At 44.2% G+C, this 57,671-nt stretch carries 43 protein-coding genes and 2 tRNA genes (1 of these 45 running past the window's edge); 23 read left to right on the top strand and 22 right to left on the bottom strand.

The features are described 5' to 3' along the window. Nucleotides 1-13 carry the beginning of a tRNA pseudouridine(38-40) synthase TruA gene (gene truA / locus ZOBGAL_RS13140; protein ID WP_013994118.1) on the bottom strand. It extends 740 nt beyond the left edge of the window, so only the first 13 of its 753 coding nucleotides appear in the window; its start codon is at nucleotides 11-13; its stop codon lies beyond the left edge, outside the window. Between the two features lie 114 nt (nucleotides 14-127). Between truA and ZOBGAL_RS13135 the strand changes: the two genes are divergently transcribed. After that, nucleotides 128-622 carry a metallophosphoesterase family protein gene (locus ZOBGAL_RS13135; RefSeq protein WP_013994117.1) on the top strand — a complete coding sequence of 165 codons (495 nt, stop codon included), beginning with the start codon at nucleotides 128-130 and terminating at the stop codon, nucleotides 620-622. Between the two features lie 59 nt (nucleotides 623-681). On the opposite strand, the gene ZOBGAL_RS13130 is transcribed toward ZOBGAL_RS13135, so the two are convergent. Continuing rightward, nucleotides 682-1,092, bottom strand: coding sequence for a DUF4293 domain-containing protein (locus ZOBGAL_RS13130; RefSeq protein WP_013994116.1), 411 nt, complete (start codon nucleotides 1,090-1,092; stop codon nucleotides 682-684). 193 nt (nucleotides 1,093-1,285) lie between these two features. On the opposite strand from ZOBGAL_RS13130, the gene rho reads away from it, so the two are divergent. Continuing rightward, complete coding sequence (rho, locus tag ZOBGAL_RS13125; protein ID WP_013994115.1) at nucleotides 1,286-2,959, top strand: transcription termination factor Rho; 1,674 nt, start codon at nucleotides 1,286-1,288, stop codon at nucleotides 2,957-2,959. Nucleotides 2,960-3,229: 270 nt separating this feature from the next. After that, complete coding sequence (locus ZOBGAL_RS13120; protein ID WP_013994114.1) at nucleotides 3,230-3,991, top strand: hypothetical protein; 762 nt, start codon at nucleotides 3,230-3,232, stop codon at nucleotides 3,989-3,991. A 797-nt stretch (nucleotides 3,992-4,788) separates the two neighbouring features. On the opposite strand, the gene rpsT is transcribed toward ZOBGAL_RS13120, so the two are convergent. From rpsT to proS, 4 genes are all read right to left on the bottom strand, one after another. After that, entirely contained in the window at nucleotides 4,789-5,040 is a 252-nt protein-coding gene (gene rpsT, locus ZOBGAL_RS13110; protein ID WP_013994112.1) for a 30S ribosomal protein S20, read from the bottom strand. 62 nt (nucleotides 5,041-5,102) lie between these two features. Then, nucleotides 5,103-5,174, bottom strand: a tRNA-Glu gene (locus ZOBGAL_RS13105). Nucleotides 5,175-5,258: 84 nt separating this feature from the next. Beyond that, a tRNA-Glu gene (locus tag ZOBGAL_RS13100) sits at nucleotides 5,259-5,330 on the bottom strand. A gap of 70 nt (nucleotides 5,331-5,400) precedes the next feature. Then, the gene (gene proS, locus ZOBGAL_RS13095; RefSeq protein ID WP_013994111.1) at nucleotides 5,401-6,876 is read right to left on the bottom strand and encodes a proline--tRNA ligase; all 1,476 of its coding nucleotides are present in this window, start codon (nucleotides 6,874-6,876) and stop codon (nucleotides 5,401-5,403) included. 96 nt (nucleotides 6,877-6,972) lie between these two features. Between proS and ZOBGAL_RS23340 the strand changes: the two genes are divergently transcribed. After that, on the top strand, nucleotides 6,973-8,196 hold the full coding sequence (locus ZOBGAL_RS23340) for a hypothetical protein (RefSeq protein WP_013994110.1): 1,224 nt from the start codon (nucleotides 6,973-6,975) through the stop codon (nucleotides 8,194-8,196). 39 nt (nucleotides 8,197-8,235) lie between these two features. Next, a complete protein-coding gene (locus tag ZOBGAL_RS13085) occupies nucleotides 8,236-9,753 on the top strand; it encodes an OmpP1/FadL family transporter (protein ID WP_013994109.1) in 1,518 nt (505 codons plus the stop codon). Nucleotides 9,754-9,800: 47 nt separating this feature from the next. Here ZOBGAL_RS13085 and ZOBGAL_RS13080 read toward each other — a convergent pair whose 3' ends face one another. Then, nucleotides 9,801-11,225: a T9SS type B sorting domain-containing protein gene (locus ZOBGAL_RS13080; protein ID WP_013994108.1), complete on the bottom strand. Its 1,425-nt coding sequence runs from the start codon at nucleotides 11,223-11,225 to the stop codon at nucleotides 9,801-9,803. A 120-nt stretch (nucleotides 11,226-11,345) separates the two neighbouring features. Beyond that, nucleotides 11,346-13,148: a T9SS type B sorting domain-containing protein gene (locus ZOBGAL_RS13075; protein WP_013994107.1), complete on the bottom strand. Its 1,803-nt coding sequence runs from the start codon at nucleotides 13,146-13,148 to the stop codon at nucleotides 11,346-11,348. A 200-nt stretch (nucleotides 13,149-13,348) separates the two neighbouring features. Here ZOBGAL_RS13075 and folE point away from each other — a divergent pair, with 200 nt between their 5' ends. Both folE and cysS read left to right on the top strand, forming a co-directional pair. Next, the gene (gene folE / locus ZOBGAL_RS13070; RefSeq protein WP_013994106.1) at nucleotides 13,349-14,029 is read left to right on the top strand and encodes a GTP cyclohydrolase I FolE; all 681 of its coding nucleotides are present in this window, start codon (nucleotides 13,349-13,351) and stop codon (nucleotides 14,027-14,029) included. A 15-nt stretch (nucleotides 14,030-14,044) separates the two neighbouring features. Continuing rightward, nucleotides 14,045-15,523: a cysteine--tRNA ligase gene (gene cysS / locus ZOBGAL_RS13065; RefSeq protein ID WP_013994105.1), complete on the top strand. Its 1,479-nt coding sequence runs from the start codon at nucleotides 14,045-14,047 to the stop codon at nucleotides 15,521-15,523. A gap of 13 nt (nucleotides 15,524-15,536) precedes the next feature. On the opposite strand, the gene ZOBGAL_RS13060 is transcribed toward cysS, so the two are convergent. Beyond that, a complete protein-coding gene (locus ZOBGAL_RS13060) occupies nucleotides 15,537-16,454 on the bottom strand; it encodes an AraC family transcriptional regulator (RefSeq protein WP_013994104.1) in 918 nt (305 codons plus the stop codon). 222 nt (nucleotides 16,455-16,676) lie between these two features. Between ZOBGAL_RS13060 and ZOBGAL_RS13055 the strand changes: the two genes are divergently transcribed. The 8 genes from ZOBGAL_RS13055 (at nucleotide 16,677) to ZOBGAL_RS13015 (ending at nucleotide 27,533) form a co-directional block, all read left to right on the top strand. After that, on the top strand, nucleotides 16,677-18,197 hold the full coding sequence (locus tag ZOBGAL_RS13055; RefSeq protein ID WP_013994103.1) for an aldehyde dehydrogenase family protein: 1,521 nt from the start codon (nucleotides 16,677-16,679) through the stop codon (nucleotides 18,195-18,197). A 1-nt stretch (nucleotide 18,198) separates the two neighbouring features. Beyond that, the gene (locus ZOBGAL_RS13050) at nucleotides 18,199-18,570 is read left to right on the top strand and encodes a DUF779 domain-containing protein (RefSeq protein WP_013994102.1); all 372 of its coding nucleotides are present in this window, start codon (nucleotides 18,199-18,201) and stop codon (nucleotides 18,568-18,570) included. A gap of 155 nt (nucleotides 18,571-18,725) precedes the next feature. Beyond that, the gene (yidD, locus tag ZOBGAL_RS23080) at nucleotides 18,726-18,935 is read left to right on the top strand and encodes a membrane protein insertion efficiency factor YidD (protein WP_013994101.1); all 210 of its coding nucleotides are present in this window, start codon (nucleotides 18,726-18,728) and stop codon (nucleotides 18,933-18,935) included. Nucleotides 18,936-19,072: 137 nt separating this feature from the next. Then, nucleotides 19,073-20,035, top strand: a complete 963-nt coding sequence (gene lgt / locus ZOBGAL_RS13045; protein WP_013994100.1) for a prolipoprotein diacylglyceryl transferase — start codon at nucleotides 19,073-19,075, stop codon at nucleotides 20,033-20,035. A 98-nt stretch (nucleotides 20,036-20,133) separates the two neighbouring features. Continuing rightward, nucleotides 20,134-20,622 (top strand): DUF192 domain-containing protein, encoded by a 489-nt coding sequence (locus ZOBGAL_RS13040; RefSeq protein WP_013994099.1) that lies wholly within the window; start codon nucleotides 20,134-20,136, stop codon nucleotides 20,620-20,622. 6 nt (nucleotides 20,623-20,628) lie between these two features. Beyond that, nucleotides 20,629-21,147 (top strand): GNAT family N-acetyltransferase, encoded by a 519-nt coding sequence (locus ZOBGAL_RS13035; protein ID WP_013994098.1) that lies wholly within the window; start codon nucleotides 20,629-20,631, stop codon nucleotides 21,145-21,147. Between the two features lie 275 nt (nucleotides 21,148-21,422). Further along, complete coding sequence (locus ZOBGAL_RS22730; RefSeq protein ID WP_013994097.1) at nucleotides 21,423-25,709, top strand: Ig-like domain-containing protein; 4,287 nt, start codon at nucleotides 21,423-21,425, stop codon at nucleotides 25,707-25,709. A 582-nt stretch (nucleotides 25,710-26,291) separates the two neighbouring features. Next, on the top strand, nucleotides 26,292-27,533 hold the full coding sequence (locus tag ZOBGAL_RS13015) for an ATP-binding cassette domain-containing protein (protein WP_013994096.1): 1,242 nt from the start codon (nucleotides 26,292-26,294) through the stop codon (nucleotides 27,531-27,533). Nucleotides 27,534-27,654: 121 nt separating this feature from the next. On the opposite strand, the gene secDF is transcribed toward ZOBGAL_RS13015, so the two are convergent. Further along, complete coding sequence (secDF, locus tag ZOBGAL_RS13010) at nucleotides 27,655-30,636, bottom strand: protein translocase subunit SecDF (RefSeq protein WP_013994095.1); 2,982 nt, start codon at nucleotides 30,634-30,636, stop codon at nucleotides 27,655-27,657. Nucleotides 30,637-30,792: 156 nt separating this feature from the next. Continuing rightward, nucleotides 30,793-31,719, bottom strand: coding sequence for a malate dehydrogenase (locus ZOBGAL_RS13005; protein WP_013994094.1), 927 nt, complete (start codon nucleotides 31,717-31,719; stop codon nucleotides 30,793-30,795). A 353-nt stretch (nucleotides 31,720-32,072) separates the two neighbouring features. Here ZOBGAL_RS13005 and ZOBGAL_RS13000 point away from each other — a divergent pair, with 353 nt between their 5' ends. Next, on the top strand, nucleotides 32,073-32,447 hold the full coding sequence (locus ZOBGAL_RS13000; protein ID WP_013994093.1) for a hypothetical protein: 375 nt from the start codon (nucleotides 32,073-32,075) through the stop codon (nucleotides 32,445-32,447). A 438-nt stretch (nucleotides 32,448-32,885) separates the two neighbouring features. Here the strand turns inward: ZOBGAL_RS13000 and gyrB are convergent, their stop codons facing one another. Continuing rightward, on the bottom strand, nucleotides 32,886-34,838 hold the full coding sequence (gene gyrB, locus ZOBGAL_RS12995) for a DNA topoisomerase (ATP-hydrolyzing) subunit B (RefSeq protein WP_013994091.1): 1,953 nt from the start codon (nucleotides 34,836-34,838) through the stop codon (nucleotides 32,886-32,888). A 352-nt stretch (nucleotides 34,839-35,190) separates the two neighbouring features. Continuing rightward, nucleotides 35,191-36,855, bottom strand: coding sequence for an asparagine synthase B (asnB, locus tag ZOBGAL_RS12990; RefSeq protein ID WP_013994089.1), 1,665 nt, complete (start codon nucleotides 36,853-36,855; stop codon nucleotides 35,191-35,193). A 239-nt stretch (nucleotides 36,856-37,094) separates the two neighbouring features. Between asnB and ZOBGAL_RS12985 the strand changes: the two genes are divergently transcribed. Then, nucleotides 37,095-37,643, top strand: a complete 549-nt coding sequence (locus ZOBGAL_RS12985; protein WP_013994088.1) for a DUF2911 domain-containing protein — start codon at nucleotides 37,095-37,097, stop codon at nucleotides 37,641-37,643. Between the two features lie 58 nt (nucleotides 37,644-37,701). Here ZOBGAL_RS12985 and ZOBGAL_RS12980 read toward each other — a convergent pair whose 3' ends face one another. The 3 genes from ZOBGAL_RS12980 to ZOBGAL_RS12970 form a co-directional block, all read right to left on the bottom strand. Then, nucleotides 37,702-39,321, bottom strand: a complete 1,620-nt coding sequence (locus ZOBGAL_RS12980) for an amidohydrolase (RefSeq protein WP_013994087.1) — start codon at nucleotides 39,319-39,321, stop codon at nucleotides 37,702-37,704. Between the two features lie 75 nt (nucleotides 39,322-39,396). Further along, nucleotides 39,397-39,819 (bottom strand): hypothetical protein, encoded by a 423-nt coding sequence (locus ZOBGAL_RS12975; RefSeq protein WP_148560709.1) that lies wholly within the window; start codon nucleotides 39,817-39,819, stop codon nucleotides 39,397-39,399. Nucleotides 39,820-39,894: 75 nt separating this feature from the next. Beyond that, entirely contained in the window at nucleotides 39,895-40,659 is a 765-nt protein-coding gene (locus ZOBGAL_RS12970; protein ID WP_046287927.1) for an NYN domain-containing protein, read from the bottom strand. A 164-nt stretch (nucleotides 40,660-40,823) separates the two neighbouring features. Here ZOBGAL_RS12970 and ZOBGAL_RS12965 point away from each other — a divergent pair, with 164 nt between their 5' ends. Beyond that, nucleotides 40,824-41,612, top strand: a complete 789-nt coding sequence (locus ZOBGAL_RS12965) for an NIPSNAP family protein (protein WP_013994084.1) — start codon at nucleotides 40,824-40,826, stop codon at nucleotides 41,610-41,612. 14 nt (nucleotides 41,613-41,626) lie between these two features. On the opposite strand, the gene ZOBGAL_RS12960 is transcribed toward ZOBGAL_RS12965, so the two are convergent. The 4 genes from ZOBGAL_RS12960 to ZOBGAL_RS12945 all read right to left on the bottom strand — a co-directional run bounded on the left by ZOBGAL_RS12960 (nucleotide 41,627) and on the right by ZOBGAL_RS12945 (nucleotide 49,319). Further along, on the bottom strand, nucleotides 41,627-42,748 hold the full coding sequence (locus tag ZOBGAL_RS12960) for an OmpA family protein (RefSeq protein ID WP_013994083.1): 1,122 nt from the start codon (nucleotides 42,746-42,748) through the stop codon (nucleotides 41,627-41,629). A gap of 101 nt (nucleotides 42,749-42,849) precedes the next feature. Further along, the gene (locus ZOBGAL_RS22725; protein ID WP_052725549.1) at nucleotides 42,850-44,328 is read right to left on the bottom strand and encodes a hypothetical protein; all 1,479 of its coding nucleotides are present in this window, start codon (nucleotides 44,326-44,328) and stop codon (nucleotides 42,850-42,852) included. A 120-nt stretch (nucleotides 44,329-44,448) separates the two neighbouring features. Continuing rightward, nucleotides 44,449-46,203, bottom strand: a complete 1,755-nt coding sequence (locus ZOBGAL_RS12950; protein WP_013994081.1) for a TonB-dependent receptor — start codon at nucleotides 46,201-46,203, stop codon at nucleotides 44,449-44,451. A 98-nt stretch (nucleotides 46,204-46,301) separates the two neighbouring features. Further along, complete coding sequence (locus tag ZOBGAL_RS12945) at nucleotides 46,302-49,319, bottom strand: tetratricopeptide repeat protein (RefSeq protein WP_013994080.1); 3,018 nt, start codon at nucleotides 49,317-49,319, stop codon at nucleotides 46,302-46,304. A gap of 297 nt (nucleotides 49,320-49,616) precedes the next feature. On the opposite strand from ZOBGAL_RS12945, the gene ZOBGAL_RS12940 reads away from it, so the two are divergent. The 5 genes from ZOBGAL_RS12940 to ppgK all read left to right on the top strand — a co-directional run bounded on the left by ZOBGAL_RS12940 (nucleotide 49,617) and on the right by ppgK (nucleotide 54,801). Next, entirely contained in the window at nucleotides 49,617-50,300 is a 684-nt protein-coding gene (locus ZOBGAL_RS12940) for a cell division ATP-binding protein FtsE (RefSeq protein ID WP_013994079.1), read from the top strand. Nucleotides 50,301-50,458: 158 nt separating this feature from the next. Beyond that, the gene (locus tag ZOBGAL_RS12935; protein WP_013994078.1) at nucleotides 50,459-51,544 is read left to right on the top strand and encodes an endonuclease/exonuclease/phosphatase family protein; all 1,086 of its coding nucleotides are present in this window, start codon (nucleotides 50,459-50,461) and stop codon (nucleotides 51,542-51,544) included. 93 nt (nucleotides 51,545-51,637) lie between these two features. Continuing rightward, nucleotides 51,638-52,453 carry an NUDIX hydrolase gene (locus tag ZOBGAL_RS22720; protein WP_013994077.1) on the top strand — a complete coding sequence of 272 codons (816 nt, stop codon included), beginning with the start codon at nucleotides 51,638-51,640 and terminating at the stop codon, nucleotides 52,451-52,453. Nucleotides 52,454-52,492: 39 nt separating this feature from the next. Further along, complete coding sequence (locus ZOBGAL_RS12925; RefSeq protein ID WP_013994076.1) at nucleotides 52,493-53,971, top strand: sulfatase; 1,479 nt, start codon at nucleotides 52,493-52,495, stop codon at nucleotides 53,969-53,971. Nucleotides 53,972-54,051: 80 nt separating this feature from the next. Next, a complete protein-coding gene (gene ppgK, locus ZOBGAL_RS12920; protein ID WP_013994075.1) occupies nucleotides 54,052-54,801 on the top strand; it encodes a polyphosphate--glucose phosphotransferase in 750 nt (249 codons plus the stop codon). Between the two features lie 37 nt (nucleotides 54,802-54,838). On the opposite strand, the gene ZOBGAL_RS12915 is transcribed toward ppgK, so the two are convergent. Both ZOBGAL_RS12915 and typA read right to left on the bottom strand, forming a co-directional pair. Beyond that, complete coding sequence (locus ZOBGAL_RS12915) at nucleotides 54,839-55,750, bottom strand: hypothetical protein (protein WP_046287487.1); 912 nt, start codon at nucleotides 55,748-55,750, stop codon at nucleotides 54,839-54,841. Between the two features lie 99 nt (nucleotides 55,751-55,849). Then, nucleotides 55,850-57,649, bottom strand: a complete 1,800-nt coding sequence (gene typA, locus ZOBGAL_RS12910) for a translational GTPase TypA (protein WP_013994073.1) — start codon at nucleotides 57,647-57,649, stop codon at nucleotides 55,850-55,852. Nucleotides 57,650-57,671 lie beyond the last annotated feature (22 nt).

Raw genomic sequence — 57,671 nt, 5'->3', positions numbered from 1 at the left:
CGAAATATCTCAACCGAAACCTTTAATTTTGTGAGCCTCAAAGATACTTCTCTTTGACCAAACAGAACAATGCCCCTAAAAATATTGATAAGGCCGAAGCCATTTTCCCTAATTTTCACAAGACCATATGACCAAAATTCTATTGCTTTCCGACACCCATTCACATATAGACGACACCATATTAAAATATGCCCGTCAGGCGGATGAAATATGGCACGCAGGCGATATTGGCAGTTTAAAGGTAACCGACACCTTGCGAAGTATTAAACCCCTAAGAGCCGTTTACGGAAATATTGACGACCATATCATTCAAAAGGAATTTCCACTGAACGACCGTTTTTTCTGCGAAGGCGTAGAAGTACTTATGACCCACATCGGCGGCTACCCTCCAAAATACAATGGCAGGACCCGTGACATCATCAAGGCCAACCCTCCCAAACTGTTCATTTGTGGACATTCGCATATCCTTAAGGTCATGATGGACCAAAAGCTTGGCGTACTCCATATGAACCCGGGGGCCTGTGGCAAACACGGCTTTCACCAGGTGCGTACCATGTTACGGTTTGTTATCGACGGAATGGATATAAAGGACCTAGAAGTTGTAGAACTCGGAAAACGATAAATAAAAAAACCCGGTAACTACTCCGGGTTTTACGCACTAATACTACTAAGATGTTAGGTTTATCGTAGACGATCAACAGATTTTACAAGATCCTCATCCTTCTTGATAGCCCTATTGGCAAGGACCAGAAAAACGATAGAAATAATAGGAATCAGCATCCCAATACCCTTCTCCGAGACCGAGATCTCTCCGGATAAATTTAGCGACCGGTAAACGAAAAATCCTAGTAAAAAAAGATTCAATATCATGTTCAATCTGTTCATCACAAATTGATTTTTCCTGTTTTTGAACATCACTATGGCAATAAGCGCCAATAATGACGAAATATAAAATGTAAGCGAAATAAAGATTTCATTGCTCGCAAAAATCTCGTTTCCTTCCGCATCAGACCAGAGATTCACCCAGAACGGCAGTACTCCCGCCACCAATACAACTATGAGCAAATAAACTGTTTGTATTCTTTGAATCATTGCCTAAACTCCATTTTACTCTACAAAAATACACGTCTTTTTGAAAAAAATCGATGTCACAAGCAAAATAATTCGTAATATTGTGAGATTATTAGTTATTACACTTACCTATTGGGAAATCTTTCCCTCGTAATACTCAGATAACAATTCACTTCTTATCAATACAAGAGACGTATAATTTATATCCTACTTAATGTTTGAAATTTCAGATTTAAAAGCAAAAAAACTGCCTGAATTGCAGGAAATTGCCAAAGGCCTTAACGTGCCAAAGTTCAAAACCTTAAAAAAACTGGACCTTGTTTATCAAATCTTAGATGTACAAGCAGCCAATCCTAAAGTTGTAGCAGAAGTAACTGCTCCAAAAACAGAGGAAAAACCCAAACCTAGAGCACGTAAACCAAGAACGGCAACCGAAACCAAGAAACCAACAACCAAAGCTTCCGCTCCCGATAAAAAGGAAAAGGCAGAAACCTCGGAAAAACCGGAAAAACAGGAAACTACGGAAGCGGCACCAGCGTCAACGGTACCACCTTCCGAAGTCAAAAAACCTCGCCCAAGACCGGTAAAGACCAATTCCGGCCCTGCAAAAAGGGAAGCTAAGGGCAACCCACAGCACAAGAATCAAAATACCCCCAGCGGTAACTCCAACAATCCCAATAGCAACAAGAACCAACGTCATCAAAAAACGACCTATGACAAAAGTAATTTTGACAAGGACCTAAAAAACAGGTACAAAGAACCCGAATTTGAATTTGACAGCATTATAGAAAGCGAAGGGGTTCTAGATATCATGCAAGACGGTTACGGGTTTTTACGCTCTTCAGACTACAACTACCTATCATCTCCCGATGATATCTATGTATCGCAATCACAGATCAGGTTATTCGGACTTAAAACAGGGGATACCGTTTTAGGAAATGTAAGACCTCCTAAAGAAGGTGAAAAATATTTCCCCTTGATCAAAGTCAACAAAATTAACGGAATCGACCCCCAAGTGGTGAGAGACCGGGTTTCTTTTGAGCACTTGACCCCACTTTTCCCTCAGGAAAAATTCAACTTGGCGGACAGACAAAGTAATATCTCTACCAGAATCATAGATTTATTCTCCCCTATCGGAAAGGGACAAAGAGGTATGATCGTATCCCAACCAAAAACGGGTAAGACCATGCTATTGAAAGCGATTGCCAATGCAATTGCCGCCAACCACCCAGAGGTATACCAAATCATCTTATTGATAGACGAACGCCCCGAAGAGGTAACTGACATGCAACGCAACGTACGTGGCGAAGTCGTTGCTTCCACCTTTGACAAAGAAGCTACCGAACATGTACGCGTAGCGAACATTGTTCTGGAAAAAGCGAAGCGTCTCGTAGAATGCGGCCATGATGTCGTTATTCTTTTAGATTCCATTACCCGTTTGGCCAGGGCCTACAATACGGTACAACCTGCTTCCGGTAAAGTTTTGAGTGGTGGTGTAGACGCGAATGCCCTTCACAAGCCTAAACGCTTCTTTGGAGCTGCCCGAAACATTGAAAACGGTGGCTCACTCTCTATCATCGCGACCGCCCTTACGGAGACCGGTTCAAAAATGGACGAGGTGATTTTTGAAGAATTTAAAGGAACAGGTAACATGGAACTTCAATTGGATCGTAAGATATCAAACAGAAGGATTTTCCCTGCCATCGACCTTACCTCTTCAAGTACAAGACGCGACGACCTGTTATTGGACGAAAGCACTATTCAGCGTATGTGGATCCTAAGAAAATACTTGGCGGACATGAATCCTGTTGAAGCCATGGAATTTATTGAGCAACGCATCAAACAGACCAAAAACAACGAAGAGTTTTTACTGACTATGAATCAATAAGTTTTTATTGATTTAAGTAAGATATCAAATTTACAGCATCCCGAATTCCAGTCTACAATCTGGGATTCGGGATTTTTTTTGATTACGCCCCCCCTGCATTTCCCTAAAAAAAAGCAAAAATTACTACTTTTCCCACCTATTAACAGTTCAAAGATTACGGATTTCCATAAAGGACGGTCCAATTATCCGTTTTTTCGGATATCTTTATAGCGCAAAAATTTTCTTCCCCCGAATTTTATGTAAAAAAGTAGAACTTAAAAAACTTACATTATGAAAAATTCAAAACAAGCCGCGCTTACCTGCGCCACATTCCTTCTTTTCTTGATTTTTACGGGATGCCGGCTAGACGAAAAAGCACAACCCTGCCCCGATTGCCCTTGTGAGACCGTTTTAAACGACAATTACAACAACGGAATCATCCTTCCCACCAAAGCCCACAAACTCTACGAAAACTACAAAAGCAGACGCGTAGGCCTCATAGAAAACTACGAATGGGCAATGGAAGAAAAAGACAAAGACCCCAAAAAGCCTTCCAAAGGGAAAGCACAGGCACAAAATGCCGCAACGGAAAGCAGCAGCGACGATTCCAAACCCGGAAAGTTCAAAGCGGCCCGTTACGTATCTTACGATTACAAGGACCTAAAAGCATACTTGGCCTACATCGAGAACGAAGCCAAACTCTCAGGTGAAGAATTGACCACACTAAGGTTCTATTTTGCCAATTACGCGGATGAAAAAAAATACAATGATGGCAAACCCGTAGTACACCCCAGGCAAAATACGATCATGATGTCTCCCACCATCAACAAAAATGGAGGCGACCATATGTTCTTTACCGTAGACGGCACCGATGGCAAACGGGAAGTAGTGCTTTTAGACAATGAATTCAACCCTATAGGGCCGCGAAAAAGCACAGAACAAACACCTAACACAAAAAACGAAGCTTCGTTTTTACCCGGTTTTTTCACCGCTTCAAGCGCACCTTTCTATGCAGAGCGAAGCACCACAAAAAACGAAGGCCACTCGTACTAATATTTCGATGTATTCTTTAAAAAAACTGCCCTTTGATAGATTTTATTTTACTGAACTCGCTCATTCCCATTTACGCGGCTACTGTAGGCTTGGCATTGTTTAAGTATCCTAAATATTACGAATCAAAGCTTACGTATCTACCTATTATTTTTATTTACACTTTTCTAAATGAACTGCTAAGTTATCTTTTAAACAATTATCAGGAGGAGTTCAGTCTAATTTCAATCGAGACCTATCGCAATTATAAATGGCTTATATACAACACCTACATGTTGGTGTTTTTTCTATATTTCTACTATGTATTCAGGTTCTATATTGATGACCCCAAACACAAAAGGAATATATATTATGGAGGTATTTTCTTTTTAGTTGTCTGCCTGATAAATGCATTCGTCGACAACTTCATTAAATTGCCGCAAGTATACGCCTATGTTTTCGGGGGAATTATACTCGTTTACAGTACTTTAATGTATTTAAAAAAGTTTTTCACCATCGATTTACTTTTTAAAACAAAAGAGAATCTTTTATTTTGGTTAAGCAGTGGGCTATTCATTTTTTACGCTGGCTACCTTCCTATCAAAGTCATAAGGTATATTCATACAATTCATGAAACACCGACCCCACCAATTATCAGAAGGATCCATTGGTCGTTGATCATTATAAGCTACCTATTCTTTGTTATCGGTTTTCTAAGAATGAAACGGAGAATGTCCAAATAGGGCAAAGCGCGATACATAGAAACAAAAAAAGCCCTGTCGTAAGTTTTACGACAGGGCTTTTTTAATAAGTTTTAAATCTTACAAAGCAGCTACGTGCTTGGCCAATTTACTTTTTAAGTTAGCCGCCTTGTTATCATGAATGATATTGCGTTTCGCCAATCTATCGATCATACTAACAACGCTAGGCAACAAAGCTTCAGCTTCCTTTTTACTTTCTTCACCACGCAATTTTTTGATTGCGTTACGTGTAGTTTTGTGCTGATAGCGATTACGAAGACGTACTGCTTCGTTTCTTCTGATTCTTTTTAATGCTGACTTGTGATTTGCCATCTTTTTCTAACTTGTTATAATTTTTTAAAATTCCTCTTCCCCAATCCTCATCGAACCTTTTGTAGCCCGTAGGGGAATCGAACCCCTGTTACCAGGATGAAAACCTGGCGTCCTAACCCCTAGACGAACGGGCCAATACATACTCTCTAAATACGACCCTGAACTTTAGACTTTACAAACCCTTATTAGGGGTTTATCTATCGTTCATTTGTATTTTGTAGCCCGTAGGGGAATCGAACCCCTGTTACCAGGATGAAAACCTGGCGTCCTAACCCCTAGACGAACGGGCCATTGCCTTACGCAATTGCGGATGCAAAAATACAATTATTTTTAACTAACGCAATAGCTAACATAATTTTTTTAATATGCTTTAGCAAAAAGTACTCTTTTTGACGATAATTTTCCCGTCACCATGCACTTTCCCTCTTTGTTTTCAGTACCTAAGGGGATACATCTAATAGTTGCCTTGGTCTCTTCTTTTATTTTCTCCTCGGTTTCGTTGGTTCCGTCCCAATGCGCGGAAATGAATCCTCCTTTTTCCTCCAAGACCTTCTTAAACTCCTCGTAGGTATCGACTTCGGTAATATTATCCTCCCTAAAGGAATGTGCTTTTTGATATATGTTCTTTTGAATATCCTCTAAGAGAAATTCAATTTTAGCCACAACATCGTCCATAGGAACGATTTCTTTCGTCAACGTATCCCTTCGGGCCACCTCGTAGGTACCGTTCTCTAGATCACGCTTCCCTATGGCCAAACGAACCGGAACCCCTTTCAATTCATATTCATTGAATTTAAAGCCAGGCTTATGGGTATCCCTATTATCGAATTTTACCGAAATGCCTTTGGCCCTTAATTCTTTTACCAAGGGAGCGACCTTTTCAGAAATGGCATCCAATTGCTCCATTCCCTTGTAAATAGGAACGATAACCACTTGTATAGGAGCCAATTTTGGAGGCAAGACCAAACCGTTATCATCACTATGGCTCATGATCAAGGCCCCTACCAATCTGGTAGAAACTCCCCATGACGTAGCCCAAACATGTTCTTGCTTCCCTTCCTTATTAGCGAACTTAACATCGAAGGCTTTGGCAAAATTCTGTCCTAAAAAGTGAGAGGTACCGGCCTGCAATGCCTTTCCATCTTGCATCAAAGCCTCGATACAGTAGGTCTCTATAGCTCCCGCAAAACGCTCGCTTTCCGTTTTCACCCCTTGAATGACCGGCATGGCCATATGTTCTTCGGCAAATTCGGCATAGACCCGCATCATTTTTTCGGCCTCCTCTATTGCTTCGGCCTCGGTAGCGTGCGCAGTATGCCCTTCTTGCCATAAAAATTCGGCAGTTCTAAGAAACAAACGCGTACGCATTTCCCAACGTACCACATTGGCCCACTGGTTGATCAACAAGGGAAGGTCTCGATACGATTGTATCCATCGTCTATACGTATCCCAAATAATGGTTTCAGAAGTAGGCCTTACAATAAGCTCCTCTTCCAATTTGGCATCGGGATCTACTATAATACCGCTACCGTCCTCGGCATTCTTCAAGCGGTAGTGGGTCACTACGGCGCATTCTTTGGCAAAACCTTCAACGTGGCTCGCTTCCTTACTCAAGTACGACTTGGGTATGAACAGCGGAAAATAAGCATTTTCATGCCCCGTCTCCTTGAACATCTTATCTAGAGCGGCCTGCATCTTCTCCCAAATGGCAAAACCGTAAGGTTTGATTACCATACAACCACGAACACCTGAATTTTCGGCCAAGTCGGCCTTCACTACGAGCTCGTTATACCATTTGGAATAATCCTCGCTGCGCTTTGTCAAATTCTTACCCATTATATTTAGTTTGGCACAAAACTTGTGCTTATGTTAGCAAAATAATTGGGTAAAACTACTTATTTTTACTATGTTCAACAATAAAAAATTGCACCCATGATACATTTACCATCCCGCAGTAAAATCCATCACATTGCACTTTGTACCGTAATCGGCATTGTTGCAGCATCTTGCGGGTCGTACCAATCGGCCTCGTACTATGACAATGACGGAATTTATTCCAGTGACACCCAAGTCAGCGTAGAGCGCCAATCTAGGCCACAACAGCAAGAAGAACAGAATGAGGACAATGTATATTCCGAATATTTCGGACAGCAGGCCGACCAATTCGATCAAATGCTCGAAGGTGAAATTTTCACCGACATCGACTCTTATTCCAGTGAATCGGCCCAAGACAGTATTTCACAAGGCCAGTTGACCGATTATTACAAAAACGACAATGATTATGCAGGTTATGCAGGATGGGGTGACAATGCGACCAGTGTAAACATCAACATTTACGACAGTGGATGGGGTTACGCCGGATACGGATGGGCTTCGCCATGGATCGGATGGGGCGGCTACTATGGTTATGGCGGTTATTACAACCCTTGGAGAAACCGATACAGCCCTTGGGGATGGGGAGGTTACGGAGGTTACGGATATGGATATGGCGGATTCTACGGCGGCTATTACGGTTACCGATGGGGCGGCTATGGCACTTGGTGTCCTCCTTACGGATACTATAGTGGATACAACAATTATTCGTACAGAAACCGACACTACGCGTACAACCGCGGCAGAAGAGGTTACTACAGCAATACCAATGCCATTTCAGGAAACAGTGCAAGATATACAAGAACCGCGGCGACAAGCCGAAGCAGTAGGGCTACACCTAGATACTCTGCCAATGGTTCCTCTAGCAGGACAAGCCGAAGCTCGGCAACAGGCACTTCTAGAAGCTATAGCAGCAGCCGATCGTCAGCAGCTTCAAGAAGAAGCGTAGGCGTCGACCAAAACCGTTCGTACAGAACGAGCCGAAGCACCAGGGCTACCCCTACGTACAATTCTTCATCTAGAAGCAGCACTTACAAACGTAGCAGCTCTACTACTCCCCGTACCTCTACCTACAGCAGGAGTTCGGGTACAAGATCGAGCAGTGGCAGTACCTACAAAAGCAGCTCAACGCCCAGAACCAGTACATATAGGTCGTCAGGCTCAAGTAGAAGCAGCTCGAGCAGCGGAACCTACAGAAGCTCTAGCAGCTCTTCGAGAAGTTCAGGAAGTACAAGATCTTCTTCCGGATCAAGCTCTAGATCATCTTCAAGTCGTAGAAACTAAGTCCAAAATCAGAATAAACTTACTCTAAATTTGCTAGGAATGAGAAAATACATAACATTCATAGGGCTGTTGGCATGTGTTGTCGCAAGCGCCCAAAATATTGACGACGTCTTACGTTACAGTTCCGAAAACATTCAGGGTTCGGCCCGATTTCAAGCCATGGGAGGCGCTTTCGGATCACTGGGAGGCGATTTATCGGCCCTCAATATCAACCCCGCAGGTAGTGCCGTCTTCAACAATGGCCTATTCTCCGTATCGGGAACGAATTATTCCAATAAAATCGATTCTGACCTCAACGGTAGCTTAAATTCAACATCTTCCAATAATTTCGACATCAACCAAATCGGCGGGGCTTTTGTATTTAAGTCTACGGATGCCGACAGCCCTTGGAAAAAACTGACCTTGGCCCTTAACTATGACTTGGTTCAAAATTTTGATTCCCGTTCGGTTACCCAAGGAAGAAGCAACCAAGGTGTTGACAATTACTTCCTAGATTTCGCCGAAGGCATTGAATTGGCCCCCCTAAAGTTAAAAGCAAACGAAACCCTCGGTGATGCTTATTTAGCCATAGGCGCCACGAACGGACTCAACTTTGCAGGCCAACAGGCATTTTTAGGTTTTCAAGCAGGTATTATCGAACCGGTTTCCGATACCGAAGACAACACCAGCTATTTTTCAAATGCCGATTATGACGATGTCAACCACGATTTCCGTCAAGATATCACAGGATACAATAGCAAGTTCACCGTAAACGGAGCAACGCAATACGGCGACAACCTTTACTTTGGAGCCTCATTGAATTTTCACACCCTCCGTTACGAAAGATTGAACAGGTACAGCGAAACTTTCAATGAAAGAGGAAGTGGCACAGCTAGGTACATCGATTTTGACAACCTACTCGTAACCGAAGGTTCCGGCTTTTCCCTAAGTTTGGGAGCTATTGCCAAGGTCAACGATTTCCTACGGGTAGGAGCCAGCTATCAATCCCCTACCTGGTATCGTCTGACGGACAATTTCTCTCAGGGAATAGATTCAAATTTCCCCAATAAGGAGAGCAGTTTTCAATTTTTCAACCTGAATTACATCAATATATTCGATTACCAGATCAAGACCCCCGGAAAACTTACCGGAAGTATTTCCGCCGTATTTGGTAAAAGCGGACTTATAAGCTTTGATTATGGATACCAAGATATGTCGAATGCCCAACTAAGACCTACCAGCGACGCAGGTTTCGCCAATGAGAACACTTATATTTCCGAAACCTTAGGCGCCGTTTCAACCATTAGGGTCGGTGGCGAATACCGAATTCAGCGCGTAAGCCTTAGGGCCGGATACCGCTATGAACAAAGCCCTTACGAAAGTGGTGACATTATAGGTGATCTTACAGGAATCTCAGGAGGACTAGGATACAGCTTTAGAAGAAGCCGATTAGATTTGGCCATTAGTCGAACCGAACAAGATAGATTGCAGTACTTTTTCGATACCGGAATCAATACTGCTGCATTGTTAAACAACGTAAATACAAACGTTACCTTGGGCTACACCCTGAATTTCTAAGGAAAGTATTTCTATATCGATTTGAAAGTCCGGCCTATGTCGGACTTTTATCGTTTTAGGGCAAAATAAGACTTGGTCAATTTAGCTACTTCCATACCGTTTTCCGATTCTGAATATTCGAGCCTGAACCAATATGTAGACGATGGCAAAGGTCTTCCGTTCAGTGTCCCGTCCCATTCCGAATTGGTATCCAACTGAGCCAAGAGCTTACCAAAACGATCAAAAATGAACACCATTGGATCAGCCAACTCTTCTATTCCCTTAATATTCCAGGTATCGTTGGCCCCGTCATTGTTCGGAGTAAAAAATTTGGGATAACCTATCACCAAAAACTCGGTAGGTTCACTAGTACCACATCCGTTCTTATCGTTGATTACCACGGTATTTACTCCAGGCGGAACATCGTTAAAAACCGGATCATCTTGAAATTCACCCTCATTAATGGAATATTCATAATCACCATCACCATCAACAAAAATCTCGATATTGTTCATGTCGGGATCTAACGATAGGTTCGAGTTCAATGTTTCAACACGATCAAGCACGGGTATTCCGTAGAAAGTAATCAGAATATCATCATAAATATGACCTCCCGCAGTGGTTGTAATATCGACAAAGTACCTTCCTGAATTCGGACTTGGCACGTTTATCTCGGTCGCCGACGGACCCGAGCCCAAAGGTGCGTCTACCGTACCATCGTCATCATAGTCAACAGACCAGGCTACATTGGTAAAGTCGGGACCTGCCGGGGAATTCAACATACTCAAGGTAATATCCGGATCACCTTCACAAGCGATGATATCCAAGCCCAAAAACTCATCACGCAAGGTACAATCCAAAGCCGTATCCTTATCGGCCTGTACCGAGCTCCCCGTAAAGGTGAGCATAAAAGGCTCTGGGTCGCCATCAAAATTGGTATTGAAATTATTGATCAAGATATAGTACATCTCACCTGCCCTCACATCTAAGTACTCATCGTAGGTATTCAGGTTTTGGGTGGTAGAAGGCACCCCTTGCTGTCCGTTTTCAGGGTTGACGCCCAATCCTGTAAATCGGGTATTGTTCACTTCGTAATTACAACGAATAGGGTCGACCGCTCCGGTAGTAATATCGGCACAATCGACATCGGGCCCATAAACGGCAAAATCCCATTCGGCCGTAGGCGATCCCGAACCATTGACCGGCAGCGCCTCAATATCAAAACCCACTTGGCCATCGGTACCTGCCCTAAAGACAAACCACGAGGTATTATGTTCGATATTGGCTTCGCTAATACTTCCTTTTTCAAGACATCCGGTTTCGGTAATGACCTCCGGATCAAAATCATCTATAGCTCCGGTGCCATCGGCATACCCCATAATTGGGGCGTCGGCACATACAGGAATAGCGGTTCTGCAGTCAGCTGAATTTTGTGCTTGAATTTCTGTGGCATAAAAGAACGCAACACAGAGTACTGATAGTAAAAAGCGCATAGGTAAAGGGGCTAAAACAATATAATTAGATAACTCAGGAACATTGATTTTAGTATGTTTAAACAGAAAAAACAGGTAGTTTATCGATAAAATGCCACTTGCCCCCCAAAAAAAATATGGCTAGCGTTTCAATGAAAAATGGTTGTTGATATACTTGGCCATTACTGTCTGCCCCCTAGCATCAACATAGGTAAGTTTAAACCAATAATCGGATTCGGGCAAGGGCCTACCTTGCCAATAACCGTCCCATTCAGGATTTGACGGTTCCAACTGGGCCAAGAGTTTGCCCATGCGGTCAAAAATAGAGATTGATGGCGAATTCAATGTTTCAACCCCGACAATACCCCAGATATCGTTGACTCCGTCTCCGTTCGGGGTAAAAAATTTAGGAAAGCCCACAACCACAATTTGCTCACTTACGGCCCCACATCCTTTGGGGTCATTCACACTTACCGTATGCATGCCCGGGCTCACTTGATAAAAAGTGTTGCCCATCTGATACGCCCCTTCGTCCAATCGATATTCATAATCGTCCGATGTATCGACCAAGACCGTAACCGTATTATCATTTTGAAGATCGTTGATTTCAATTCCGGTAATTTGTGGCGGCCGTGAGATATAAACCGTTACATTTTGGGCCCGACTGCAACTCAAGCCCGATTGCGTATGGGTGACAGTAAGTTTATATTCGCCCGCTTCGGAAACCGTAAGATTCGGTGTAGTCTCCCCCGTACTCCAGAAATAGCTATAATTGACATTCGGCGAGGACGGACCGATAACGACCCCGGTATTGGACTGACACAAAAATACTTCCGATGGAAAATCGATGTCGGGGGTCTGTAAATTGACCAGTTCAAATTGCTCCGTCACATCAAAACACTTTGAATTCCCCACAGATGTGAGTCGCACATATATCGTTTGGGAACCCGTTGGCACCTCGTATTGTTTGGGCAAGGCATTTGCCCCGTTCGTCGCATCGGGGAAAGAAGCGTGATAACTCACCACAAAATCGTCCGGTGACTGCCCTCCAAGGGCCTCCACATCCTTTTGAGACAAATCGTAGACGGATAGGGACGAACAAGAAGCATCATCGGAAACCGCTCCGGTAACGGGTCGTTCGGAAAAATGTACCTGAACTTCACTAATAATCGTTTCACTCGGACGTACGACCTCCACCCTATAGGTTGCCGAGGCATCAACACGGTACACGGCATCGTGCTCCCCTGCAATTTGGGTAAAACCGCTGCCCGTATCTACGTACCAATTATAGGTAGTCGCTCCTGAGGTCGTAGCGTTTAAATCGACGATATCACCCTCACAAACCGATTGTGGCGGCCCTAAAAGGTTATTTATAATCGAACAATCCAATGCGTCATAAGGGTTTGTAACGAATATGTGCCCTGAAAACTGAATTGAAAAACCCGAATTATTGTTGCTGAAATTGTTGATCATAAGGTAGTAGTCCTCCCCTGCGGTAACCTCAAGCCAATCTTCATACTGTACGTTTTCGGTATCGCCGGTAGGATCCTCCCCTACCCCTACAAATCGATTTTCATCTTGATTGTCGAAAAAATTACATCGTATGGGCTCCCCTAAGTTATTACAGTCATTGGATTTGTACAGGGCAAAATCCCAATCTTCAAGTGTATCGATCCCTATATCAAACCCTAATTGTCCGGAGGCCCCGGTTCTAAATCGGTACCAGGCCGAATTCGATTCAATGGCCCCGCTCAAGGTTTGCTCTAGGCACCCACTGGTCGCCGCGCTATCAAAGTCATCTATCCCGAATCCAGTGGTCCCCCCATTGACGGGAGTATTGCTACAAATAGGAACGGCATTGCCACAATCTGGGGAAACTTGTGCCCTTACGACGCTCGTACCCAAAAAGAACAACAAAGACCACACGATGATAAAACGACTCATTTCAACAGGTTATACCTTAATAGTATAAAAGTACCTTGTTGATTTTCTTAACACCAATTTATGTTGTGTATCAGGACATATAGAACGTAAAGTGCCATATTATGTATATCTTTGCACCTCGTTTTACTTAGCACGAAGTGTAATGTATCGAAACTTTTTAAGACGAATTGGGCATTAGAAATGCCAATAGATATAAGCAGATGAAAATTGACAGTACTTTGGAAAAGCAATTTGAAGATATGGGAAACGACCACGTTTCCGCATCGGAAGATACACCTCTACGTGAAGACGCGTTCGTGTTGAGCGATGATGAGAAGATCAAAAGAATACAAGGAAGCATACGAGAAGTAATGCTGACTTTGGGCCTAGACCTTGATGACGACAGCCTCAAAGGCACCCCGAACCGAGTTGCCAAGATGTTCGTAAAGGAAATTTTTGGCGGACTTCACCCCGACCGAAAGCCTAAATCATCAACTTTTAGCAACAAGTATAAATACGGTGAAATGTTGGTAGAGAAAAACATAACGCTCTACTCTACATGCGAGCATCACCTTTTGCCCATAGTAGGCCGTGCACATATCGCATACATCTCCAACGGAACGGTAGTAGGCCTCTCTAAAATGAACCGCGTTGTCGATTATTTTGCCAAAAGACCGCAAGTTCAGGAACGATTGACCATACAGGTCGTTAGGGAGCTACAAAATGTTTTGGGAACCGAAGATGTTGCCTGTGTAATCGACGCCAAGCACCTTTGTGTGAATTCCCGTGGCATACGCGATATCGAAAGTAGTACGGTAACCGCTGAATACGGCGGCAAATTCAAAAACGAAGCCGTACGCCGCGAATTTTTAGACTACCTTAACCTGGATACCACTTTTTAATAGCGCAAGCCTAACATGCAATTGTACCAGCAACAAACGTTAAAGATTTACAATTCCCTTTCCGGTAAAAAAGAAATTTTCAAACCTTTGAACGAAGGCCATATTGGCATGTATGTCTGCGGCCCAACGGTCTACAGCAATGTTCACCTGGGCAACTGCCGTACCTTTATGTCGTTCGATATGATCTTTAGGTACTTGAGACATTTGGGGTACAAGGTGCGCTATGTACGTAATATAACCGATGCCGGCCACTTAGTCGACGATGCCGAAGACGGTGAAGATAAAATTGCAAAAAAAGCAAGGTTAGAGCAGTTGGAACCTATGGAAGTCGTACAACGGTACACCATAGATTTTCACAATATTTTAGAACAGTTCAATTTTTTACCGCCCAGTATAGAGCCAACGGCCACCGGGCATATCATCGAACAGATAGAGATCATTAAGGAGATTCTTGAAAAAGGACTTGCCTATGAGGTAAACGGCTCGGTCTACTTTGATGTGAATAAGTTCAACGAAAACCACGATTACGGCAAATTAAGCGGCCGGAAATTGGAAGATATGATTGCCAATACCCGTGAATTGGCCGGTCAAGATGAGAAAAAGAGTCCACAAGACTTCGCACTCTGGAAAAAGGCCGAGCCACAGCACATCATGCGCTGGCCTTCGCCATGGGGAGATGGTTTCCCCGGTTGGCACCTCGAGTGCACGGCAATGAGCACCAAGTATTTAGGAGAGACCTTTGATATTCACGGTGGTGGTATGGACCTGAAATTTCCGCATCACGAATGTGAAATAGCACAGGCGGAAGCCTGCTATGGCCACTCGCCCGTTCGATATTGGATGCACGCCAACATGTTGACCATGAACGGCAAGAAAATGGCCAAATCAACAGGAAACAATATTTTGCCCGGTGAAATATTTACCGGTGAGAACAACATTCTTAGCAAGGCCTTTTCTCCTTCCGTAGTTCGCTTTTTTATGATGCAGGCGCATTACACCAGCATATTAGACTTGAGCAACGATGCCCTTTTAGCATCGGAAAAAGGATTCAACCGCCTAATGGACACCCTTTCCGCCATGGAAGGATTGGAAACCGGATCAAGTAGTGATTTTGACGTAGAAACGTGGAAGCAGCAATGCTACGACGCCATGAACGACGATTTCAATACACCTATTCTTATCGCCAACCTTTTTGAAGCGGTCAAGCATGTAAACCTGATCAAGGAAGGAAAAGAAAGCATTACGGCAAACGACAAGGAAACCCTTGCCCACACCTTCAACGCATTCGTTTTCGATATCTTGGGATTGGAACAAAAAGGAGGAAGTACCGAAGATGCCGGAAAGCTTTCCGGCGTGGTAGAACTATTGATAGAACTTCGAAAAGAAGCTCGTGAAAATAAAGATTTTGCTACCTCGGATAAAATCCGTGACCAATTGGCAGAACTTGGCATCCAACTAAAAGACGGTAAGGAAGGTACCACTTTTAGCCTCTAATTTTTTTACGGCACTACAATGGTTCGCTCTGTGCTTTTGCTTGGTAATCACTAGGCGAAAGATGCTGTCGCGCCTTGAATACGCGGTTAAAATACGAGCGGCTTTCAAAACCACATTCCAAATAAACGTTTTTAATGCTTCGCTTTTTGTCTTGTAGAAGGCCTACTGCCAGTTTAATCCTTTCGTTATTGATAAACTCTATAGGCGAAATGCCCAGTTCGGTCTTGAATACCCTATAGAAGTGAGAGGGACTCAAGCAGGCCTTACTACTTAAATCCTCTACGTTTAATGGCTCGTGAAGATGCTCCCTTATATAACGTATGACCGTAGCCAACCTACTATTACTACTGAGTTGCAAGGTCGAATTTGAATAAATCTTACGCTCATTGGTCTGTAATATGCGTATGATCAGCTCACGCAACATATTGTCAACGAAAAAATCTTTGGAAGGGTGATTTTCGGTAAACAAAAACAGAAGCCGCTGTAAAATCTGAAAAATACCCATGTCATTTACAAAATGGAAATTGTAATCCATCAGGCCCCATTCGCTTCGATCATGCTTTGGCATGCTCTCGTTCATCAGTTGCAACACCTTGTTTATTTTATCTTCGGAAATGGCCAAGGCCAAGCAACGGGTAGGTTTTTTACGCATTGCTTCCGGAAAATCGATACACATGGTCTCATTTGAAGGAAGCACCAAAGATTCCCCCGGCAAAAAATCGAAAGATTCATAATCCCTTAGATGCATTATTTTTTTCCCTTCGACCATACTCGCCAAAACCGGCTGGTCAAACTTCAACAACACCCTTTCGGCCTGCCGATGTGTCTCAAACACATGTAAGGCGGCATTATTGAGCGTATACGAGGTTTGGTTTTCGACCAATGATTCCAGCTTTCGGTTCGAAAGAAATTTATCCGACAATCCCAACATAACAGAACAAGTATCAAATTTATTTACTAAACACTAAGAAATATACAAAATAAGAGGCTACAAAATACCAATTTAGCAAAGAATGATAGAATCCGTCACATCAAAGGTAGAATTGGTCAGACAATTGGCCGTCAACTCCACTACATTTAGAAAACTATTTATATACATCTGACAAACAGGTATATAATAAAGAATATACTTATTAACTTAACTCCTTTAACCATGAGCACACAAACAGTTGAACACAATCTTCTTCAAAAGCCAAAGTTCAAAGACCAATATGAAAATTATATTGGCGGAAAATGGACAGCACCAGTAAAAGGCGAGTATTTTGACAACCTTTCGCCTGTTGACGGCAAGGTATACACCAAAGTAGCACGCTCTACTTCGGAAGATATTGAATTGGCCATCGATGCCGCATGGAAAGCCGCCCCCGAATGGAACACTTCTTCGGCCACTACAAGAAGTAATATGCTATTAAAGATTGCCGACGTCATGGAGCGCAACCTTGAAGCCCTTGCAAGAGCGGAAACCTGGGACAACGGTAAAGCTATTCGTGAAACCACTGCAGCCGATATTCCTTTGGCCATAGATCACTTCCGTTATTTTGCAGGTGTCATCCGTGCCGAAGAAGGTTCGGTAAGCGAATTAGATTCGAACACCGTAGCCCTGAACGTTACGGAACCCCTAGGTGTGGTAGGACAGATTATCCCATGGAACTTCCCCCTACTTATGGCTACCTGGAAGTTGGCCCCGGCCTTGGCGGCAGGTAACTGTGTTGTTTTGAAACCTGCGGAACAGACCCCTGCAGGAATCATGATCTTAATGGAACTTATTGACGGCATCCTTCCCGCGGGTGTATTGAACGTAGTGAACGGTTTTGGGGCCGAAGCAGGGAAACCCTTGGCCTCAAGCCCAAGAATAAGCAAAATTGCATTCACCGGAGAGACCACTACAGGCCAGCTCATAATGCAGTACGCCTCTAAAAACATCACGCCCGTTACCTTGGAACTTGGAGGGAAATCACCTAACATTTTCTTTGAAAGCATTATCGATGCCGATGACGATTTCTTCGACAAATGTTTGGAAGGTGCGGTAATGTTCGCATTGAACCAAGGGGAAGTATGTACCTGCCCCTCTAGAATGTTAGTACAAGAAAGCATTTACGACCGCTTTATGGAAAGGGTCATCGAACGTACCAAGGCCATTAAACTAGGGCACCCCTTAGACCCAACGACCATGATGGGGGCACAGGCCTCAAACGACCAGTACGAAAAAATATTGAACTATATCAATATAGGCAAAGACGAGGGCTGCGAGGTATTGACCGGTGGCGAAGCCGCATATAACGAAGGCCTTGAGGGCGGCTATTACATTCAACCTACCATTCTCAAGGGCAACAACAAGATGCGGGTGTTTCAAGAGGAAATTTTCGGACCCGTTGTTTGTGTCACCACTTTTAAAGATGAAGCAGAGGCCATAGAAATTGCCAATGACACCTTATACGGCCTTGGCGCGGGAGTCTGGACACGTGACACCCATCAGGCCTATCAAATATCAAGGGCGGTGCAAGCCGGACGCGTATGGGTCAATTGCTACCACTTGTATCCTGCACACGCTCCTTTTGGCGGATACAAAAAATCGGGTATCGGTAGGGAAAACCACAAAATGATGTTGGCCCACTACAGACAGACCAAGAACATGTTGATTTCATACGACAAAAAGGCCATGGGCTTCTTTTAAGATGAAAACACAACGCGTTTTAGTTTCGGATGAAGCCAAAGAGGTCATTGAAAAATTGAAGCAAACCCATGGTAAGCTCATGTTCCACCAAAGCGGTGGATGTTGCGACGGGTCTTCACCCATGTGTTTTAGCGAAGGTGAACTCATACTCAACGAAACCGATATTTGGCTTGGCAATATCGCCGATTGCGACTTTTACATGGCCAAAGACCAGTTCGAGTATTGGAAACACACGCAATTGACCATTGATATCACCGAAGGAAGGGGAGCCAGTTTCTCTTTGGAAATCCCCTTAGGTGTGCGCTTTGTGGTAAAGTCAAGATTATTTTCAGAACAGGAAACCCTTGACCTTCAACCTGTGCACCACGCATAAAATTCATAACACGATTCAGTGTCACTAAAATCCGCATTTAAAAATGCGGATTTTTTTTGGGCCCGTTCCATACTTCCGGACAAGGGTATTGGTTAAATTGTTGTATTTTTACATCCTTAAAACCCATCGTCTTGGCATTATCCCAAAAAAAAATAATGATAGCCCCTTTCGTTTTTTTGGTCAGGTTCTATCAAGTCGCCATCTCACCATACACCCCTGCAAGTTGTCGTTACTCCCCAACATGCTCACAGTATACCCTCGAGGCCTTAAAAAAACACGGACTTTTTAAAGGAGGATGGCTGGCCATTAAACGAATTTTGAGCTGCAACCCCTGGGGAGGAAAAGGCTATGACCCAGTACCTTAATAATTTAAAAATAAACTAGGGGCAATTGAGGGGGGAAGAATCCCCGAGAGCTTTCCCTCCTTTGACGTCAATTTTAAGGACAGCAAGGCATATCGGCTGTCTATTTTATTATCTTAGTGCTCTTAAAACTACTTCTCATGTACTTTTTAGGTATCATTTGGAATCCGAACGAAACACTTTTCACCCTCGGTCCGTTACAGATAAAATATTACAACTTACTTTGGATTACCGCCTTTGGTTTAGGTTGGTATATCATGAAGCGCATTTTTACCAACGAGAACAAAACGGTAGAGCAGTTAGATTCGCTCTTTATCCACACGGTTCTTGCCACCATGTTGGGTGCGCGGCTTGGACACGTATTTTTTTACGATTGGCCGTATTACCAAAACCACCTGCTCGAAATACTTCTTCCTATTCGCGAGAATGCCTCGGGCCAGCTTTTCGGTTTTATCAACGGTTATGAATTTACCGGCTTTACAGGCCTTGCGAGTCATGGCGCCATTATAGGCGTACTGATCGGAACCTATCTTTACCAGAAGAAATTCCCCGACATGAAAACCCTTTGGCTACTGGACCGTATGGTCATACCGTTTGCCATTGGTGCCTTTTGTGTACGATTGGGCAACTTTTTCAATTCAGAGATCAATGGAAAAATCACCGATGAATCTTTTGTTTTCGCTACAAAGTTCATTCGCGATTCCGATGATATGCACCCCTCCAAAGCCTTGGCGATTACACAGGAAAAAACGGTAAATGCCGCTTATGCCGCACTGGAGAACAATCCGAAATTTGCCGAACAATTGGCGCAGATTCCATACCGCCACCCGGCACAGTTGTATGAAGGGGTGGCCTATATTTTTGTTTTTACCCTTCTCTATTACCTTTACTGGAAGACCGATAAAAAAAATCGCTCAGGATATCTTTTTGGCCTGTTTTTAGTTTTGCTTTGGACGATTCGTTTCTTCGTAGAATTTGTAAAGAAAAGTCAGGGTGGTTTCGAAGAGAGCCTCGGGCTACTTTCGACCGGACAGTGGTTGAGTATTCCGTTTATTTTTATCGGACTCTACTTTATGTTCCGACCGATAAACAGCAAATCGTAACCCATATTAATTATCCATACACCCAAAAACATTGAATCAGGGCTATACTAAAACAAAATAGCCCCCTTCCCCAACTATCGAATTTAAGCGCTACCAAAATGAAGCACATTAAAATCAGTTTGTACCTTATCTTAACGGTATTTGTTTTTCATTCCTGCAAAGAAGAGAAGAAAAAAGTTGTCAAAGCAGAGCCTGTAGTCTTTAAAAAAGAAGGCGAACTTTCTATTTTCAAGCAAAAAACGGATAGTTTGATTGCTTCCTTTGATATTGAAATCGCAGAGAGCGAATATGAAACCCAAACTGGTTTAATGTATCGCAAAAGCATGAAGGCCGACCGCGGGATGTTGTTTATCTTTCCGGAAGTGTCCGGGCATTCGTTCTATATGAAGAATACCGAGTTTCCTTTAGACATCATTTTTATCAAGGAAGACATGACCATTGCCAATTATCACGAAAACGCCCAACCTCTGAACGAGTCGAGCCTACCTTCGCAAGGGGCGGTACAATACGTACTTGAATTGAATGCCGGTCTTGTTCAAAACTTCGGGATACAGCCAGGTGACAGTATTGCCTTCAAAAAATTATGATTGCAAATGGATTTACTTTTGGAAAAGGAAACGACCGAGCGATTGCTATTCCGAAAAATACGTCCCTCCGATTTTGAAACCTGGTTGTCCTTTCACCAAGACAAACGTTCTTCCGAGTTTTGGAACGGATTACCATCTGACCCAAACGTGGCCTGCCAACAACAATTCGACCGAATTTTTGAACGCTACGAAAAGCAACTGGGCGGCATGAATGCCCTTATCTCAAGATCGACCGGAGACTTTATCGGTCTGTGCGGACTGCTAAAACAGACCGTAGACGGTATTGACGAACTGGAAATAGGCTACTCCATTCTCCCTAAATACTGGCAACAAGGCTACGCTACCGAGGCCGCCCTGCAGTGCAAGTCCCATGCTACAAAGCATCAGTTGGCCCCTTCTTTAATATCCATAATCCATATAGATAACCTACCGTCTCAAAAAGTAGCTATTAACAATGGCATGCATTTGGAGAAAACTACGACATACCATAATAACCCCGTATATATTTTTAGAGTGCAATTATGACACGGAAACACTGGGGTATATTTACGGCCAATACATCCCGTACAAGTGAGTTAATTAATAAATAATCTCAAATTCCACTGTTTAAAAAAAACTCCACGTTTTCCAATTCCATCTTATCTGAAAAATATTGCAGTTCATCTCGACTTTTGACAAAAAAAGGGATGTACCGTATCTAATTTAAACCGATTGTATATCTTGTAGGACTTTCTTGATAAAACAAGAGTCTATCCATTATGGTTTTGTTTTAAAGGAATTGTTAGTCCCCATACTGGAAAATGAAGAAGTATCTTAAAATCCTAGCCTCCTGTTGTTGTCTGTTTTTAATAGTACTGGCCTGTACCAAAGAGGTCGGTCTTATTACCGAGGTAGATTTCCAGCTTGTAGAGCAACACACCGAAGAAGGCTATGTAAACCAGGGGCTGCCCACCACCTTTACGATCGTCCCGGAAGAGGTACTGGAGAACTACGAATATACCATCACCTATGAGATACTCGACGGCGAGGGCCATTTCAAAGATATGGACGGCAACCGCGTGGAATCAGGGAAGGGGTGGCCCGTATCTGAGGGCCTTTCCGTGCCCTTGGTGTACATGGGCGGCGAAACAGGTGAGCACAGGGTAAAGATAACAGGGTCGGACAACTTTGGGTTTTCAGATGAGATCGAGGTCATGTACAATCTGAGCGATGTTCCTGCGGTCTGGGAGGCTTCTAGCGAACTCTCGGAGATCCAACTGGAAAAGCCGATAGACCTATCCCTTTTATTTGAAATTGTAGATGCGGCAGAGGACGTTGAGTATGAGGCCATGTATGGGTTCGGCTCAGGTTCGGGAAGCCTTGAGGCATCAGAGGAGAACGGTTATGTGCCGAACGGGGAGTACAGTTCCATTCTCCCCGGTACCTATCCGCTTGTCTTCACGCCTTCGAAAGTAGGCCCCCAGCAACTGGTCTTCACCCTGCGCGACAGCAACGGACAGGAGATCGAGGCCGGTGTGGACTTCAACGTAGTGGAGTTTATCGATGTCATTTCCATTGCCTTGGTAAGCCAGGATACGATCAAAATGAAATTAGGGGACGAGATACCCCCTGCATTCACCTTCGACCCGCCCAATGCTACCGACCAGGAAGTGACGGTGGTGTCCAGTGATCCCGATATCGTATTTATCGACGGGAACAACGTATGTATCGCCGTAGGGTTGGGTACAGCGCAGGTGACCGTAACCTCCGTTTCCAATCCCCAAGCCAGCGATACGGTCACCGTAGAGGTGATCCCCCCGGACAGGGTCCCGGTAACGGGCATCACGGTTTCCCAAGAGGATTCCGGAGCCATCGGAGCGGAGCGTCAATTGATAGCGACCGTTCTTCCCGAGAATGCAACGGACCCTAGTGTGGTCTGGTCCTCCAGTGATGATGCGATAGCGACTATAGACGCGAACGGTCTTCTGACCGGTCTTTCCGCGGGAACGGCCACGATAACGGCCACCTCGGTCTCCGACCCGGAAATCAGTGGCAGTGTACAGATCGAGATTACGGGCATCTCGCTACAATCGGCGAACGATATCGAGGCCTTCGCCCTGAACGGGCAGATCGAGACGGCAACGATAGATACGGAGGAACATACCGTTTCGGTAACGGTCCCAGAGGGTACACCGTTGAGCGTGGCACCTATCATGTTGACGGTATCGGAAGGGGCCACCGTAACGCCGGGGCTCCTACAGGAACGGGACTTCAGTTCCCCTGTGGAATATACGGTCATATCGGGCAATGGCACGGCACAGGTATGGACGGTAACGGCCAAGGTACTGGTACTGCCCGTTGCGGGGGATACCGATATCACGGCCTTTGGACTTCCCGGGCAGAACAGTTCCGACATCGATACCGAGAACCATACGATAACCGTCAACGTACCCGACGGAACAAATCTTAACGTCGCCCCCCAGGTACTGGAAATCTCCCCCGGGGCGACCGTAGCACCGGCCATCGGCCAGGTCCGGGACTTCTCAGGGGCCGTTACCTATACGGTGAGCCCCGAGACGGGAACGCCGCAGGTATGGACGGTGAACGTGACCGTATCCCAGCCAACGGGAAGTGACAACGCGATAACGGGTTTTGCGCTGCCCGTTCAGAACAGTGTGGCCATAAACGATGTGAACCATACCATAACGGTGAACGTACCGAACGGAACGGACCTGAACGTAGTTCCCTCCCAATTGGATATTTCCACTGGGGCCAATATTGAACCCGGTCCGGCCTCGCAACAGGATTTCAGCCAGCCCGTGAACTATACGGTGACCGCCGAGAACGGTAACCCACAGGTCTGGACCGTGAACGTTGACGTTGCCGCAAACCAGCCCCCCGTTGCCAATGACGATAGAGCCGCAGTAGAATTGGGAGAAACCGTACGCATCAATGTCATCGATAACGATTCAGATGTTGATAATCCAAACTCCGACCTGGTAATATCCGGTGTTCTTGGCGTACAGCCCATAAATGCAGGTTCGTTTACAATCGAAGGACAGGAAATCGTATTCACCAGTTCCGGTGATTATACCGGGGATGCCACGTTCGGTTATACCATTAACGACGGTAACGTGGGCAATGACGCTTTTGCAACCGTTACGGTATCGATTTTGGAAACGGAGGCGCCCGTCACGGGCATAACGGTCTCGAGCGTCAGGTCTAGTATCCCGGATAATGAGACGGAACAGTTCAGTGCGGATGTACTTCCGATCGACGCGGACAATCGGGCGGTAAGCTGGACCTCCAGTGACACGTCCGTGGCAACGGTCAACGCGACTACAGGTCTGGTCACCGCGGTATCCGACGGCAATACGAACATTATTGCTACGGCGACCGATGGTTCAGGCGTAACGGGTACGGCCCCACTTCAGGTAACGGCCTCCCCAAAGTTGGTCACTAACATAACGGTCTCGAGCGACAGGTCTAGTATCCCGGATAATGAGACGGAACAGTTCAGCGCGGATGTACTTCCGATCGACGCGGACAATCGGACGGTGACCTGGACCTCCAGTGACACGTCCGTGGCAACGGTCAACGCGACTACAGGTCTGGTTACCGCGGTATCCGACGGCAATACGAACATTATTGCTACGGCGACCGATGGTTCAGGCGTAACGGGTACGGCCCCACTTCAGGTAACGGCCTCCCCAAAGTTGGTCACTAACATAACGGTCTCGAGCGACAGGTCTAGTATCCTGGATAATGAGACGGAACAGTTCAGCGCGGATGTACTTCCGATCGACGCGGACAATCGGGCGGTAAGCTGGACCTCCAGTGACACGTCCGTGGCAACGGTCAACGCGACTACAGGTCTGGTCACCGCGGTATCCGACGGCAATACGAACATTATTGCTACGGCGACCGATGGTTCAGGCGTAACGGGTACGGCCCCACTTCAGGTAACGGCCTCCCCAAAGTTGGTCACTAACATAACGGTCTCGAGCGACAGGTCTAGTATCCCGGATAATGAGACGGAACAGTTCAGCGCGGATGTACTTCCGATCGACGCGGACAATCGGGCGGTAAGCTGGACCTCCAGTGACACGTCCGTGGCAACGGTCAACGCGACTACAGGTCTGGTCACCGCGGTATCCGACGGCAATACGAACATTATTGCTACGGCGACCGATGGTTCAGGCGTAACGGGTACGGCCCCACTTCAGGTAACGGCCTCCCCAAAGTTGGTCACTAACATAACGGTCTCGAGCGACAGGTCTAGTATCCCGGATAATGAGACGGAACAGTTCAGCGCGGATGTACTTCCGATCGACGCGGACAATCGGACGGTGACCTGGACCTCCAGTGACACGTCCGTGGCAACGGTCAACGCGACTACAGGTTTGGTTACCGCGGTATCCGACGGCAATACGAACATTATTGCTACGGCAACGGACGGTTCTAGTGTATCGGGCTCCACGGCCCTTGAGGTAACGATAGCAAATCGAAAACCTACAGCACAGGCTTCGGCCGATTTCACCAGTGGAGCACCCGGATTGACGGTGAAATTTACAGGCGACACATCTGATGATCCAGATTTTGGTGATACCGATACCTTGAGCTATTTATGGGATTTTGGTGAGCCCGGAGCGACAAGTACATTAGCAAATGATACCTATCAATATGTTGCCCCAGGTACCTTTACTGTTACTTTAACAGTTACTGATAGCAATGGTGCAGAAGATTCTAAAACGATTATAATAACGATTTACCCTAATGAATTAACATGGGATCTCAGTACAGGAACATTAAGTGGACCGGCCAATCTCAGTGTTACCGTTAGCATAAGTGTTACAGGTAATGGAGGTGCTAATCTAAGCAGTGGAAGCCGTTTTAATTGGACGGTATGTGGCACCGGTGCACAAGCGGGTGGTTGTTTTTATAACAGTTCTGAAACTGCTTCATTTACTCTTCCATCTTCAGGTAGTATCAAAGTCACTGGAAATCATAGTACAGGTAACGACCCTAATAGTGTAGCAACGATAAATTTCTTTGGCGGAGGTAAAACAATTACTGAAACTATGAGGAGTAACAGTATTCCTAGATAGTGCACATAGTAAGGCATACGTCTTAATTAAGATTTAGAATATTCAATTATTCCTTTTAAAAATATTATATCAAGAGGAAGATTATTTAAATCCTTCTTGGCTGGTCTAATTCAATGATATACTATAATTTGTAAATAAAAAATAACTTGGAATAAACTCAAAAACCCGACATAAAATTTTTGATATCCATTTTAAATTAAAGGAATATTCTTAACTTATATACTTCCTAATATTCTTATACTTCACAAGTAGAGAATAAGCATGTCTTATGACCAGGTTTTCTGGTTTTTCAGGAGAAGGGGCCTCCTTTAGAAGTTGCGTGACATTCCGAAGCTGAACGTTCTCCGTATTAATAAAATTGGATATTCCATACCGTCTAAATATTGACTTCAAAGCTCTATGTTTGTAAGACAGGATTATATTCAATACTTGAGAGCAAGAACACCAACTTACCGAATAAATAATTTCCATAATTCATGTAAACAACATACCTTCCCAAAAAGTAGCTATTAACAATGGCATGTATTTAAAGAAAACTACGACATACCATAATAACCCCGTATATATTTTTAGAGTGCAATTATGACACAGAAACACTGGGCCATATTTACCGGCAACACCTCCCAAAAAGAAGAATTGATCGATAGCCTACTCGAAGGACCGCTTCCTAAGGGTTTTAACGAACTAAAACACCTCGAAGGAAGCCTTTTATCGAAATTGGCCGTCGAGCGTTTTATCGACAAGGAAGACCGTCATGGCAGCAAGATAATCACCTCGGATACCTCGCAAAGTTTAAAATCGATGTCTAGTGGTGAACAGAAAAAAGCTTTATTGAAACACATTCTCAGCACCCAACCCGATTTTATCATTCTAGACAACCCCTTCGACAACCTCGATACCACTGCGCAAGAAGACCTCAAAACGAAGCTGAAGGAAGTTTCGGCAGATACCCCAATGATCCAATTATTAAGCCGTAAAACGGACTTATTGCCCTTTGCCAACACCTTCGCCAAACTCGAAGGCAAGGATCTGGTTTTTAGCGAGACCCTAGAGACCCTATTGAAGCAGCAGGAAAAACAAGTTTTTGCCGATGACATTCCCCTACCCATCGATTCGTACGAAATCGAAGGCGAAACATTGATCGAATTAAAAGGCGTCGGGGTGACCTATAGTGAAAAACCCATTTTACGCGATATCGATTGGCAAATCAAAAAAGGGGAATTCTGGGAACTACGAGGCCGTAACGGTAGTGGAAAAACTACCATATTATCAATGATAACCGGGGAAAACCCAAAAGGATACGGACAAGAACTCTATATTTTCGGCCGTAAGAAGGGCACCGGGGAAAGCGTTTGGGAAATTAAAAAGCGCATAGGGTATTTTACGCCCTCCATGACCGATAAATTTACCGGCTACCATTCAATCAACCATATGATCATATCGGGCCTTAACGATTCTATCGGGCTGTACGTACAACCCACCGAAGCGCAGTTGCGCGTGGCAAAGGAATGGTTACAACTTATTGGGTTATGGCATATGAAAGACCAACTTTTTCACGACCTATCAATGGGGCAAAAACGATTGATTATGTGCGCCAGGGCTATGATCAAACACCCTCCGTTACTTATTCTCGACGAACCTACCGCGGGTCTCGACGATGAAAGTGCCGCCCTTTTTGTAGCCTTGGTGAATAAATTCGCCAACGAGAGCAATACTACGGTCATTTTTGTCTCGCACCGAAAAGAACCCGGACTAGAAGCCGAATTCATCTATCAGTTGGAAAAATCGGAGACCGGATCAACAGGTCGCATACTGACTTCTTAAAACCAACTCCCTCTCCATTACCCGAAAAAATTCCTATAAATACAAAAGCCGTTTGCAGTAGCGAACGGCTTTTATAATCAATTGAGTTAGTTAGTTCTTAACTCCTCAAATATAGAGAAATTTATTTTTCTGCCTCGGCATCATCCTTAACCAGGCCACCTGCCCTTGCAGTTTTGTTCAATGTGTCATACATCACCGGCGTAGCGATGAACAATGAAGAATATGTACCTACAATAATACCTATTATCATAGCGAACATAAATCCTCTAAGCGATTCCCCTCCGAAGGTGAATATGGCCAACAATACTACCAAGGTAGTCAAAGACGTATTCAACGTACGGCTCAATGTACTGTTAAGGGCCAAATTGATATTGTCGCCTCCACGCCATCCTCGCTCTCCTATAATCTCACGAATACGGTCAAAAACAACCACGGTATCGTTCAAGGAGTATCCGATTACGGTCAATATGGCCGCAATGAAGGCTTGGTCGATTTCCATGTTGAACGGCATAACCGTACCGAATAACGAGAAGATCCCCAATACGATCATAACATCGTGAAACACTGCCGCTACCGCTCCTAAAGAGAATTGCCATTTACGGAAACGGAACAAGATATACAAGAACACTACCGCCAAAGAGCCCAAAATGGCCAAGAAAGCGTTATTCTTAATATCATCGGCGATAGTAGGCCCAACCTTTACAGATTGTAAAATACCTATGGATTTATCACCAGAACCAATTTTAAAGCTCTGCTCGCTAATACCGTCTGGAAGGTATTTCTGCAAGGCGGTATACAATTTATTCTGAATCTCGTTATCTACTTCAATACCCTCTACATCTACTTTGTAAGGTGTGGTTATCTTGATCTGGTTGGCATCACCAAATGTTTTTACATTTGTTCCACTACCAAAGACATCGTTCAGTTCGGAAGCGATTTCAGAAGCGCTAACCGCCTGCTCAAAACGCACTTGATACGAACGTCCCCCTATAAAATCGACCCCTTGCTGTAATCCGTTGGTCAATAAAGTGAAAACGCTTACCCCTACCAATATAGCAGACAAGATATAGGCCATCTTTCTTTTGGAAAGAAAATCGATATTGATATTCTTGAAAAGATTTTTTGTCAATCCAGTTGAGAACTCAAGTGTACGTCCTTTACCGTCAATATACCAGTCTACCAATAGACGAGTGATAAATATGGCGGTAAACAATGAAGTTACGATACCAATAAGTAAGGTTGTTGCAAAACCCTTGATCGGACCTGATCCGAAGATAAAAAGGATAATTGCAGTAAGACCCGTGGTAATGTTAGCATCGAGAATAGAAGAAAGCGCATTGCCAAAACCATCGGCTACGGCCAAGGACTTTCCTTTTCCTTTAGCCAACTCTTCTTTTATACGTTCAAAGATCAGTACGTTCGCATCCACCGACATACCAATGGTAAGAACGATACCGGCGATACCCGGCAAAGTCAATACCGCACTTAAGCTGGTCAAGACCCCGAAAATCAATAGAATGTTCAACAACAAGGCTATATCGGCAAAACCACCGGCCTTACCATAGTAGAAAACCATCCAGACCAATACAATGGCCATGGCGATCATAAACGACATAAAACCACTGTCAATAGCTTCTTGACCCAAAGATGGACCTACCACCTCTGACTGAATGATCTCAGCCGATGCCGGTAATTTACCAGCACGTAATACGTTGGCAATATCCTTTGTTTCGTTAACCGTAAAGGTACCCGTAATCTCAGAACGACCTCCTGATATAGGTCCTGAGGAAACACCAGGGGCTGTATATACTTTATTATCCAATACAATGGCAATACCGGTTCTGTTATTATAGGCATCACCCGTAAGTTTCTCCCACTCCTTTGCACCTTTGGTATTCATGCTCATAGTAACCGCAGGCTTCCCGTTCACGAACTCATCACGTGCATCGTTCACAACATCACCACTGATTCTTGGAGTACCGTCCCTGTTTGACTTTAAGGCATACAGTTCAACTATTTCAGAACCTTCGGTAGGTCGCTCCCATAAAAACTTGGCAAATTGCATACTAGCAGGTAGCAATCTCCTAATTTCTTTCATTCTTAGGTAAGAACCGATTTCGGCCGTATCTTGAATAGCGGCAACACCAACAGCATAGCTAGGCGCCCCTAATTGGAATTTATCGAACAAGGGATTACGCTGACCGGCAATATCCAATGAATCTTGGGAAACGTCGGAAAGAAGTGAATCAAGTTCAGATTCCTTTTTAACAGGTTCGTCAGCCTCATCGGTATCGACCAATGATTTTAGCTTTTCGTTAGCCTGAAAAAAGAAGCCTTGTAGCTCAGGGTCGTTAGGTTGGTAGGTTTCCCAGAACTCAAGTTGTGCCGTACTGGACAACAAGTCTTGTGCACGGGCGATATCCCTGGCACCTGGCAATTCCACCAAAATACGTCCTGAATTACCCTCACGTTGAATATTGGGCTGTGTTACACCAAAACCATCGATACGCTCACGAAGTACTTCAAAAGCCGATACGATAGATTCGTCAATTTTTCTTCGGATGATAGGCTTAACCTCATCATCGGTCATTTGAAAATTAACCTCGCCGCTCAACTCTTTATTCGCAAAAATATCGGGAGACGCTAGTTTTGTATCACCCTTTATTTTGTCAAATGCATTGAAAAAAAGCTCGATAAATGTATCGTCACTGTTTTTGGAAGCCGCTTCAGCGTCAGCCAATGCCTTGTTGAACACGGGGTTTTTGGTATTGTTCGCCAACCCTTTCAAGATATCCTTAACGGAAATCTGCAAGGTTACGTTAATCCCCCCTTTAAGGTCAAGCCCTTTGTTCAGCTCTTTTTTCTTAGCTTCGTTATAATTGGTAAAACCAAGTATCGACTGATCTCCGATCGAGTCTAAATACCTAGCTTCTAATGCTTCACGTTTGGAAACATAATTCTCTTCAGCATCTGAAATGCGGCTTTCCGCATACCTTTTTGCCTCGTTTTCTACCTTACCACCTATAAAAGTATAGGATAGCTGATAGATACTTACTAGCCCAAAGAGTAGGGCAAAAAGCTTAATAAGTCCTTTATTCTGCATTGGTTATGTGAATTAATTGCGTGCTTTTTATAACAGCGTGCAAATATATGATTTTCCCATAGGAATTGACAATATATTTAGAGTTATTGTAAAATGAAAACATCTGCCCCGGAAATATTTCTGGAACAGATGTTAGAGTTTCATAGGACTGAGCGACTATAATTCTAAAAGCCCGTTGGTCTTTTTAACACCTGCCGCGCTTTCCTGCATTTTCGCCTTTTCAGCTTCGCTTAAAGGAATATCGACTATTTTTTCGATACCGTTTTTACCCAAAACAACAGGTACACCTATACAGATATCGTTAAGGTCGTATTCACCTTCCAATAAGGTAGAACATGGGAAAATCTTTTTCTGATCACAAGCAATAGCCTGTACAAGCCCAGAAACGGCAGCACCTGGTGCATACCATGCACTCGTACCCAACAACTTCGTCAAAGTGGCCCCACCGACCTTAGTATCTTCGGCCACCTGTTGTAAACGGTCTTCAGACAAGAATTCGGAAACACGGATACTGTTTCTTGTAGCGTGCGAAGTCAACGGAACCATACCCGTATCACTGTGCCCACCTATTACCATACCATCAACATCGGAAATCGGAGCTTCCAATGCTTCGGCCAAACGGTATTTAAAACGCGCGCTATCCAAAGCACCGCCCATACCTATAATTTTATTCTTTGGAAGACTTGTAGTCTTGTGTACCAAATAAGTCATAGTATCCATAGGATTACTTACCACGATCAAAGTCACATTAGGTGAATGCTCGACAAGGTTGGCCGACACCGTTTTTACGATCCCTGCATTGATCCCTATCAATTCTTCACGGGTCATCCCTGGTTTTCTCGGGATACCGGAAGTAATTACGGCAATATCACTATTGGCCGTTTTAGAATAATCACTGGTTACACCTGTAATTTTGGTATCGAAACCGTTTAACGATGCGGTTTGCATCAAGTCCATTGCCTTACCTTCAGCGTATCCTTCCTTGATATCCAACAAGACCACCTCAGATGCAAAATTTTTAATGGCTATATACTCGGCACAGCTTGCACCTACTGCTCCTGCCCCTACTACGGTAACTTTCATTTGTTATGGTTTATTTATTATTAAAGACTTTTTTTTCGACCTTTTGATTTGATACCAAACCAATTACACCTGACATTAGCTGTCAAAGAACCGATTTAGACCGATTAGAAACCAAATTTTCAAAAGGGTTTCCAAAAATAAACAATCTGAAAAGAAAACTACCGTGAAAAGTAGGTTAAATGGCAGAAATATCTTCGACGAAATACTCGGTGAAATGCACTCCTGTTAAAATTAAATGCGCTTTAACGAAGAATAAAGCCTTTTGTTGCCATACGTCGAATTATAGCAATAGGAGTTTGCAATTGGCCGTTCTTAAAGTATAAAATCCCCTAATCACCAAAAAAAACATCACAATGAAAAAAGTCTTTTCATTATTATCAATAATAGCCATCATTCTCGTCAGCAACTGCTCACGGATTCCCGAAAACGACAATCCCGTAATCGGTATTTGGTCAGATATTGAAGTGGCTCCGGCCAGTACCACCGCAAAGTCACAAACCGTACGAAAAGAATGGATATTCAACGACGCCTACTTAGGTCGATACCACCGAAAAATAAACGGCAGCATCACTTTTAAGACCGATTTTAAATGGAGCTACGAGAATGACAAATACATTATATCTTATCCTGGAACGGACATGGAGGACCAAGTGCTTTCGATGAAATCTTCGGAAGAAGGCAATACCTTGGCCGATGCCATCGGCAACGTAATAGCCGTTCGGGAATAACAATTTTACTAGGTTTCAAATACGCAAAAGCCATATTCTTAAATGAATATGGCTTTTTTAACATCCTTACTTTCCGCTTCGACCGAAATATCCGCACAGCTGACAAACGATGGGCCCACCCATATTCGAGTCCATAACCCATAATCATAAGACGGAGGCCGCCATGGTAAGCCACAAGAACACAAGCCTGCGACAATAAATAGCCGCCCCAATAACTCGAGAAAGCCTCAAGGCATGTTACCCCCTACCGAACGAAGGTAATGCCGTCACATCATCGGTAAACTTCCTAAAACCCCATCCTTTTTTTCCATACAGCAGAACGAACAAGGTAAGGGGACCCCAAAATCGCATCCAAGGTTTTAGGAGTATGGCAATACCCCTAAAACAGTTCGTCCGCCAATTGGCGGACGAATATTTGTTGTAAAAGAAACCGAATTCCTATGCGTCAATGTTCGCATAAACGGCATTCTTCTCGATAAACTCCCTACGAGGAGGAACTTCATCCCCCATCAACATGGAGAATACCCTATCGGTTTCGGTTGCATTGTCTATCGTAATCTGACGCAAGGTCCTAAATTCAGGATTCATGGTAGTATCCCACAATTGTTCCGCGTTCATCTCACCCAGACCTTTGTAACGTTGAATACTTACACCTCCACTGTAACTATCGGCGATTTCATCACGCTCTTTGTCAGACCAGGCATAACGTTTCTTAGAACCTTTTTTCACCAAGTACAATGGTGGGGTCGCTATATAAACGTGCCCACCTTCTATAAGTTCGCGCATATATCTAAAGAAGAAGGTCAAGATCAAGGTTTCAATGTGACTACCGTCAACATCGGCATCACACATGATTACCACCTTATGGTAACGCAATTTCTCTAGGTTCAACGCCTTACTATCATCTTCGGTACCTATGGTAACCCCCAATGCGGTATAAATGTTTTTTATTTCCTCGTTTTCAAAGACCTTGTGTTGCATAGCCTTTTCAACGTTCAGGATCTTACCCCTCAAAGGCAGGATCGCCTGAAATTTACGGTCACGGCCCATTTTTGCCGTACCGCCCGCAGAATCTCCCTCAACAAGAAAGACTTCACATTGTGTGGGATCTTGTTCGGAGCAATCCGAAAGTTTCCCGGGTAGACCACCTATACTCATAACGGTCTTACGCTGTACCATCTCACGAGCTTTGGTAGCGGCGTGACGCGCCTGGGCGGCAAGGATTACCTTTTGTACGATAACCTTGGCATCATCAGGATGTTCTTCCAAATAATCGGACAACATTTCAGAAACCGCTTGGGAAACCGCCGAAGATACTTCCCGGTTTCCTAGTTTAGTTTTTGTCTGCCCCTCAAACTGAGGCTCGGCCACCTTAACGGAAACGATAGCGGTAAGACCTTCCCTAAAGTCATCACCCTGAACCTCGAATTTCAACTTCTCGAGCATTCCCGAAGCATCGGCATATTTTTTCAAAGTAGTCGTCAGACCCCTTCTAAAACCTGAAAGGTGCGTACCCCCTTCATGTGTATTGATATTGTTTACATACGAGTGCAAGTTTTCGGTATAACTCGTATTGTAGATCATGGCCACTTCAACGGGAATGTCGTTTTTCTCGCCTTCCATTGAGATAACACTCTGGATCAACGGTTCACGATTGCCATCTAGGAACTTAACAAATTCCTTAAGACCTTCATCCGAATAAAAGGTTTCGGAAAGGAATTCACCTTTCTCGTCTTTTTGCCTTCTATCGGTAATACTGATAGTCACACCTTTGTTCAAGAACGAAAGCTCTCGCATTCGGTTCGCCAAAGTTTCGTAACTATACTCTATGGTTTGCTGAAAAATTTGATCATCGGGATGAAAGGTTACCATGGTACCCCTTTCTTCGGTCTCACCGATACTCTTTACCGGATACAGCGCCTTTCCGCGTTCGTATTCCTGCTCCCAGATCTTACCATCCCTATATACGGTAGCCTTCAACCTATCAGAAAGGGCGTTCACTACGGAAACACCCACCCCGTGAAGTCCACCGGACACCTTATAGGAATCTTTATCGAACTTACCACCGGCACCGATTTTGGTCATTACCACCTCAAGAGCGGAAATACCTTCCTTCTTATGCAAGTCCACCGGAATACCCCTACCGTTATCACGGGTCGTAATGGAGTTGTCTTCGTTTATGATGACACTAATTGTATCACAATGACCGCCCATAGCTTCATCTATGGAGTTGTCAACCACCTCATAAACTAAATGGTGAAGACCTCTAACGCCTACATCACCGATATACATGGATGGACGCATACGCACATGCTCCATTCCCTCAAGGGCCTGGATACTGTCCGCCGAATATTGTTTTTTGTTTTCTTCCTTATTTGCTTCTTCGCTCATAAAATTAACTGGTTGTTAAACTTAATTTTTGGCAATCTCACAAATATACGCAAAACCCCATAGAATATAGGGTTATGACACAGTTATAACCCCTAAGTTATCAACAAAGATTGTGGAAAATTACAATTAGGGAAAACCGCCTTGAACTATATGGTTCTAAAGCCTATGTTTCCCTGATTAAAACCGAAGAAATGAAGGTTTCGAACACTCCCCACAGGCCTCATCTTTTGCGCCCCTTAGACCAAGATCTGTCCCTGCCGGACATATAACCGTAAATAAAAAGACCTGCCGGCATTTATAGCGCAGCAGGTCGATTTCCTAGCTAATTAAACGATTATTGTTCTAATCCCTTCTAATAGGCGTCATCGTGAACGTTTGCCACGGCCCTACCGGATGGATCGTTCATGTTTTTAAAAGCTTCATCCCACTCAAGGGCAATTTGCGTGCTACAGGCCACCGAGGCTTCCTGAGGAACACATAGGGCAGCTGCATCGGATGGAAAGTGCGATTCAAAAATAGAACGGTAGTAGAATTCCTCTTTCGAAGTCGGGGTTTGGACAGGGAAACGGAACTTGGCGTTGGCCAATTGTTCATCGGTCACTTCTTCGTTCACGATTTCCTTTAAGGTATCGATCCAACTGTACCCTACACCGTCTGAAAACTGTTCTTTTTGACGCCATGCCACGCTTTCGGGAAGCATATCCTCAAAAGCCTTTCTCACCACCCATTTCTCCATACGTTCGCCATTGATCATCTTGTCTTTAGGGTTGATACGCATGGCTACATCTATAAATTCTTTGTCCAAGAAGGGCACACGGCCCTCAATACCCCATGCCGCAAGCGATTTGTTGGCACGGAGACAATCGTACATATGCAATTTGCTTAGCTTACGTACCGTTTCCTCATGAAATTCTTTGTCGTTCGGCGCCTTGTGAAAGTAAAGGTATCCTCCGAAAAGTTCATCGGCCCCTTCGCCGGAAAGCACCATTTTTATCCCCATAGACTTGATTACCCTAGCCATAAGGTACATAGGTGTAGAGGCCCTAATGGTAGTTATGTCATAGGTCTCTAAGTTATAGACCACATCCTTGATAGCATCTAAGCCTTCTTGAATGGTAAATTTGATCTCGTGGTGTACCGTACCGATATGGTCCGCCACTTTTTGGGCGGCCGCCAAGTCAGGGGAACCTTCAAGACCTACGGAGAACGAATGCAACTGAGGCCACCAAGCATCGGTAGTGTCACCGGACTCGATACGTTTCTGAGCGTATTTTTTGGCAATGGCCGAAGTAACCGAGGAATCAAGCCCCCCCGACAACAACACACCATAAGGCACATCGGACATTAACTGACGGTGTACCGCCGCTTCCAAGGCTTCCTTGATCTCTTGAATGCTTGTTTCATTTTCCTTTACGGCATCGTACTCCATCCAGTCCCTTGAATACCATCTTTTGAACTCCCCATCTTCACTGCTCAAATAATGTCCTGGAGGAAAGAGTTCTATTTTGGTGCAGGTGCCTTCCAAAGCTTTCAATTCCGAAGCTACATAGAAAGTACCGTTCTGATCCCATCCGATATACAATGGAATAATTCCCATATGGTCACGGGCCACAAAATAAGAATCGTTCTCGGTGTCGTAGATGGCAAAACCAAATATACCGTTCATCTCATCAAGGAAATCGGCTCCCTTTTCTTGGTAAAGGGCCAAAATCACCTCACAATCGGATTCGGTCTGAAAATTATACTTTCCGTCGAATTGCTTTCGCAATTCCCTATGGTTATAGATTTCGCCGTTAGCGGCCAAAACCAATTTATTATCTTCACTGAACAAGGGTTGCTTACCTGAAGCTGGATCAACAATGGCCAGACGCTCATGGGCCAATATGGCCTTCTCATCTGCGTAAATACCACTCCAGTCCGGGCCACGGTGACGAATTTTCTTAGACATCTCCAACAACTGGGGCCTTAAAACATCTGAACTTTCCTTTAAATCAAATGCACATACAATTCCACACATAACGCTTTGTTTATTTCTAATTTGAAAGCAAAAATGCAACTAAACTTTCATTTATAAAACACAAACACCACTAATGATTTCATATTAACACACAAAAATACATTTCAACTCAATTATATTATTCTTTTGGCCGATTTCCTTTAAAAATCATCTTTTCTGTAAGTACTACCAATTTTAACGACTTTTTAATTGATTTTACCTTGAATACTAATTAGATTTATCACAAAACAAACACAATTATGAAAAAAGCACTTTTTGTAGCCTTTATGGCCCTTACGATGACCGTTTCAACCGATGCTATCGCACAGAAATTCAGTGGGTTGGACAAAAGCCCGATGGATATGGCTTCTTACCCTACCGATTACAAGGTTTCCGAAAAAACGGTACGTATCATCTACAGCCGCCCACAGCTAAAGGGTCGTTCGCTATCTGAACTTGCCCCTGCAGGAAAAGTATGGCGCACCGGTGCCAATGAAGCAGCGGAAATCACCTTCTACACCGACGTAGTTTTTGGCGGAAAACAAATCAAAGCGGGATCTTATTCCATCTTTACCATACCCGGGGAAAGCGAATGGACCGTTATTTTGAACAAAAACTTGAATCAATGGGGTTCCTATTCGTATGATGAAAGTGCCGATGTTGCACGTGTTAAGGCACCTAGTTCGAAAGATTCGAATTCCTTGGAAGAATTCTCCATCGCCTTCAAAGAAGCGGGAGCTGGTTTTGAAATGGTAATGGGCTGGGACAAAATCCGAGTGGCCGTTCCGATCGCCGCAGCAAAAATGTAATTGCACCTGAACCCTATAATAAGAAAAGCCGAAGTAAATTACTTCGGCTTTTTTGTTTTTAATGTAGTCGTTTTCCGTTCACAAAGGTCTGTTCCACCTTGATTTCCGGTACTTTTTCTATGGGTACTTCCATAAGATTATCGCTATAGACGACAAAATCGGCAAACTTCCCCACTTCTACACTACCCTTCTCATCTTCCTCAAAGTTGGAGTAGGCCGCCCATAGGGTCATTCCCTTTAGGGTTTCCTCTCGGGTCAAGGCTTCTTTTATCCGATAGCCCCCCTTGGGGTAATCCTCCAAATCTTTTCGGGCCACCGCAGCATAGAAGGTAAGAAGGGGATTCACCTGTTCCACGGGAAAATCGGTACCTAGGGCAATGGTTCCCGCTTTATCCAACAAGGTCTTATAGGCATACGCCCCTTTTTCGCGTTCCTCCCCAATTCTATCCTTAGCCCAGTACATATCACTGGTAGCGTGCGTAGGTTGTACGGAAGGAATAATGCCGTTCTTAAAATAATCGAAATTTTCAGGAGATATAATCTGTGCGTGTTCTACCTTCCAGCGCCTATTTTTCTGGCCTTTCAGCGCTTTTTCATAAGCCCTTAAAACCACCACGTTGGCCGAATCGCCAATAGCATGGGTGTTCATCTGGAAATCGGTTTTGGCAATAGATTGGGCAAGATCCTCTATTTGGGACACCGGTGTAACCATGGCCCCAAAATGACCGGGCATATCGGAGTAAGGTTCCCGCAAAGCGGCACCCCTCGAGCCCAAGGCCCCATCACCATATACTTTTACCGAGCGCACATTCAAACGTTCGGTCTTATAGGGTTTGCGTTTTAGATAGTACTCTAAGTTACTTTCCCATGCGCCTACCATAGCATATACCCGAATGGACAGGTCTCCGGTCTGATGAAGACTGTCGATGAGTTCTATAGTCGACCGATCAAGTCCCGCATCGTTTACCGTGGTAAGACCATAATCCAAACAAATACGTTCGGCGTCTTTTAGGGCCTTGGTTTGGCTGGCCCGATCCCCACCGGGGATTACGGCATAGACCATATCCATAGGGTTGTCGACCAACACACCTGTCAACTTCCCGTCTTGTTTAACAATTTCACCGCCTTCGACCTTGGTATCAACACCAATGCCCGCCCTATCCAATGCCTTTTGGTTGACCAAGAGCGCGTGCCCATCGATTCGTACTAAGGCCACAGGGGTATCGGGAAACAGGGCATCTAGTTTTTCCTTGGTCGGAAATTCCTTTACTTCCCAATCATTTTGGTCCCATCCACTCCCTAGAATAAAATCTTTCGGCTGGCTTTCCTGAAAGGCCTTGACGCTTTCAAGCACCTCATTATAGCTCTTGGTACCGGTCAAATCGACCACCTGTTGTTTTTGCCCTAATCCGAAAAAATGACAATGGGCATCAATAAGCCCGGGAGTTATCGTTTTCCCTTGGGCATTTACTATATTATCGGATGTATATTTTGCTTGGATTTCCGCAGAAGTTCCTACGGCTATGAATTTTCCGTTTTGCACGGCAAAGGCTTCGGCCTTGGTAAATCCACTATCTACCGTATAGACATTGGCATTGACAACAATTAAATCCACTTTATCCTTGGCAGGTTGGAACGCCAGAAGACATAGACATACCAAAAGCAATATATTTTTCATAACCCAGTGTGTTTTAACCCTCTAAATGTACACATTATTCGGTTTACTCCTAGGTCACTTAAAATTCGAGAGAACTTACATCACTTTCAACCTATCGGCCTTTATGCTATACGTGCCATCAGGGGAAGTATAGTTACCGGTCAAGGTATCTCCTTTTACGGTGAGTTCCACATCAAAAGTAGCACCTTCATAAGTGAACTTAAAACGAATGGTATTTCCCGACACCTTCACATTTTGACCAAAAACATCGGCTTCCTCAAACTTGACCACTACCTTGTTCTGTCCGTTTTCCTCAAAAATGGCGAGTCCTCCCCTACGATATTGTTCAGGAGCACTTTCTGCGGTATATCCCCATCTACCGTAAATTCCATTTTCTTGCACCGAAGAAACCATGATTTCCATCGCTTCGTCAACAATTGTAGGATGGGCCACACTTAAGGTAGGTACAAGCATAGCACCGGCCAATAGGGCAAACAGATTTTTTTTTATAATTCTCATATCTTCCATGGATGAATTTCGTTAGGCCCCATTCTAAAACGGGCTTATCTAACTAAAACGAACATATGGTCCTTATTATTTTGCAGATCGCGATTTAGGCTTTTCGGCCATTTTCACGTAAATGAGTTTTTTACGCCCTTTGGAATCTTCGCGTCGCTCCACTTCTATTGATTTTATGGAGCTTATCAATGGGGTCAACTTTTGAAAACCATAGTTTCTCGAATCGAAATTCGGTTGTTTTTTCTGCAAAAGACTGCCCACATCGCCCAAAAAGGCCCAGCCATCATCATCGGCCACATCGTCTATGGTAGAGGCGATCAAGCGTATTTCCTTGGCCGTTATCCTATCGACATTACTCTTTGCCGTTTTTTGATTTTTGGCACTGACGGCGTTATCTTCTTCCTCTTCATCCTTTTTAAGGATCTCTATGTAGATAAACTTATCACAGGCCACAATAAAGGGATTGGGGGTTTTCTTTTCCCCAATACCAAAAACCTGCATTCCCGCTTCGCGCAATCGCGTAGCCAAACGCGTAAAATCGCTATCACTGCTCACGAGACAGAAACCATTGACCTTGCCCGAATACAAAATATCCATGGCGTCAATGATCATAGCCGAATCGGTGGCGTTTTTGCCTTGGGTATAGCCATACTGTTGAATGGGGGTTATGGCATTTTCCAAAAGCACGTTTTTCCACTTTCCAAGACGTGGGTTCGTCCAATCCCCGTAAATACGTTTTATCGTGGGGTTTCCGTATTTGGCAATTTCCTCCATCATTTCCTTAACATAGGCCGAAGGAATATTATCACCATCTATAAGTACCGCAAGATTTAAATCCATATTCATTTTCTTTATTGCAAGATACATCGATTCTTTCAAAAAAACGAGACAATGCCACATCGAAAGAAGGGCGTAAACGAATTGCCCCTCATCTTGTCCTTAATTAGGTTTTAAAGGGGTTCTTTGTTAGATTTGGTACATTCAACACCATATACACCTCCATCATGAAAAAATCGGTAAACACATTTTTTGTAACGACCATTTTAATTTTTGTGTTTGCCTTTTCAGAGCAGGCCCAAGGGCAAGACCTCCAATTTTATCAATTAAAAACCTATTTTCTAAAGGACAGCCATCAAGAAAAAGTAGTCGACCAATATTTAAAAGAAGCCTACTTGCCCGCCTTGAAGAGAAGCGGAATCGAAAACGTAGGGGCCTTCAAACCTATTCCCAACAAAGAAGGTTCCGATCATAAAATATATGTACTGATACCTTTTGATTCCCTTGAGCAATTTTTGACCTTAGACGCTATGATCGCCCAAGACAAAAGCTATATCTCGGCAGGTGCCAACTACATAAATGCCTCCCACGACAACGCACCATACGAACGTATCTCCTCTACCTTAATGAAGGCCTTTTCCAAAATGCCGACGATGAAGGCGACAGAAATCACCGGCCCCAAAAAAGAACGGGTATATGAACTAAGGAGCTACGAATCGGCTACCGAGGCCTTATATCAAAACAAGGTGGATATGTTCAATGCCGGAGGGGAAGTGGAACTTTTCGAATCTTTGGGCTTCAATGCCGTGTTTTATGCCGAAGTTCTGTCGGGCGACCGTATGCCCAACCTTATGTACATGACCACTTTCAAGGATATGGAATCAAGGGATGCCCATTGGGACGCTTTTAGAACCGCTGAAAAATGGCTAAAACTAAAGGCAGAACCAAAATATCAGAACAATGTGAGCAAGGCCGATATTATGCTGCTCTACCCCACCGACTATTCCGATTATTAGAAAAAAAGTATAAATCAAGGCTTGGGGCCGCTGATAACAAATTCGACCCTTCTGTTCCGTTTCCTCCCTTGGGCCGTAGCGTTACTGGCAATGGGCCGCTTACCCCCATGCCCCTTCCAAGCCACCCGATTTTTTTCGAGTCCCAACCGAAGGAGGTAATCGGCCACTGCCTTGGCACGCCTTTCCGACAAAGATCGATTGTATTTTTCGTTTCCCACGGTATCGGTGTAGCCATTTATTGAAATATTCAAATTTTTATGTTCAGATAGGAAGGAATAAATTCTATCCACCTCTACCTTGGCCGTTTCAAGCAAGGTAGCCTTATCAAAGGTAAAGAGTACGTCTTCAAAGACATGGGTCTTATCCAGTTCAAAAGGTTTTGATGCCCTACCCACAATAGGGGCATCCGCTTTTACCTCATCGCTTTGGTCTTCCACAACTTCTACCATATCGACATAGTAATACGCCCCTTGTTTGGCATTTCGCTTCGTCTGAAAAAGTCGAGTTCGGGAATTATCCTTAAAGTTCCCCATGACCAAGTACTTCTCGGAGCCTTTTGCCTCAAACCGTGTATGCACCAATACCCAATCTTGGGTATCGGAATAAAAATTGGAATAGCCAATTTCGAGATAGTTATAGACGTTGTTCTTTTGCTGGTACAAGCGTTTTTTAGAAAGTTCCTTTTTTATAGGAAGCGCTATTTTGTTGTTCGAGAAAAGCACCCCGAATTCCTTGACGGCAAAATCGGAACGTTCGGCCAGGCTCACATAGAAGGAGACCTGATACCTAGTCCCTTTGCGCAAGGTCTCGGTCAATTCGACCTGAAAATATTCCCTGTAGTCATCGGGCGCGAACAAATAAAGTCCGGCATAACCTTTTCCGAAGTTTGCAGGTTGCACCCCATTAAAGTTCTTAGGGGTCCCCATTTCTAGGCTACAGCTATTAAAATAATCGGTGGAGCCGGCAGTGGGCGTTGACCAACCTTCTACATCCGTACTAAAGTTACCGAGGTGGCCTGGGCAGTGCAGAAAGCTTTCAAAACTTGGATTAGGAACCAAATTTTGCGACCGTACAGGGAGCGAAATACACACCCCAAGCCAAAGAAAAATCATCTGCCTTACTGAAAATCGGGCCATTTTAGCGCATTTAAATCCACCCTAAAATAGAAAAATAAAAAGTAGTGGATTTAGACGTCCCAAAAATACGTTGCCCATACACGGCAAGCGACAAAGCTATTTTAGTCCAATGAGTCTATATAGGCCTGTATGAGGTCTACGCCTTCCGTATGCAATTCGGAAACCCCTACAAGCGGCATTGACGGACCATAACCGGGATCGGTTCCCACACGGGACCGGATATCTTCTTTGAAATCTTCGATATGGCTTTCCGCATAGGAGGCCTCATATCTCAGATCAGGTCGAAGTCCCTCATTTGAGGGATGGTATCCCCCTGGCTGGTGGCAATGTGCACAATTGACGTCCATATACGCCTTGGCACGCTCCTCAAGCGTAAAAGAATCATCGATCCAATCGGGAAGCCTTTCGATTTCCGTAACCGAAGGTGCCCCAGAAAGCAGGCCTTTATCAATAAAATTCTGTAGTTGGTTTTTACCCTTGTAAACAAAGTTCAAATTTCTCGCTTTCGGACCAATAGGCACAGTAATACTGTTCAGGCCATGACACTGGGTACAATTGACCGAAAACGGCACCGTATACCCTACGGATTGGTTCGCTCCCGCACTATCGATCCAACTTATTTGTACCGTGGGGGCCTCAACACTTAAAACAGCTTCGGTCTGGTCTTCGTTCCATAGGTAATTACCCATGCTCCAAGCACCATTGACCTTGATCAATACACGCGTTTCAATTATTTTTTTTCCTAGGGATGGGTCTCTTTCATCATTATAATAGAAGAAGGTCTTACTGATTACGGTACTATCCGGAAATACCAAAAGGCCCTCCCCATTGTAGGTCATTTGCCCCCCTTCAGGAAGCGATATGGTCCGGAATTTCTGGGCGTAATCGGTATACAGCGGCGTACTCAAGCTGTATTCGTATGAAGTATTATTGGGAATCAAATCCGCTGGGTTGCCCCTAAATATTTTTAAGTCAGCCAAGGTCGGAAGAAAATCGGCAACGGCATATACCGTATCGTACAAGTAGGGATTGCTACCCGACGTAGCCTCATCACCGTTATTTACACCATCATTATCGCAGTCGGCATTCTTCCATATGGCATGTGCCGCATTGTAACCGGTATAATCTTCATTTTGCACGGGATCACAAGGGTCGTTTTTATCGGTTCCGTCAAGGTCTTCCTGAAAATCAAGAACCCCATCACCATCGCTATCGGTAATTTCGTTCACATAGGGATCCGTACCATTGGCCAGTTCATCGGCATTCGTAATTCCATCAGTATCACAATCGCCACTCAACCAAATACTATTATTGGCATCGTAACCCGTATAACCCGCTCCCTGTTCGGGATCACAAGGATTGCTCTTACTACTGCCGTCGAGAAGTTCATTTTGATCCGAAATACCATCGCCATCGGTATCGATATCGGAAGTAGTCGTCGTATCATCGGAGCCACAAGCGGCAAGCACCACCACCAAAGCCAGACTACCCAAACGGGCCACTTTCCTTTTAAAGGAAAAATTAGAAAAAGCCGAAATAGCGTACGGAGCTATCGATTTACTGAAGTGGTTGCGGAGCATGTTCAATTTTCTTTAAGCAATACTACCAAAAGTAGCTAATCTGGTATGAACCAAAGCGGTCCATAGACGAGAGCCTAAAAAAAATCGGTCGAATACACTTTACCCCATTTCACAAACGGATTACAAATCGAATTTATAGGTCAATCCGCCCATAACCTGCAATCCCTGAACGGGATAGTTCGCCCAACGCTGGTAATTATTATTGGCAATATTCGCCACCTTCAAGAAGAAGGAAAGTTGGTCGTTCCATCGGTATCCGACGTGAAAATTCGCATCAAAATATCCATCTAATGTGATAGGGGTCGCGAAAAAGTCGGCAGGGTTGCCACTGGCCGTAGCAATGGTAGCGACATCATCCCTTTCGCCTACATAAAACAAGTTTGCACCTGCATACCATTTTTCGCCGATTTGATAATCCATAAACAGCGAACTGGTGAGATTGGGCAAGTTCCAAGCGGGGTTATCGGTTTCGGTGTTATAATTAAAGTATTCTACATTGACCCCCAAGGTAAAGTTACGGTTCACATCAACATTCAATTCCCCAAAAGCCCCAATGGTCTTGACATCATCATAGAACACCTCGAACGAGTTACTGTAGTAGTATCCTTTTTCATCCGTTCTTGCATCGTTTCTAGGGTTGAGTTTATAGAGCGCCTTTCTGTTTTCGGTAGTATAACTCAGTTTTGCGTTATAGCTCAAATTAGGCAAAATCTGGCCTTTTAGACCTACATAGGCATCATACTGCTTATCGGTAGGAACAATGGTCAAACTTGGCGACACGTAGGGGTTGTCTTCCACAAAACCAAAATAGGAGTTTTGCATCAAATCTCCCTCTACCCCACCATACAATATGGCCATATCATCCAACAATCTGTACGATGCGGTAACCGCGGGATAGATATAAAAATTACCATCGCTGTTTTCCATATCAAGGCCATACACAAGGTTCACCCCTAGGTTCAAGGAAAAATCCTCGTTGGCCAATGCCAAGCTCGGGCTAATACCTACTTGGAGGTTACTGTAATCTATTCCGGGCGTATTGACGGGATTATTAAGACTGGAATTTTCGAAACTACCGCTCACATAATCGACCTTAGCTTTGATTCCTAGGTTTTCCTCGGCCACGGGAAATGAAAAGCCCGTTTTGAGAACGGCCCTGTTTTCACCGGATTTCACGGCATCCCAAAACCTTCGGTACTCTAGTTTTGCATTTTCAAAGTACGAATCCTCGACATTAATGTGCCCCGATGCTTCGGCCATATAATAATTTTGACGTTCATCGATGGCCTCTACCTCTTCTTTGGTAAAAGTAGCATCGGGAATACCGTACCAATTGTACAATTGATGCTGCGCCCCAATGTTCACGCCCCAATCAAAATCGCTATCGCGTTTGGTATAACTGGCATCCAATTCAGTATTCGAATAAATATTGTCTAGGGCCACACCATCAATATCGCCACGGGAAGAATTATGCCCCAAGCCCAATGTGTAACCAGACTCGCGGTCGATAGTCCTACTGGTGTAAAACTTTCCCATTAAATTGGCAGGGTTGCCCACACCGGCCGAAGCATATGAATTGTACAATACGGGCGGCGGGGTTTTCTTTACGGCAGAAGCCTTACCCTTGGCCGGGGTAAAGGTCGAAGCCACCGGAACCGAAAAAATACTATAGTTTATCTTTTTCTTTTGCAAGACGATGGAATCATTGAGATTGGGCATGGTCTTGATTTTAAAGGCATCGTTGATCGTTGGCGTATAGGCCTTGGTAACGGTAACGGTTTCAGTACCTATATCGTCTTTTTCCTCTTCTTGCGCTATGGCAAATTGAAAGACACCGGTAAGAAAAATAAGGCTAAGCTTTATATGTTTGTGCATTCTGTGTTCTTTTTTGAATTTACACCTGTAAAACGAAACCGGTTCTATAAGGCCCCGTTCAAATTCAATTTTCAATCGTGTTAAATCTATTTTCAATTTCAATCGGTTCTCACTGATGAATTGCTCTTGGCCTCCTTGGCTTTGATGATCGATAATTCACTTTTGGCCTCCGACACAATTTCAGCATACTGGCCGAAGTTGCCGATTACGCTGTCTAAAATATAGGTCGCCTGATATGCATCTCCCAAGGCATAGAAGTTCTTGGCCATAATAATCAAGCCTTTTCCACCCCATTCCTTATAGCCCGAATAGTCTTTCGCCAATTTCTGGACGGATATGTTCGAGTTCTCATAATCTTGGGCCTTGCTCTTAAAATAGGCATCGTAATAAAGTGCTTCGGCCGCCGTCGCCCCCGAGGCTATTTTCAACACATCGGCGTAGGCCTGTTCAGCCTTGCCCTCATCGCCCGTGGCAATGGCCGAACGCGCTATCATGATCTGTGCATCACTTTTGATGCGGTTATCGATGATCGGCGTGGCCAAAACCTTTTCCGCATAGTCTAAAGTTTTATCGTAATCCTTTTGCTCGTAGTAGCCCTTCATAAGGTTCGACTGGGCAAAGGTTCGGTTCTGCTGAATGTCGGCTTGGCTTTCCAAACGCTGTAGATAAGGCAATGCCGTTGCATAGTCTTGTTTTCCGATATAGATTTCACAAACCCTGGTCAAGGACTGCTCTGCAAACTCACTGCCCAATTTATCGGCAACGAAAATGTAGTAAGGTAATGCCTTCTCCTTTTCGCCCTTTGCAAAATAGAGTTGGGCCAGATTAAAGTTGGCCTTAACCGAATGCAAACCGTTAGGGAATTGTTTGATATAGCTTTCATAGCCTTTTATGGCCGCATCTTTTTTGCCTTCCATATTCTGTTTATCGGCAGACTCAAAAGTGGCATTATCGAGTTCACTATCGCTCACCTCAACAAAATCGAGTTTTTGTACCCATTCGCCATACTCATCTACCCGACCTAAATCTACATAGATCAACTTAGCGGTGGCCACGGCCTGAATCGCTTCTTGGGTATTGGGAAAGTTATGTACAACGGACTTAAATTCGGTCAAGGCCTGTTCGTTTCGGTTGGCGTTATAATGAACCAAACCTTGGCGCATCATGGCCTGTGGCACCAACGAGCTCCCCTTGTATTCGTTGATCAAACGTTGGTAGGTCTGAAGTCCCTGCTGTTCCTGCCCCGTAGAGATCAAGGTATTGGCCAACTCAAAGAGGGCATCATCCTTCAAGCTTGATTTCGGATAGGCCGAAACAAACCTTCGCAACTCTTCGATCTTGGTATCGCGTCGATCTACAAAACCATAGCTGATCCCTTTTTGGTACGCAGCATAATCTTTTTCCGGTCCGGATAGGGAAAGGGCCTTGTTGTAGGTTTCAATGGCCGGCCAATATTTACTCGTTACGAAATAACTATCGCCTAAACGCAAGTAACCATCATATAGTTTCTGTGTATCCTTGGATCCCGTACTCGTAAAATTACCGAAGTACGATATGGCATTACCATAATCCTTCAACTTGAAGTAGGTGTATGCCAAATTATAATCGAGCTCCTTATATTCTTCGGTCGATTTCGCCGCCGGATTTTGTTGAAATTGGATATAGTCTACCAAGGCATCGCCATAGTTATTGAGGGCATACTCCGCCTCGGCTTTCCAATAATTGGCCTTGGCCCTAAAAAGATTGTCTTCGGCACTCGCCAATGATTTTCCTAAGTTCTCGGCCGCAGCTTGGTAATCACCGTTCATGAACAATTCTATACCACGGTAATACGCTACTTTTTGATAGGTAGCCTTGCTGGCGTAGTTTTTATTTTTCTCAAGCAGCTCCATCGCCCCCGCAAAGTTCTTGGAAGTAATATACGAGTCTACCAAAAGCTCTTGCATCTCTTCCCTGTGGGCACTGTCGGGATATTTATCCAAATAATCGGTAATAACTTGGGGAACGGGCTCATAGGCATTTCCCACTTCATAACTCAAACGGGCATAGTTCAAATAGGCATCCTTTTGGATCTCTTGCGAGAAATCCATTTGGGAAGCGTTTCTAAACGCATTGAGGGCTTCCTGTTTTTTATCTAATTTTAAATAACACTCCGCCAAGTGGTAGTAGGCGTTTTGGGAAACACTGTTGGTACCCCCTATGATTTTATTGAACTGTTGTACCGCATTGGCATAGTCGCCCTGCTTGTAGTATGAATATCCCAAAAGGTAGTAATCGGTATTGCTCCATTTTCCTTTTTTTCCTTTGTAATCCTCAAGGTAGGGGACTGCACTGGCATAGTCCTTTAAATTAAAATAACTCTCCCCTATGATCTTGCTGAGTTCCGATTTTTCCTTACGGTCGCCCTTGGCCATTTGTTTCTTTGCCAAAGCAATGGCCTGATCGAACTTGCCCAGCTTAAAGTTCATATCGGCCTGATAATAATCCATCTTTTCCTCAAGAATTTCAGGATCTTGAATCTGGTCAAAACGTTGGTTGGCCGTATCGTAATCATCTTGCTGATAGGCTATATACCCCATGTAATACTTGGCCTGAGATCCGTAGACGGGTGAATTTTCAACTTTCTGAAGATAGCTTTCAGCCTGTTTTTGTTTTCCGGAGGAAAAAAGGGAATACCCATAATTGAAATTGAACTTGTCCATCTCTTTTCGGGACAGCGCCCCTTGATCGACCTTATTGTACCATTTCAGGGCATACGGATATTTTCCAGTTTCAAAATAATACTCGGCCACATCCACATAAGCAGAGTTCCTTTTTGTGGAGGTAGGATAATTGGCCACGAAATCTTCCATCAACCTATCGGCCCCGAGCTGGTTCAAACGCACCGCCGCATTGGCCTCATAATAGGCACTGTTAGCCTTGGTCTCTAGGTTATCGGTATTTTCCTTGACCTTTGCAAAGATAGATTGTGCCGCTTGGTATTGCTCATTGTTGTAGAGCGCCAGGGCATCTTGATATTCTTTTTGATCGTGAGTGTAAATTTTAGTTTCTTGGGCGACTCCCATAGAAACCATTCCCAGAAAAGCAGGGATAAAAGCGGTGATTTTTTTTAGCATAGTGTTCTAACTAGAAATATGTATTACCGTTAATTAAATTAATAACGTTGAATATTGCATCTAAGTATGCGATGCTTCTGTTTTCCCCTGATTTAAGCATACCCCATCAATTGATCTAAAGCCACATCAAAAAACAGACCAAAGAAAAAGATTTTGGCAACGACTGACATAGGTTCGTGATTAACTTATTACTTTTATATCAACGTTAAAAAATCAAAGTTCGAGATTTGAAAGGCACGATAAGACCCTTTAACGATTGATTAACAAAATTAAACTTAAAAACCGGTACCCCTACATATGTCAGAAACGATTTTAGAGCTTAAGGATGCAGCTATTTTTCAAAAGGACAGTCTTGTACTGAACGAAGTGACCCTTGATGTAAGAAAGGGCGAATTCGTTTATTTGATAGGAAAGACAGGAAGCGGAAAAAGCAGCTTTATGAAGACCCTCTACGGTGACCTTCCCCTGAAACAAGGCACTGGAAGCATCGTTGGTTTCGACCTCACCAAATTGCGCGAAAAAGAAATTCCGTACCTGCGGCGCAAGATAGGCATCGTCTTTCAAGACTTTAAACTGTTGCCCGATAGGAATATCAACAAAAACCTTCATTTTGTACTCAAGGCCACAGGCTGGAAAGACTCCCATAAAATGAACCAAAAGATCGAGGAGGTACTCAACAAAGTAGGTATGAAGACCAAAGGCTTCAAGTTTCCCCACCAGCTGTCGGGCGGGGAGCAACAACGTGTGGCCATCGCCAGGGCCCTATTAAACGATCCCGAGCTTATCTTGGCCGACGAACCTACCGGAAACCTAGATCCACAGACCAGCGTAGAGGTCATGAAAGTATTGCAGGAAATCCATAAATCGGGCCGTTCCATTTTGATGGCCACGCACGATTATGCCCTAATTCTAAAATATCCGTCCAAAACCCTGAAGTGCGACGGGAATAAAATCTTCGAGGTCGTACAGCGAGCCGTATAGCCCCGTCTACCAACTACACATAAAATCACCATATCCTTACAAAACTACAGGGTACGAGGCCCCCTGTTTTCATAACTTTAGGAAAGAAGTCTGCTTTTGGCATCCTTAGGGTGCGGGGCATGGCCATTTGCTAATTTACTTTCTAAAACCTAAATGTTATGCCCCATATCAATTTCGCCTGGTGGAACCTTCAGAACTTTTTCGATACCGATGACGACCCGATTTCGAACGATTTTAGTTTTACGCCTGCAGAAGGTTGGACCGATGCTGTCTTCGACATCAAAAAAGAGCGCCTGGCCGAAGGATTAAATCTCATCTGGCCCAATGAACAGATCGACCTGTTGACCGTTTGCGAAATAGAAAAGGATACCCTACTACAAAGTTTGCTCGACGAAGCCGGCATGAACCACCTCAAAGTGGTATTCGATGCCTCGGGAACAAGTGACCTCAGAGGCATTGATGTGGCCATGGCCTATAACCCAGATAAACTTACGGTAGTCTCAAGAACCTCACATCTCGTTCACCTGAGGTACCGTACCCGTGATATTTTTGAAGTGGTCTTTAAAATCAATGCCACAAACGAAGAATTTGTGGTCATTGCCTCTCACTGGCCTTCGCGAAGTAGGGGACAATATCATTCGGAACCCTTACGTATTGCCGTGGCCGAGCATATCGCTTTTTTGGTGGAAGCCCATACCAAGGTAGATTCAACGACCTATGAAACGCTCCAGGCCAACAACGACCTGGCCGCCGTTCAAGCCAAATGGGAAGGAAAGGTGCTCGTAGTGGGCGATTTTAACGACGAACCTTTTGACCGTAGTGTGGTACAGCATTTAAAAGCTTCTAGGGACCTCGACAAGGTAAAGGGGGCCACCAATGATTTTGACAAATTTGTACACACCTATCAGTATCGGAGTAGGGAGACTTTTTTGTACAACCTCAGCACTACCCTCCTCAACAAATCGTCATCGGGAAATACGGGTACTTATTTTTTAAGCGGATTGTTCGACGGCACGGTGTTCGCCAACCGCTATCAAATGTTAGACCAGCTCGTAGTAAGCCGCGGATTCTTGTCAGGCAATGGAATTAGCGCTGACATAGACACCTTCGATATCATCGACGACCGTACTTTGGCAACGTCTAGTGGGAGGCCTAGATCCTTTCAATACAAATCCAAAAAGCCCAACTATGTACCCAAGGGCTGTTCCGACCACCTTCCCTTAAAATTAAGACTTAACTACTGAGAACCGCTTATAAAACATGCTGTAATCCACCGAAACCGGTATATTTAAAACCGAATTAAAGATTAGCCGTTTTGGCGGCCACAAGCCTACATCATGATTTTAAAAAAGCAAACCTACAGACCCGATAAGCCAACGAACCCTTTTATCGGGGCACTGCTCTTCCTGATTTCCATTATTTTACTTTTCATTACCGGTCCGATCGGCTTTATATACGGTATATTTCACAGCCTGTTCACCCGAGGGGCAAAAGGCATTGGCGAATACTTATTGAAAATTGCCATTTCCATTGACCAACTGGGCAATGTTATGATGCAACATGTTCTGAACCTTCTTTGGACGAATGAGAACGGCTATAAATTCGGCAATAGGGACGAAACCATTTCGAGTGCCTTGGGCCGTAACAAAAAGTTGGGCACCCTCACCGCTCCCGGAAAACTCATCGACAAAATTCTCGATACCATAGACCCCAACCACTCCCTGAACTCCATCGACTATTATGTTGAGCCTTCCGAAAATATAATAGACCATCTGGGGTGGATACATATTGAAGACGGACAGATACTTTGCTTAAAAAAGGCGGACGAGGACTTTTATTTTATTCCCAAAGGAATACGCACCATAGGCGAGACCGACGCCCTAACCCTAGCCAAGAACACCAAGCGCATCCTCAATATAGAAATTGACATGCCCTCTATGCAATTCGTTGGAATCTTCGAAGCCCAAGCCAAAGGCAAGAAACCGGGTATTTTATCGCGAATGACCTGCTATACCGCCCAATACAAAGGCGAACCTTATACCGACCCAAAAACCAACCAAATAGCTTGGCTAAGCTATGAGGACAAACATCAATTGAGTGAGGTAGACCAATTGATCTTTGATATTCTGCACCAGAACGGTGAGCTTGCCTAAAATCTGTATCTTTAGTTCGCATTCACCAAACCCGTTCTAATGTTCAGATATTTTACCGCCCTGTATCTCGTATTGGGCCTTTCCAACCACCTATCGGCCCAAACCCAAGACAGACCCAATGTATTGTTCATCTGCGTAGATGACCTCCGCACCGAACTGGGTGCCTACGGAAAACACTATGTAAAATCGCCCCATATAGATGCCTTGGCCAAAACCGGGGCCCTATTTACCAATCACTATGTTCAAGTACCTACCTGTGGCGCATCAAGGCACGCTATACTTACGGGTATGCGCCCTTCAAAACCCATCCACCTATCGAATAATTCCATTGTTGAGGAAATTTCAGGACAACCTGAAAAAGAGACTCCGGAAACTTTTATCCATAGATTCAAACAAGACGGATACCATACCGTAGGAATCGGGAAGATCAGCCATTCGGCAGACGGACTCGTTTACGGCTACGAAGCGCAACCCTCAGAGCAGAGGGAACTTCCCCATAGCTGGAGCGAACTTCTTTTTAACCCGGGCAAATGGAAAACCGGCTGGAATTCCTTTTTTGCCTATGCGAACGGAGAGAACAGGCAAAGCCTAAAAAAACAGGTAAAGCCTTACGAAGCCGGTGAAACCGATGACCAGGGCTATCCCGATGGTCTAACGGCCGATCTTGCCATTTCAAAATTGAAGGAATTAAAAAAGAAGGGCCAACCCTTTTTTATGGGCGTAGGTTTTTTCAAGCCCCACCTTCCTTTTAATGCCCCCAAAAAATATTGGGACCTTTATGATGAAAATAAAATTCCCTTATCCCCAAATCCGGATATCCCTGAAAACGTCAACTTAAAAAGCCTGCATGGCAGTGGCGAGTTCAACCAATACGCCCTTGGCGAAGAAAAGGCAGGCCTCGATACACAGGTATCGGATGCCTATGCCCGAAAACTGAGACACGGCTACCTAGCTTCTATCAGCTACATCGATGCCCAAATCGGCAAACTCTATCAAGAATTGAAAGCCCTGGAACTCGACAAAAATACCATTATCGTTATCTGGGGCGACCACGGTTGGCATTTGGGAGACCAGCGGGTTTGGGGCAAACACACGCTTTTTGAAAACGCCCTGAAGAGCACGCTCATCATTAACTCCCCCCTACCTCAACACAAAGCGAAAAAAGTACGTGCCATTGTCGAAAGTGTGGACATTTACCCTACCCTTTTGGATATGTGCGGTATCGACCAAATAAAACCGACCGATGGCGAAAGTTTTGAAAAGCACATAAAATATAATATTCCCGATACCGAAGAGGTAGCCTACAGCTATTTCAGAAACGGGATTTCGATGCGTACCAAAGATTATAGGCTGACCAAGTATTTTAGAAAGGACCAACCTGTCATTGAACTATATGACCATCACAAGGGCAATGCCATAGAGAACAAAAATATAGCCGATAAAAAGCCCAATACCGTAAAAGAATTGATGCCGCTTTTGAACAAAGGCGATACCGGACTGTACAATGCTTCCGAATAAATCGGTTACACGGCCCGATCCTTCGATTACTCTCAAAACTTTTTGTTACTTTGCCCCCAAATAATCTAAAAAAACAAATAATGGAAGTTCTTGGTATAGATGTAGGTGGTTCGGGCATAAAAGGTGCCTTAGTGAACATAGAAACCGGCAAATTGGTTTCTGAACGCCATCGTATACCTACGCCTGTCGGACGCAAGCCCGAAGACATGGCCAACGTTATCGCTCAAATCGTAGCCCATTTCGATTACAAAGGAAAAGTAGGTTGCGGTTTTCCGACCGTAATCAAAAAAGGAATCTGTAAATCCCCTGGAAACCTTCATAAAAGTTGGTTGAACGTCAATGTTGAAAAACTCTTCGAAGAAAAAACCGGATTGGATTTTACCGTAGTAAACGATGCCGATATTGCAGGCTATGCCTGTATGAACTACGGTATAGGAAAAGGCATGCAAGGCTTGGTCATTATGATCACCATTGGTACCGGCCTTGGTAGCGGTGCTTTTTTAGACGGCAGGTTGATCCCTAATTTTGAACTAGGACAAATTCCTTATAAAAAATACAAAAAAATAGAGCTTTGGGCCGCAGGATCCGCCAAAGACCGAGAAGGACTATCCTATAAAAAATGGGGAAAGCGTTTCAACAAGTTCTTAAAATATGTTGAATTGCTGGTAGCTCCCGACACCATTCTTATCGGTGGGGGCGCATCTAAAGATTTTGACCAGTTCAAGGAGTGCATAACCATAGAAACTCCGGTCATTCCTGCGGAGCTACAGAACCATGCCGGTATTATAGGTGCGGCTGCCGCAGCCTTTCATACGGTGCCCAAACACTAAAACGCACAACCCTATTAGACAAAAAAAAAGGCCTTGATCAAAGGCCTTTTATAATTTTTGCATCTTCCGGAACCTCGAAGAAGTCCTTGTCGATATCCTTTACAAAATGAATATCGGTGATATCGATTTGAGTGATATATTCGCCGGGCATACCCCCTTTAACCGTCCAATGGGTTTTGAGTTCCTTAGGCAACAATACCCCGCTTACATTGACCAACTCCCCTACTTCCATGAATTTTTCAGGGTTGTGCCCACCATCCTTAAAATAGGCCGGATAGGAAACGATATAGCGATTGGCCGTCAACAAATGTGTTTCTTTATCGAACTGTAGAATGTAATAATCATCCGGAGCATCTCCCGTACCTTCGGCAAAAGTTACTTTTACCACCTCGTTCACTTTGTTCTTATACTTTGTTTCGGGCAGTAACTCTAGGTGTACTCCCTCTCCATCCAAGACAAACGGATGTCCGAAAAGGTAAAGGGGAGTCAGTGCCCAAAATCGGGTATCATAGGCAAAGGCCGTAGAATCTTTGGCCTGCACCCAAGCGGTGGCCCCATCCCAACCGAATTTTGCGGTACTATCGACGGCACTGGTGTGCACGGCCTTATTGCGCCATACATCTACCACCTGATAACTGTCGCGTTGTGTACTCCCGTCTAAGGGCTGGTAATTAAAACGAAAGGCCAAAGCCCCGTTACCGTACCAGTTTTTGAGTCCGCCATGAGCTTCCATAGCTGCCCAGACCACTTTGCCCGCATCTGTTTTTTCAAGTTTGGCCTTAGCCTTTTCCACGCGCTTGTTGATCCAAGCCTCGGGTATGGTATAATCGACTACCTTTTCTTCCTTGGCCGTATCCACCACTTCCTTCTTGGCCTTCGGTTTCTCGTTACAGGCCGATAATAAAAGGCCCGCCAATAAAAATCCTGCTATTCGAACATTTAATTTCATAGACATTATTTTAGATTAAAAGCTATAGTCGCCCAAATTTACCCCTCCTTTCAAAAAAGGTAAAAAAAAAGCCCTGAACAACAATTCAGGGCTTTCATATTATGCAATTTTATTTCTTTTCCGATCAACTTCCTTCAGATATATCTTTCTGAGTCGCAGGAAGTTCGGTGTTACCTCAACATACTCATCTTTCTGAATATATTCCAAGGCCTCCTCCAATGAGAATTTGATAGCAGGAACAATCTTAGCTTTATCGTCCGCACCTGATGAACGTACGTTGGAAAGTTTTTTGGTCTTTGTAATGTTCACCGTCATATCATCACCACGGGAATTTTCACCAATAACCTGTCCTTCGTAAATATCTTCACCCGGATCGACGAAAAACTTACCACGATCCTGAAGCTTATCGATAGAATAAGGAATAGCTTTTCCGTTCTCCATAGAAACCAAGGAACCGTTCTGACGTTGTGGAATATCACCTTTCATCGGTTGGTACTCCAAAAATCGGTGGGCCATAATAGCTTCACCCGCAGTAGCGGTCAACAATTGGTTACGAAGACCGATGATACCTCTTGAAGGAATCAAGAACTCACAGATCATACGTTCGCCTTTCGCTTCCATACTGGTCATCTCACCCTTTCTTATGGAAACCATTTCAACGGCCCTGCCCGATACTTCTTCGGGCAAGTCGATGGTCAACGATTCTACCGGCTCACATTTAACACCATCGATTTCTTTAATGATAACCTGTGGCTGACCGATTTGAAGTTCGTAACCTTCACGACGCATAGTCTCGATCAATACGGAAAGGTGCAATACCCCTCGACCGAAAACCAAAAATTTATCGGCACTATCGGTCTCGTTGACACGCAAGGCCAAGTTCTTTTCAAGTTCACGCTCCAAGCGCTCCTTGATATGTCTTGAAGTTACGAATTTACCATCCTTACCAAAAAATGGGCTGTCGTTAATGGTAAACAACATACTCATCGTTGGCTCATCGATAGCAATGGTCTTTAACCCTTCAGGGTTTTCTATATCGGCAACGGTATCACCGATTTCAAAACCTTCAATACCTGTAATCGCACAGATATCACCGGTAACGACTTCCTGAACCTTAAGCCTTCCTAGGCCTTCAAAGGTAAAAAGCTCTTTTATTTTTGATTTTACGATAGACCCATCCCTTTTAACCAGGGCAATTTGCTGTCCTTCCTTCAAGCTCCCCCTTTGTAATCTTCCGATGGCGATACGGCCCGTAAAGGAAGAGAAATCCAAAGAAGTAATCAACATTTGTGTATTACCCTCTTTCGGTTCAAAGGTAGGAATATGCTCAATGACCATATCTAGAAGCGGCTCGATGTTTTCAGTCTCATTCTGCCAATCGTCACTCATCCAGTTATTCTTTGCCGAACCGTAAACGGTAGGGAAATCTAACTGCCATTCTTCCGCACCCAATTCGAACATAAGATCAAATACCTTTTCGTGAACTTCTTCCGGGGTACAGTTTTCTTTATCTACTTTATTGATTACCACACAAGGTTTCAGACCTAGGTCAATAGCCTTTTGCAATACAAAACGCGTTTGGGGCATAGGACCTTCAAAAGCATCTACCAACAATAGCACACCATCGGCCATGTTGAGAACACGCTCTACTTCACCACCAAAATCGGCGTGACCAGGGGTATCGATTATATTGATCTTGGTACCTTTATAAACTACGGAAACGTTCTTTGAAGTAATGGTAATACCACGTTCGCGTTCCAAATCGTTATTATCCAAAATTAGGTCTCCTGTATTTTGGTTCTCGCGAAACAATTGACAGTGATACATAATTTTATCTACCAAGGTTGTTTTACCGTGGTCTACGTGTGCGATGATCGCAATGTTTTTAGTTATTGACATATGTAATTATTTAATAGCAGTC

It is taken from the genome of Zobellia galactanivorans (genome assembly GCF_000973105.1).
Classification (GTDB): Bacteria; Bacteroidota; Bacteroidia; order Flavobacteriales; family Flavobacteriaceae; genus Zobellia; species Zobellia galactanivorans.
This window is presented reverse-complemented; position numbering and strand designations above follow the sequence as displayed.

What these genes read in the sequence shown, in the direction of transcription:
- ZOBGAL_RS13135 (WP_013994117.1), top strand. Translation starts at nt 128, where the DNA reads ATGACCAAAATTCTATTGCTTTCCGACACCCATTCACATATAGACGAC.
- ZOBGAL_RS13130 (WP_013994116.1), bottom strand. Translation starts at nt 1,092, where the DNA reads ATGATTCAAAGAATACAAACAGTTTATTTGCTCATAGTTGTATTGGTG.
- rho (WP_013994115.1), top strand. Translation starts at nt 1,286, where the DNA reads ATGTTTGAAATTTCAGATTTAAAAGCAAAAAAACTGCCTGAATTGCAG.
- ZOBGAL_RS13120 (WP_013994114.1), top strand. Translation starts at nt 3,230, where the DNA reads ATGAAAAATTCAAAACAAGCCGCGCTTACCTGCGCCACATTCCTTCTT.
- rpsT (WP_013994112.1), bottom strand. Translation starts at nt 5,040, where the DNA reads ATGGCAAATCACAAGTCAGCATTAAAAAGAATCAGAAGAAACGAAGCA.
- proS (WP_013994111.1), bottom strand. Translation starts at nt 6,876, where the DNA reads ATGGGTAAGAATTTGACAAAGCGCAGCGAGGATTATTCCAAATGGTAT.
- ZOBGAL_RS23340 (WP_013994110.1), top strand. Translation starts at nt 6,973, where the DNA reads ATGATACATTTACCATCCCGCAGTAAAATCCATCACATTGCACTTTGT.
- ZOBGAL_RS13085 (WP_013994109.1), top strand. Translation starts at nt 8,236, where the DNA reads ATGAGAAAATACATAACATTCATAGGGCTGTTGGCATGTGTTGTCGCA.
- ZOBGAL_RS13080 (WP_013994108.1), bottom strand. Translation starts at nt 11,225, where the DNA reads ATGCGCTTTTTACTATCAGTACTCTGTGTTGCGTTCTTTTATGCCACA.
- ZOBGAL_RS13075 (WP_013994107.1), bottom strand. Translation starts at nt 13,148, where the DNA reads ATGAGTCGTTTTATCATCGTGTGGTCTTTGTTGTTCTTTTTGGGTACG.
- folE (WP_013994106.1), top strand. Translation starts at nt 13,349, where the DNA reads ATGAAAATTGACAGTACTTTGGAAAAGCAATTTGAAGATATGGGAAAC.
- cysS (WP_013994105.1), top strand. Translation starts at nt 14,045, where the DNA reads ATGCAATTGTACCAGCAACAAACGTTAAAGATTTACAATTCCCTTTCC.
- ZOBGAL_RS13060 (WP_013994104.1), bottom strand. Translation starts at nt 16,454, where the DNA reads ATGTTGGGATTGTCGGATAAATTTCTTTCGAACCGAAAGCTGGAATCA.
- ZOBGAL_RS13055 (WP_013994103.1), top strand. Translation starts at nt 16,677, where the DNA reads ATGAGCACACAAACAGTTGAACACAATCTTCTTCAAAAGCCAAAGTTC.
- ZOBGAL_RS13050 (WP_013994102.1), top strand. Translation starts at nt 18,199, where the DNA reads ATGAAAACACAACGCGTTTTAGTTTCGGATGAAGCCAAAGAGGTCATT.
- yidD (WP_013994101.1), top strand. Translation starts at nt 18,726, where the DNA reads ATGATAGCCCCTTTCGTTTTTTTGGTCAGGTTCTATCAAGTCGCCATC.
- lgt (WP_013994100.1), top strand. Translation starts at nt 19,073, where the DNA reads ATGTACTTTTTAGGTATCATTTGGAATCCGAACGAAACACTTTTCACC.
- ZOBGAL_RS13040 (WP_013994099.1), top strand. Translation starts at nt 20,134, where the DNA reads ATGAAGCACATTAAAATCAGTTTGTACCTTATCTTAACGGTATTTGTT.
- ZOBGAL_RS13035 (WP_013994098.1), top strand. Translation starts at nt 20,629, where the DNA reads ATGGATTTACTTTTGGAAAAGGAAACGACCGAGCGATTGCTATTCCGA.
- ZOBGAL_RS22730 (WP_013994097.1), top strand. Translation starts at nt 21,423, where the DNA reads ATGAAGAAGTATCTTAAAATCCTAGCCTCCTGTTGTTGTCTGTTTTTA.
- ZOBGAL_RS13015 (WP_013994096.1), top strand. Translation starts at nt 26,292, where the DNA reads ATGACACAGAAACACTGGGCCATATTTACCGGCAACACCTCCCAAAAA.
- secDF (WP_013994095.1), bottom strand. Translation starts at nt 30,636, where the DNA reads ATGCAGAATAAAGGACTTATTAAGCTTTTTGCCCTACTCTTTGGGCTA.
- ZOBGAL_RS13005 (WP_013994094.1), bottom strand. Translation starts at nt 31,719, where the DNA reads ATGAAAGTTACCGTAGTAGGGGCAGGAGCAGTAGGTGCAAGCTGTGCC.
- ZOBGAL_RS13000 (WP_013994093.1), top strand. Translation starts at nt 32,073, where the DNA reads ATGAAAAAAGTCTTTTCATTATTATCAATAATAGCCATCATTCTCGTC.
- gyrB (WP_013994091.1), bottom strand. Translation starts at nt 34,838, where the DNA reads ATGAGCGAAGAAGCAAATAAGGAAGAAAACAAAAAACAATATTCGGCG.
- asnB (WP_013994089.1), bottom strand. Translation starts at nt 36,855, where the DNA reads ATGTGTGGAATTGTATGTGCATTTGATTTAAAGGAAAGTTCAGATGTT.
- ZOBGAL_RS12985 (WP_013994088.1), top strand. Translation starts at nt 37,095, where the DNA reads ATGAAAAAAGCACTTTTTGTAGCCTTTATGGCCCTTACGATGACCGTT.
- ZOBGAL_RS12980 (WP_013994087.1), bottom strand. Translation starts at nt 39,321, where the DNA reads ATGAAAAATATATTGCTTTTGGTATGTCTATGTCTTCTGGCGTTCCAA.
- ZOBGAL_RS12975 (WP_148560709.1), bottom strand. Translation starts at nt 39,819, where the DNA reads ATGAGAATTATAAAAAAAAATCTGTTTGCCCTATTGGCCGGTGCTATG.
- ZOBGAL_RS12970 (WP_046287927.1), bottom strand. Translation starts at nt 40,659, where the DNA reads ATGGATTTAAATCTTGCGGTACTTATAGATGGTGATAATATTCCTTCG.
- ZOBGAL_RS12965 (WP_013994084.1), top strand. Translation starts at nt 40,824, where the DNA reads ATGAAAAAATCGGTAAACACATTTTTTGTAACGACCATTTTAATTTTT.
- ZOBGAL_RS12960 (WP_013994083.1), bottom strand. Translation starts at nt 42,748, where the DNA reads ATGGCCCGATTTTCAGTAAGGCAGATGATTTTTCTTTGGCTTGGGGTG.
- ZOBGAL_RS22725 (WP_052725549.1), bottom strand. Translation starts at nt 44,328, where the DNA reads ATGCTCCGCAACCACTTCAGTAAATCGATAGCTCCGTACGCTATTTCG.
- ZOBGAL_RS12950 (WP_013994081.1), bottom strand. Translation starts at nt 46,203, where the DNA reads ATGCACAAACATATAAAGCTTAGCCTTATTTTTCTTACCGGTGTCTTT.
- ZOBGAL_RS12945 (WP_013994080.1), bottom strand. Translation starts at nt 49,319, where the DNA reads ATGCTAAAAAAAATCACCGCTTTTATCCCTGCTTTTCTGGGAATGGTT.
- ZOBGAL_RS12940 (WP_013994079.1), top strand. Translation starts at nt 49,617, where the DNA reads ATGTCAGAAACGATTTTAGAGCTTAAGGATGCAGCTATTTTTCAAAAG.
- ZOBGAL_RS12935 (WP_013994078.1), top strand. Translation starts at nt 50,459, where the DNA reads ATGCCCCATATCAATTTCGCCTGGTGGAACCTTCAGAACTTTTTCGAT.
- ZOBGAL_RS22720 (WP_013994077.1), top strand. Translation starts at nt 51,638, where the DNA reads ATGATTTTAAAAAAGCAAACCTACAGACCCGATAAGCCAACGAACCCT.
- ZOBGAL_RS12925 (WP_013994076.1), top strand. Translation starts at nt 52,493, where the DNA reads ATGTTCAGATATTTTACCGCCCTGTATCTCGTATTGGGCCTTTCCAAC.
- ppgK (WP_013994075.1), top strand. Translation starts at nt 54,052, where the DNA reads ATGGAAGTTCTTGGTATAGATGTAGGTGGTTCGGGCATAAAAGGTGCC.
- ZOBGAL_RS12915 (WP_046287487.1), bottom strand. Translation starts at nt 55,750, where the DNA reads ATGAAATTAAATGTTCGAATAGCAGGATTTTTATTGGCGGGCCTTTTA.
- typA (WP_013994073.1), bottom strand. Translation starts at nt 57,649, where the DNA reads ATGTCAATAACTAAAAACATTGCGATCATCGCACACGTAGACCACGGT.